This window comes from Nitrospira tepida (assembly GCF_947241125.1).
GTDB classification, from domain to species: domain Bacteria; phylum Nitrospirota; class Nitrospiria; order Nitrospirales; family Nitrospiraceae; genus Nitrospira_G; species Nitrospira_G tepida.
This window is the reverse complement of the sequence record NZ_OX365700.1, coordinates 4,174,611-4,231,232: the sequence shown is the minus strand read 5'-3', so window position 1 is coordinate 4,231,232 and position 56,622 is coordinate 4,174,611. Positions and strand designations below refer to the sequence as shown.

Here is a 56,622-nt window from a genome sequence, read left to right as displayed (position 1 = left end):
AACCCCAACCGTCGCAGCCATAGTCTGGAGACCGTGGCGCTCGATACGCTGGGCTATCAGCTTCGCGGGGTCCGCATGGGCGGGCCGGCCGAACCGCCGGTCGATCTCTTTACGGTCCAGCCTCCGCCCGGGGCTCATCAGGCCGGCGAAGCCGCAACCGTCGTCCAGCGGCTCGTGCCGGTCCTGAGGGAAGGTTTGGAAGCCCAGGGCATGCTGTGGCTATTCGAGGAGGTGGAGATGCCGCTCGTGCCGGTGCTGGCCGAGATCGAGCGGCAGGGCTTCCTGCTCGACGTCTCGGCCTTGGAGGAATTGAACAAGGAGCTGGAGCGCGAATTGGACCGGATGATGGGACAGATCGCGTCCATTGCGGGCGGCGCCTTCAACATCAATTCGCCGAAACAGTTGGCCGCCGTGCTGTTCGAGAAATTGGGCCTCAAGCCGGTCCGCAAGACGAAGACCGGGTATTCCACCGATGAAGACACGCTCACGCAGTTGGCGTCGCAGCATGAGCTGCCGGCCCAGATTCTCAACTACCGCAGCCTGAGCAAGCTCAAATCGACCTATGTGGAAGCGCTGCCGAACCTGGTCAATCCGGAAACGGGACGCCTGCATACGTCGCTGAACCAGACAGTGGCCGCGACCGGCCGCCTGTCCTCCGCCGATCCCAATCTTCAGAACATTCCCGTCAAGGGAGAATACGGCCTGCGCATCCGCGAGGCCTTCGTGCCGCCGCCGGGACATCTGCTGCTGTCGGCGGATTACAGCCAGATCGAGCCGCGAATTCTCGCGCACCTCTCGCAGGACGAAAAGCTGATCAAGGTCTTTGAGCGGGGCGAGGACATTCACATGGCCACCGCCGTGGAGATATTCAACCTTCCGCCGGACCGCATCACGAAGGAGATGCGCCGCGCCGCCAAGACGGTGGTCTTCGGGATTCTCTACGGCATCAGCCCCTATGGGTTGTCCCAGAATCTGGGGACCACCCAGGCCGAGGCCAAGAAATATATCGACGCCTATTTCGAGCGCTATGCGGCGGTGAAAGCCTTCCTCGATCGGACGATCGACCAGGCGCGCGAACGGGGCTACACGACCACGATTCTCGGGCGCAGGCGGCCCATTCCGGAGATCGCCAGTGCCGACCCGGTCCAGCGCGGCTTCGGCGAGCGCATGGCAGTGAACAGTCCCATTCAAGGCTCGGCCGCGGACCTCATCAAGCTGGCGATGATCCATGTGCACCGGCGGCTTCGCGACGAACTGCCTCAGACCAAGATGATCTTGCAGGTGCATGATGAATTGGTGTTCGAGACTCCGGAAGACGAGGTGGAACGGGCGAAACAGCTTGTCCGGTCGGAAATGGAGGCGACGGGGGAGAAGCTGGGCCTGTCGGTGCCGCTGAAGGTGGATTTAGGGGTGGGGAACAATTGGCGGGCGGCGCATCCGTAGAGGGGACCAGCCAGCTTAAGACGATCCTTGGACCCACTGTGGCTCCAGGCAAAAGAGTGGAAGGACGCCCATACTGGTCCTGTGCTCCCGGAACGCGCGTACGAAGAGGAGGCAAGGCAACTGGTAGGGTCTCTGTGCTCGCAGAGGCCGCACACTCAGAAGGTGCTCCCTCCATGCGCGCAGTGGAGACCCCACCAGTTGCCTGCCAGAAGAGAAGAAATCACTGGAAGAGAAATATAAGGGGAGTGCCGGCCTACCCATTGCGCTTTCCCACATGCAACGGGAGGTGACGGCCGCAGCGGGACCAGCATGAGCGTCCTCCCGGAGAAAAAGGACCACGAGCGAGCTTGGAGGGAGTAGTCATAAATCTGCTCGCACAACCCGCAGCCATAGAGGGCCTTCGTTGGATGCGCGCAGTGAAGCCCACACCAACTGCCTCGCAGATGACAGACGCCGCTTAATACGGGGATTGATCGGAGGGGTGAATCGATTATTCACCAGCCAATCATGTCACGGCGATTGCGAACTTTGTCCGTTTCGGAGGCCGAGTTTCAGGCTCTGGTCCAGGAGGCGCTTGACAGCGTGCCCGAGCCCTATGCCCGGCATTTGGCCAACGTAGCCGTCGTAGTGGAAGAGGAGCCGTCGCCGGAGGTGCTCGACGAGTTGGAACTGGAAAGCGAGGATGACCTCCTGGGGCTGTATCAGGGCGTTTCGATCGATAAGGAATCGTTTTTCCAGGCGGGCGGACAACTCCCGGCGCACATCTCCATCTATCGGGGGCCGATTCTGCGGCTGTGCCGCACCAAAAAAGAAGTGGTCCAGGAAGTGCGCGACACGGTGGTCCATGAGATCGGGCACCATTTCGGCCTGGACGACGACGAGATGCCGTATTGAACTCCGGACGGAGTCTTGCGCCACTATTGATCATTTCGTGATCATTTCGGCACCAGAGTTGGAGGCGACCTATGACGCTCCTTCGCAGCACATCCTTATCATTCGGACTGGCCTTGCTCGGTTTTGCGCTGGCCCTGATGCTGGGCGGGCGCTGGTTCCAGGCCGGGGCGCAGGAACCGCGGAAATTCCAGTATAAGATCGTGGAAGCCACCACGGACATTCAGAACATGCAGACGGTTTTGAACGAGTATGGCGCCGCCGGGTGGGAACTGGTCGCGGTGGGTTTCGGCGACCTGACTTCTCCAAGGCTGATCTTCAAGAAATGAGGCCGCTCCAGCCGACCTTGCGCCAGGCTGTGAACTTCGGTTCCCTTGAGCTTTGGCGGACTTCGCAGTAGGCTGGGGACTGGACCGTGGGCCGATGGCCGACGAGCTGGGTCAAGTTGGGTTGAGACTGAATTGAAAACTGCTTCATGAACGAGTTGGATGAAGGTGTTCCTTTCCACCGGTCACACCTGCTGCCTCGGAGTCGCTGGCTGATCCTCATCGCGCTGGTTCTAGCCTGCGCCGGCTGCGCCGGGCAGGCAAGGGCGCCGGTGCGGGCGAGCTATGCGGAAGCCAAGCAGCGTTATTTGGAGGCGTTGGAGCGGGATCTGGGGCTCGCCGCACAGTATTCGCGGCTGGTGGCGATTCCGTCGTTCGCCGAGCCTTCCCGTCCAGGCGCTGTATTCAAGAAAGGGCACCCTCGTCCGCTTCACCCGGCCTGCCTGGTCCCCATGGACCGGTTGCCGGAGCCGAAGGAAGTGGCCGAACTCTGGTCCTCCGGGCCCCCTCCTCGATTCAAACTGCTCGAGGAGAGCTTGCCGCCGTTTCTCAAAACGGCCATGCAGAAGATTCCCCGGATCAATCTGGCGGTAACCCAGTCGGCGACCGCCATGCCTGTCTTGGCGGATACCTCCCAGGTAGTTGTTTCCGCGGACGAATTGAAGCAGGCGTTTCGCAACGAGGCTTGTTTACAGGCGATTCTCGGCCAGGAGCTGTTGGTTGTCCGGGGCCTGCTGACCGGGGCCGATGCGGTGCTGAATTCCCGTTATTTTGACGCGGGAAGCGGGCAAGAGGTGCTCAAGGACGAGCACATTCGCGCGCTCCAGGATGCGTCCGGCCATTTCTATGTGCAGGAAACGGATCCCAAGCCGAAATATTGGGTGCTCTCGTCCTGGCAGGTGAAAATCGCGATCGTTCCGGAGCCGGCGACGCCCGAGCAGCGCGCCGTGGCCGTGAAGAATTTTCTGGCCTCGAATCACGGATCGTTGGTGGTCGTCGAACGAAGGCCCACCGACCAGGAGGTGCAAGGATTTCTGGACGACCTGGTCTCGCTGACCAAGCACCGTACGACGGGAACCGCGGCCACTGGCCGCCCCTGAAGGGCAAAAGACAAGGAACCACCGGCAGCCTATGGGTATAAGGCGGCCGCGATCTCGGAGGTGTTGAACAGCATCGCGTTCAGGCGGGTGTAGGCGGCATGGCCGTAGTAGTGGTCGCGCGCTTGGGTTGAGCCGGTCGAATCCTTGTAGTCCGCCAAGAGGCAGAGCCCGTCGTTGTGGCAGCGTACGGACCGACGGGCGCATTCCAACCACCGTTCGAATCCGTCCCAGGGTTCCAGCAACTCCCATAAGGCCTTGTTTGCGGCTTGGGCCTCGGTCGAAACGGGCGTGGCGTCCGTGCCGGCGACGGCCAGTTGCTGCACGTAATCTCCGCCCCAGGCGATAGGCAGTTCCATCGTGATCTGCGGCAGTTCCGTTTTCGCCAGCCAGGTCTTGCCGTCGATCCGGAGCATTCGCTGGTTCACGATATGCAACAGTTTGCCGATTCCGGCTGGGTCCCAGCCGTATCGCACCGGCGTGCCGAACGTCACCACGTCGAGGGCGGCTCCGTTCAAGATCGTCTTCTCCCGCAACCGCCGGTCCAGCGTTCCCAGCAATTTCTGGCCGACCGAGCCGGAGGGGTTCTGTCCGGCCGCGTCGTTCAAGATCGAGAAGAAGCGCAGGTAGCCGGACAGTTTCTCCGGGGCGAGGAGATTCGACGCAAGGGCGAGCAAGAGGCCGGCCTGCCCGTGGGCCTGGACCAGAATGCGATCGCCTGGTCCGAGCCTGAGGTCCTCCGTCCACCGGTGCAGATCATCCAGCAAGCGACAGGCCGCCTGCGCCCGTCCCAGATGGTGGTGCTCGCAGGACCAGAGGTACCGTTCGCAGGCGATCGGTTTGGGGAGGTCCCGGTTGAGAGCTTTCCGAAAGAGTTGCAGCGCATGTTCCGTCACGTTTCCCGCGTCACCCAAGGTCTCGTCCAGCATCTGTTTCGTGGCCGCGTCGTTTCGGTACGGCGGACGGGGCCAGCCGGGCGGGCCGGCCAGGCCATTCGTCGATTCCCGCATCAGGGCCAGCAGCGCATCCAAACCGGAGATGCCCCGCGAATAGCCACGCTTGAGTCCGCCGACCTCATCAAGCCGTTGCATGCCGAAGAGATCGGAGCCTAGCAGAGACCCGTGCAGCAGCATCACCAGCCGAACGCCGTTCCGAGCCAGTTGCCTCCCGGATAGGGCCATGGCATCCGACCAGGCCGGGGAATCGGGAGCTGGATCGGAAGGCAGCTCCCGGTAGATCAGCCGGTCCTTCGGCTCGGCCCGGCTGTACTCCGCATGTTGGAAGTTGTTGTCGAGCGGCATGGCGGGATGTACTTACCCGAAACCGAACCTCCAGTGCAACGAGGGGCGGGAAGACATGAGACCGACCAACCTATCGTGCCGGGTGTGGCGGGGGTTCTGAGGATTTGCGCTGAAGGCCGGGGGCAACAGCCTGCTTGGGCATGACGGCGGTGCTGGAACAGGTGCCGTTGGCCTCGTCGAATCGCCGGTCAATGATCTTCACGCCTTGGAGATATTCCTGGACGAGTTCCTCGCGGAGGATTTCGATGTCCTGCTCGCTGTTGTGGCCGGTGCGCTCGCGCACTCGATCAATGGCGTGCTCTTTGACCAGCACACGGATCTGTTTGGCCAGGTCGGTGCGCGCCGACAATTCGGCGACCCGTTGGCAGGTAATGCGGCCTTTCGCCAGATCGCCATGGCCGGTTCCGATCAGATATGAGTCCGGGGAATAGGAAGTAGGGTCGAGCGGCAGCGAGCGCTCCTGGCGGGACACAGCGGCTCCGGTCTGTTGGTTTCCAGCGAGCTGGTGCAGACGCTCGAAGGCCTGGTCCGCTCGCTGACGGACGGCAGCGGAGCCGTCGCCGACATCGGCGGTGGAGGAGACCGGCGCCCAAAGCATCGTAAAGATCAGACTGGAAATAATGGTGAAGATCGCGGCCATGGTTACTTACCTCCGCCCCCGCTAATTTTTCCCCCGCCCGAATGGGCTCTACCGCCTGGAGCGACGCCGGGAAACGCACGTTGCAGTTGAGAGAGTCCCCGCCCTGGCGTAGGAGGCGAGGCTTGCGATGCACCGTTCGGCGCTCGTGGAACATGGACGGAGGGTGCAGCAGGATTCACCGGCTGGCCGGAAGGAGGAGGTTGATGGAGGACTGGCGGCCGCGAAGGCGCCACCGAGGGACTGGCAGCCACCGGCGGCCGGACCACGGAAGGAGGCTGGGCGATGCCGGGCTGGATCAAATACTGTCGAAGTTGGCGGGGGGAGTCTGGCTTGCCGGTCGGAGCCACAGCCTGCGCGCCCGGATCGGGATGTGGCGACAGCGGCCTCGGGCTCACATGGGGAAATGTGGTTTGCAGGCGGTGCAGGCTTCGATTGGAGGCGGAAGGCACGGATACGATCGGACCTCCCACCGTCGGCGAGACCGTCGAGGGGACAACCGGAATCGATTGGACGGCGCCGGATGGCGGCGGAGGAGCGTGGGGAGCCGGTGGAGCGGGCGGGACAGGAGGAACGGGAATGCCGCTCTGAGCGGCCACCGCCTGTTGTGCGATCGGGACATAGGGGCTGTTGGGATAGAGCCGGCCGGCCTGAGCGAGCAATCCGTAGACCAATCCAGGCCCGGACCAGGGAGACAGGGGCGGCCAGAGGTACGGCCCCGCGATCACCCATTCCGTCCAGGCTTGATGGACCAGCGCGTTGGACTGAACCTGGTTGAGCAGGTCGGCCCGTTGGCGGCTGGCTTCCTCCACCTGATCTTGCGTGGAGGCGGCAGCCAAGGCCTGGTTCGCCTCATCGAGAGCCTGTTGAAGCTGATCGACTTCGGCCTTCAGCGCCACCAACTGCTGCCTCGCCTCTTCGTTCTCGCGGAGTTTTTTGATGGCCTCCGCGACTTCGTCCGTATCGACCTGCGCAACCACCTCGACATGGAACACCACCGCATTGTTGTCGAGACGAGTCGAGACCTGTTGATCGAGGATGTTGATCACCCCGGCGGTGTAGGTGCGGATCTCATCCCGGCTGATGTTGAAGTTCGTGACGACGGTGACGCTCTCAAGGTAGAGCGCCACCTGTTCCAGCGCGCTCCGTTTGGCTGCTTCGGACGCGAGGCGGACCGCCTCTTCCTTGGTGTCGTGTTCTCCAAGGATATGTTCGCCCTCGGCCGTCAGCGTTCTGATCTCGGCGTCGGCCGGTGAAGAAAGGAGGCAGACCCAGAAGAGCCCGAACAGGAGGCCGCATAAGGACCCCTCTCCGATTGGCCGCCGAACGACCAGCCCCTCCTGTGTCACGGACGGCTCCTTTTTGACGGGGTCTTCTCAGCAGGGGTCCGCTCTGCTGTTAGCCTATCACAGACGGCTGCGATGTGTGGGCGACGTGCGGCCCCATCTCCCGCCGTTCCCTCCCAGGGGCGGCGGCCAAGGCCGGGCCGGATGATGACCACAAGGTACTCCCGACCGATTGGATCCGGATAAAGATAGGGAGCCGAGCCGAAGGATTAAGCAGACACAGGGGAGGATGGCGAGGGTGAAATGAGCCGGCTTGGTTGGATTGTGAGGCTGTTCGCTTCCATCGCTTCAAACATCAAGCAGCATTTGAGGCGGCCGCAGACCCCCAGGAGCTTGGGATCATCGACCGGCACGCCCAGCTTTCTCGCCTGCTTGATGCTGACCGGCTGAAAGTCCGTGAGGAAGCTGGCGCAACAGAGCACCAGCCCGCAGGTGTCCACGCCGCCGAGGCGTTTGGCCTCCTCTCGCGCGCCGATCTGTCGCATCTCGATGCGGGAATGGAACCGCCGGGCCAGAATACGGACCAGTTCACGAAAGTCGATCCGGTCGTCCGCCGTATAGACGAACGTGATCTGCCGCCGGTCCAATGCGGCATAGACCTCGACCATTTTCATCCGCAACCCGAGCGCCGCCGTCTGCTCCCGGCAGAAGGCGATCCCCTCGCGGGAGAGGGAAGGCTGCCGGCGAATGACCGCCAACTCCTCTACGGTCGGGACGCGGAGCACCGATTTCATCACCCTCATGGGAGGACTGAACGGAACCGTATAGGGGTCGGTATGGACGATCCCATAGGTCAACTCTCCATCATGCTCCAGAATGACAGGATCTCCCGGACCGGCGGCCACCGACCCCGCATTGAGTTTCTTGACCTCCCCGCGATTCCTGACTTTCACCCCGATGAGGCGAACAAAGGCGGGATACGGCTGGGCCAGCTCGTGGGCGATGAGATCTGAAACCATAATGAGGTCACTATACACGATTCCATACCGGGACGAAAATAGGAAACCCTGGCTGGCATGCGGCCGGGCCAAACGAGTAGGATGGCGGTAGTGATGCGGCAGGGGGCCAAGAATGACGGCTGCATGACGGACTGAAAGGGGCTAAAAGAACGACTGCGAAGACGCGGGCGGACCGCCGGGCGCCGATCTTGTCACCGTCAAAAACCGCGTGGTAAGGTACTCGGCTCATCCAGGAATCATTGGTCCAGCGTGTAGTAGGGGAGTGGGAACTTATGATCACTCGACATCGACGAAGAGGCGGGCTCTGTATTCTGGTTTTCGTCTGGTGCCTTCTTATAGACGGCGCAGCCGGCGCCCTGGCTGCGTCCACGGGGATTCCGCCCCTTCCGGAGGCGGCGGGTAAAGGTCAATCGGCTGCGCAACAGGCCATCCTGTTCGTGCTGGAAGGCGTCGGCCAGGACTCGCTCAAGGCTGCGGCCATGCCGGTTTTGAGCCGCCTGATCAAAACAGGGTCTGTGACCTGGGGCGCGGCGGCGGTGAATCCCCCCTTGCGGCTCCCGACCATGGCGTCCCTCATTACGGGTCTGCCGGTGGAACGTCACGGGATTACGTGGAACAGTTTTGATTTTGCCAGGGGCTATCCACGGCCGCCGACGATGTTCGACTATCTGGATTTGAGCGGGGGGCGCGATACGACCATCTTCTACATGGACGAGTCCCTCTATCAATTGGCCAAGCCGGAACCCTATATCGACCACCAGATCTGCGGGGCGCTTCGTCCCGAATGCAATGCGACGACCGTGGTGTCCTATATCCGCCAGTATTTCAAAAAGGCCACCAGCGGGCACGGCTACGGCCATGCCATTCCGTCTCTGCCGCACCTGTTGATCGTGCACCTGCCCGATGCCGGCCGGGCCGGCGCGGCCGAGGGGTGGACCTCGAAGAGCTATCGCGAGGCCTTGAACACCATTGATCGCGCGATGGGGGATGTGCTGGCCATCTATGATGAACTGGGGCTGTCGAAGGAGACGACCGTGTTCGTCACGTCGATCAGCCCCCCGGGAGCCGACCATTTCGGAGATGCGGAGCCGGCGGTGGCTCCGGCAGGCGCCAAGCCTCCCCACATTCTGTGGTTGGCATCGGGCGCCGGAGTCAAACGGGGGCATGTGATCGCGCAACCCGTGTCTCTGATCGATACGGGGGCCACGGTCATGCGGGCGTTGGGCCTGGATACCGAAACGCACACGGAGTGGCAAAGTCGCGTGATTAACGAAGTCTTTACCAACGGATCGGGCGGATCGAGCGAGACCGGTCGAACCTCGGGGGCGGAACGTCATGCCCATTAAGAACAAATCTGGAAGGACGATGCGAACGGGAGGCCTGCGGCCGGCTGATGCGGCGGTCCGGCCGGCGTCACATGTGACCGTCTGGGGAACGGTGCTCGCGGCGATTGTCGTGGGGCTGGTGCTGCCTGCCACGACGGTTTTGGGGGCCTCCGCTGCAAAAGAATTCCCCATCACCATCGACGCCACCAAGCTTGAGCCGCCCTCCTTGTGGCAGATTCCGGGCCTGACGCCGGCCATTTGGACGTTGGATCCGGAAAGTACGGATGCGTTGCGCACGGCGGAGGTCACGGAGCTTCGGTTGAAGCCGGGCACCTATTCGTTCGCGACCTTCACGTTCAGTTTTCAGTTTACGGTCACGCAGGACGGGACCCTTGAATTCGAGAAGAAGTACGATCAGTGCGTGAGCGGGCGCGGAACCCGGACGCTTCTGGTGAAGTGCAAACGTATGCAGCCGTATGGGGGGCAGCGCGATTATGAATACTGATCGCGAGAGCCGCGAGAGGGAATCATGACACAGGCGGTCGAAGATTTGCTGGAAGCATTGGAAGACGTCGATGATGCCACGCGGGAGGAGGCGGCGAAAGCCCTCGCGGAACGCGCCGATCCTAACACGCTGGATGCGTTGATTCAGGCCTGCGAAGACGAGTTCTGGTCCGTGCGGGCCTCTCTCGCCAAGGGGTTGGGCCGGATCGGCGGCGCCAAGGCGCTGGAGGCGCTCGTCAAGCTGTTCAACGATCCGATCATGGAGACGCGCGACGAGGCCGTCCGGGCGGCGGCCGGCATGGGAGCGTCGGCGGTCGAGCGGCTAATGGCCTGCTTGAAGGACGAGCGCTGGAGGGTCCGAGAGCACGCCGCCAAGGCCTTGGGCGAGATCAAGGATGCGCGCGCCGTCGATGGCTTGATCCTGGCCTGCCGGGACCGCGACGGAGCCGTCAAGAGCGCGGCGGCCGAGGCGCTTGGGAAGATCGGCGATCCCAAGGCCGTGCCGGCGTTGATCAAGCTGTTCCGGGATTCCTCGAAGATTGTCCGTGAAACGGCCGGGACGGCGCTCGTGACGATTGGACGGCCGTCGGTCGATCCGTTGATCGAGAGCATGAAAGACAAGGATTTCGTCGTTCGCTGCCATGCCGCGCGGGCGCTCGGCGGCATGACGACGGACTATCAAATCGGGCGCAGTTGGGTGCGGGACGACAAAGTCGTGGACGTCCTCTGCGCCGCCCTGAAAGATCCGGATCGCGCGGTGCGGGAGGACGCCACGATCGCGCTCGGCATGATCGGGGATCCGCGGGCGATCGATCCGTTGATCGAGGCCATGAAGGATGGGGCGGTCAAGCGGCACGCCATTGCGTCGCTCGGCATGATCGGCGATCCGCGCGCTTTGCCGCCGGTGCTCGATGCCTTGAAGGGCAAGGGCATCAAACAGGAGGGTACGCCGACGCCGGGGTGCATCGTCAGCGAGGAAGCCTTCATCAAAGAGGCGGCGGCCACGGCGCTCGGCCATTTCCGCGATCCGCGCGTGATCCCCGACCTGATCATGCTGTTGAAGGACGGGGTCTTGCGGGAAAAGGCGGCGGCGGCCTTGGTTGTGATCGGCGATACGGCGATCGAACCCCTGATCTCATTTTTGCACGATCCCAAAGCGTCCGATGTGGGATCGGATGGCGAACGGGTCTGGTCGTTTGCGACGGCCCGTCTGAGCGCGGCGGACGCGCTCAGAAAGCTGGTGCTGGACACCTTGGAGCAGCTTGGGTGGACGCCGCCGGCGGAGGAAGCGGAAGTCGACTCCAGCCTCACGGACAATCAACGGGTGGACCGGCCGCTCGGAGAAACCGGTCGATTCGGGCCCTCCGGCGACTATATTCCCCGAAACGTCACGTAGCACGCTGGGCGTCACCTTCATGGGCATCCTCATCAGGAGACAGCACGGCTTATGAGCCAGGCAGACGAAACATTCGAGGTTGGTCCGGAGCCGCCACCGTGCCGAGCGATACCGTAGCCGAACAGATTGCCGCCCTTCGCGATGAGGACTGGGCCGTACGCGAGGAGGCGGCGCAGGCGCTCGGGACGTTGCGGGATTCGCGGGCGGTGGGTCCGCTCCTATCATTGTTGCGCGACGAAGATCGCGCGGTCCGGCAGGCGGCGGCGGACGCGCTGACGCTCATCGGAGACGCGGCCGTGGTGCCGCTATTGTCCCGTCTCGCGGAAGCCGACGGCGAGGTGCAGGAAGCGGCCGCCGGCATTCTGGCGACGATCGGCGATGCGCGGGCGACGTCGGCGCTGATCGCGGTGCTCACGAGTCCCAACTGGGTGCTGCGGATGCATAGCGCGAAGGCGTTGGGCCGGATCGGAGCCTCCCAAGCGATCGAGGCGCTGGTGCCGCTGCTTCAGGATAAGGTCAAGGCGGTCCGGATCGAGGCTTCCCAGGCTCTGGCGAGGATCGGAGCCGCGGCCTTGCCGGCGCTGCTCGAATCGGTGAGGCACCCGGAATGGCTGGTTCGGCTGCACGCGGTCGAAGCCTTGGGCAAGGTGAAGGCATCCGAATCCGTCGAGGCCCTTCTGTATGTGTTGTTCAATGATCCCGACCAGGCGATTCGTGAAGACAGTGTGCGCGCCCTGGGCGAGATCGGCGATCCCCGCGCGGTCGAGTTCTTGTTGAACGTGATCACGGAACCTGGCCTTCGTCCTCTGGTCGTCGAGGCGCTGGGAGCCATTGGAGACCGGCGGGCCTTGCCGGCCCTCATCGCGATTGCGAGCGGGAAGGCCCAACCGGCTCAGAGCCGCGTGATCGCTGGCTGCGGAGACCAATGGACGGAGGAACTGCTGGCGATAACCGAAGCGGTTCGGGCATTGGGGCGGATCGCCGATGTGGAGGCTATTCCCGCCCTCGTGGCGGCGCTCGACAATACCGTCACGCGCGCCGAGTCGGCGGCGGCGCTTGTGCGGTTCGGACAGCCGGCGGTGGCGCCGCTGCTGGCAGTTGTGAGGAATACGACCGACGAGAACATCAGGTACCATGCGAGAGAAGCGCTGACGGCGCTGGGATGGCGTCCCGGACGTGTGTGAGCGGCAAGGCGGGACACCCGGTGAGGCAGCGGCCGCCGACTCGAGGGAGATGAGGAGCCGATGGCCAAGGAAACGATCGAGACGCTGATCGCGGAATTGGTCCACGAGGAAGATTGGCGTCGCATGCGGGCCACGGCGGCCTGCCTGTCCGGCGGCCCCAAGGCCGTGCAAGGGCTCATCCATGCGTTGCAGGCCGGCAGCCCGTCGCTCAAGATCGAGGCAGCGGCCATGCTCGCCCGCATCAAAGATCCCCATGCGGGGGTGGCGTTGGTCAGGCTGTTGCACGACCAGGACGCGGGCGTGCGCAAAGCGGGGGCCCAAGCCTTGGAGCAGATGGCGGGAGTCCTGGAGCCGGACGCCGCGACCGCCTTGGTGCAGGACCTTCATGAGCTGAAAGACGAAGAGGTCCGGACGCTCGTGACCGCCCTCCTGGGGATTATCCCGAACGCCATCGATCCCCTGTGCGGGCTCCTTCGCCATCCCGACCGGGAGGCCCGCGTGACGGCCGCGGCCTTGTTGGAGCACCTGATGGAGCCGGTCTCCGCCGATGCCCTGGTCGATGCGATGGGCGATCCCGACTTGTCCGAGATCGCCGTGCGCACGCTCAAAAAACTGGGCGCAATTCGGGATCGGATCGATGCAGCCATGAATTCACTGCGGGATGTCGAGGGCTCGGTCGAGCGCGAAGAGGCGCGGATGGCGACCGTGATCGACCTGTTGGGCGTGGGCCGGCCGGCGGTGCAGATCCTGATCGAATACCTCGACGACGAGGACTGGGTGGTCCGGGAGGCCGCCGCGGATCTGCTGGGCAAGATCGGCGACGCCCGAGCCGTCCTGCCCCTGATGGAGCGTCTGAAGAAGGACAAGGACACAGGGGTCAAGGAATATGCGCTCAAGTCGCTGGGCCTGATCGGCGATGCCAGGCCGGTGGAACTGTACGTTGAGGCCATCCCGATCCGGCCCTTGCGCGTCTTTGCCATGGAAGCCTTGGCCAAGATCAAGGATGTGGAGGTGCTTCGCCCCCATGTGCAACTCTTCGAGCGGCTGAAAACGGACCGGGACGGATTGGTCGCCTATAACTCGGGCTTGATCGTGGATAAATTGAACGCGCTGGCCGAAGCCCAGGCCGCGCATGCGCAGGAGGCGGAAACCGGTGGATGAGCGACAGCACGAATCCGATCGCATCGCGCAATTGATCTCGGCCCTCCGGGACGAGAACGAAGCGCTTCGGGACCATGCGGTTGCCAGTTTGAGCCAGGTCGGTCCGGAGGCCCTGCCGCAGTTGATCGACCTCATGGCCGACGAGGACGCGATGATCCGCGAGGCGGCGACCAGCGCCGTGGTCCGGATGGGGCCGGCGGCGGTCGAGCCGATGGTCGAGGCCTTGCGGGAAAGCGATGAATGGTCGATCCGCGAACAGGCCGCGCATGCGCTCGGCAAGCTCAAGGACCCGCGCGGCGTGGACCCCTTGATGGCCGCGATCAAGGACCGGGACGGAGCCGTGCGTGCCGCGGCGGTCTGGGCCTTGGAACGCCTCGGCGACTCCCGCGCGGTCCCCGGGTTGATCGATGCGCTGTACGACCACAATCTTCGGGAAGATGCCGCCCGCGCGCTCAAGAAAGTCGGCGACGTACGGGCCGTGGAGGCGTTGATCGAAGGATTGCTGGGGCCGAATTGGATGGTGCGCCGGCATGCCGCCGAGGCCTTGGGACGCATCGGCGATCCGCGCGGGTTCGATCCGCTGGTGCAGTCGCTCAAGGATGAGGACTGGTTGGTGCGGCGGAATGCCGCGGAATCGCTGGCCCGCTTGGGAGACGCGCGCGCGATCGAGTCCCTGGTGCCTCTGTTGGAAGATGAGAACACGATGGTCCAGGAAACCGTGGAAGGGGTCTTGGCGAGTTTAGGATGGAAGGGATCGCAATAACCGCACGGCTTGGTGTGCGAGAGGAGTGGCTCCATGGCTGACGAACCGACTCGTTTGATTCAGATTGGTCCGAAAGGCGGCGAGAAAAAGGACGGGTTCAACCTCGTCACGGAAAAGGTGGTGGCCGTCAATCCGGAGGCCAAACAGCTCGAAGTCGAACTGCTGGCCTACGACGGCAAGACGGTGGTGCTCGAGGTCGCGGAAGAAGCGCTGGAGGACCTGAAGAAGATCAAGGTCGGCGACGGGGCCACGATTCGAGTGGTCGAGGAGGGAGGGAAGCGGGTCGCGAAGAGTTTTCGCATCCGATCGAAGGACCCGGACACGGCGAAAGCCGATGCGATGCTCGCGGACCTCAAGGACTCCCATTGGCTCAACCGCAAGTACGCCGTGGAAATTCTGGGAGACCTGCGAGAGCCGAGAGCCGTCCCGCCGCTGATCGAGGCGCTGACCGACGAGGTGGGCGATGTGCGGCAACGCGCCTATGACGCGCTGATCAAGCTGGGCGCCATCTCCGTGCCGCCCTTGATCCCGCTGCTGGTGTCGGAGGAGGATGAGTTGCGCCAGTCGGCCACCGAGATCATGCGCAAGATCGGTAAGCCGGCGGTTGAGCCGCTGGCTACAGCTCTAGCCGACGCGGATGACCGGCTCAAGAGCCGGATACTGAAGGTGCTGGACCGGATGGGCTACAAGCCGAAGGCGAAGGACAACCTGCCCGCGGAAAAAGCCAAGGTCACCAGCGCCTGATGCCGGCGAACAGGGTGAAATGGGCCGGTCGTGCTACGCGGACGGCTCGACGGGAAGGCGGCCGACGGAAATATGGCGGAAGCCATAACCGGCCACCCGATCCGCCTCATAGACGTTGCGGAGATCAAACAGCAGGGGCTGCTTCATCAGGGTCTTCAGCCGTTCGAACTCCAGCGTTCGGAACTGATTCCATTCGGTGAGAATCACCAGGGCGTCGGCATTCTCCGCCGTCTGGTAGGCATCCTCGCAGGGAACGAGCCCCGGCAACAGCTTGCAGGACTCCTCCAGCGCGGCCGGATCGTAGGCCCGCACGGTCGCGCCGTCCTTCTGTAGCTCGGGAATGATAGTCAGGGCCGGCGCTTCCCGCAGATCATTCGTGTTGGGCTTGAAGGACAGCCCGAGCACGGCGATGGTCTTGCCTTTCAGCGGCCCCATCGCGCTCCGAATCTTCTCCACCATCGCAAACTTCTGCTTTTCATTCACTCGGGCCGCCGCTCCCGCCACCTGCATCTCGTAGCCGTGCCGTTCCCCGGTCTGGACCAGGGCCGCAAGGTCCTTGGGAAAACAGGAACCTCCAAAGCCGGGTCCCGCATGGAGAAACTTTGAGCCGATCCGCTGGTCCAGGCCCATGCCTTTCGAGACGACCTGCACGTTCGCGCCAACCCTTTCGCAGAGGTTCGCGATCTCGTTGATGAAGGAGATCTTGGTGGCCAGGAAGGCGTTGGAGGCGTACTTGATCATCTCGGCCGTGGGGATGTCCGTCATCACGACCGGCGTCTCGATCAGGTAGAGAGGCCGATAGAGGTCCTTCATGATCGCCATGGCCTGCTCGCTGTCGGCTCCGATGACGATGCGGTTGGGGCGCATGAAATCTTCGATCGCCGAGCCTTCCCGCAGGAACTCCGGGTTGGAGACGATGTCAAACCGGTGGGAACTGGTTTGGTTGGCCTTGATGACCTGCCGGAGGCGCTCCCCCGTGCCCACCGGCACCGTCGATTTGGTGGCGATGACCTTGTAGCCGGTCATGTTGCGGGCGATGCCCTTGCCCACTTCTTCCACATAGGAGAGGTCCGCGGAGCCGTCCGCTTTGGGCGGCGTCCCGACGGCGATAAAGATGACGAGCGCCTGATCGACGGCGTTGACGATGTTGGTCGTGAACGTCAGGCGGTTCTCTTTAATCCCCTTGGCGACGAGTTCGGTGAGGCCCGGTTCATAGAAGGGCACCACCCCCTTCTCCAGCTTGCCGATCCGTTGGGCGTCGGTGTCCATGCAGGTCACGGAAAGACCGAACTCGGCGAAACAGGCGCCCGTGACCAATCCGACGTATCCCGTTCCAATCACGCTGATGTGCATGGACCACTCCTTCTTTTCATGTGCGAGGGTTGGGTTGGCTTGTGGGACTGCGTATCGGGATGACTATACTGCACGGGTCGGGGCTCGACAAGAAAAAAGACCCGAGCGTGAAGCTCGTTCGGAGGGGCTTCGAATGACCGGGCGCGCCGGAACGGGCCCCTTGACCGTTACGTCCCGCGTTGACAGCGGTCTCCCGTGATCTTAGAATCCTCTCGCCTTGAGGCCGGGGTTGTTCGGATTGTTCAGCCACCATGTCGCCAAGCGGCTTAATAGCCCGTCCCCTTGCGGTCGTGATGAATCGCCGGTTGAGGACGGTCGATGCCGGCATGACCCTCGCCGATGCCGCGGTGGTGATGCGCGAAGAAAAGACCGGCGCGCTGTTGGTCACCGAGCAAGGACGGTACGTAGGGATCGTCAGCGAAACGGATCTGGTTCGCCGTGGAATAGCTGCGCGGTTGGACCTGTCCATGGAACCGGTCCGGCGCGTCATGAGCAGCCCCATCATCTCCATCGAGATCGACCGTACCGCCCATGAGGCCAGCGATCTGATGGCCGAGTGCAACATCCGGCACCTGCCCGTGACGGAAGAGGAGCGCATCGTGGGCATCGTATCCGTGCGCGATCTGCTCCGCTACTTCAAGAACTGGGGTTCTTGATCATGCCAGCGGAGCCGCGGTCGCTTCCGCCCCCCCACGCCGATCTTTAGCGCCGACTCGTTTCATGTCCTCCACCGGTTCCTCCCACAAGTGGCCCCTCTCGTTCTTATTTTTTACCGCGTTTCTGACCGGCGCGATTGTCATGGCGCTGGAAATTCTCGGGAGCCGGCTGCTGGCCCCCGTCTTCGGCAACTCTCTGTTTGTCTGGGGCGCGCTCATCGGCGTGGTCTTGGCCGCGATGAGCAGCGGCTATGCGTTCGGCGGATGGATGTCCGACCGGCATCCCGGGGGCTCCGTCTTGAGCGGGCTTTTGCTGGGGGCAGGGCTATGGACGCTCTTGCTGGCCGGCGCCGGCCAACCGGTTTTGTTTCATGTCTCCTCGTTGATCGAAGATCCACGCTGGGGGCCTTGTCTCGCCGCCGCTGTCCTAGTGGCGCCGCCGGCGTTCGGGCTGAGCGGGGTCTTGCCCGCCCTGCTCCGGCTGGCCATTCAGGATATGGGCCATCTCGGGCGGCATACGGGGAGAATGATCGCGGTCTCGACGATCGGGAGTCTGGTCGGGACCTGGGGGACGTCTTTTTATCTGTTGTCGTGGCTCGGGACGCACATGCTCATCGCCTGGCTCGGGGTCGCCCAGGTGGGGCTCGGAGTCCTGTGGGGGACGCGTGCGGCCGCGGCCGGCAAAGCGATCGGAACCCTGCTCCTGGCCGCAACGGTCTCCGCCCTCTGGGTTGCCTGGCATCCGCTCTCGACGCTGCCGCCGCCCGTGCATCAGGAGGATAGCCCCTACCAACAGGTGCGGGTACGAGACGACGATCTGTTTCGGTATCTCATCCTGGATCGGACCTTCCATGCGGTGATGTGGCGGGCCGACCCGCTGCAGCTCTACCTGCCATACAGCCAAATGATGATGTTGGCGTTGGGATGGGCTCCCGAAGCCAAGCGAGGGCTGATCTTGGGCCATGGCGGAGGGTCGCTCGCCAAGTGGCTGGGACGGTATTGGCCTGAAATGGAGTTGGACACGGTCGAGGTGGATCCGTCGGTGGCGCTGGCCGCAGAACGGTATTTCGACTATCAGCCGGGACCGCGCCATCACGTGCATGTCAAGGACGCGCGGGCCTTCCTTCAGTCCACCGACGCGCAGTACGACGTGATCTGGATGGATGCGTTCGCGCGCCATCTGATTCCGTTCCATCTGACCACGAGGGAATTCTTTGCCGAGCTGAAGTCGCACCTGAGTCCGAACGGCGTCGTCGCGGTCAACCTGGCCTCTTCCGGCGAAGGGGGCGATCTTTTGCGGGAACGCGCGGTCGTCTCGACTCTGCGTTCGGCGTTTCCTGTGCTTGAAACCTACTCGGTGGCGGGTCCCTGGAAATCTCGTCAGGCGCGAGCCGAGAACTTGATCTTCTTCGGCGGCGCGCCGGTCGAACGGATGACATTGGATGACCTACACCGACAGGCGAACCGGCTGGCCGCGGAGCAACGGCTTCCCGTTGAAACGACCAGATTGTGGGATCGTCGCAGGGAGACGCCCTGGCAGCCTGGTCTTGTGCTGACCGACGACTATGCTCCCTATGATCTTTTGATAGCCCGAGAGCTTGATGAGACCGGATCTGTCCGTTCAACCAATTGATTTTGCGAAGCTATTTGAAATTTACCTCGCAGGGATCTCGCCGGCAGGATGGGGGTGATCGCTCATGGTCGCAAGGGCAGCCTGGGCTGAATTCTTACTTGCTTCCCTCCTATGGCCATGTTATAAGCTCGCGCTGTTTCGGTCGGTCTTTTCGAGCACTCATACGGACGGCGTGTATGAAGGGTTTCGTGGAAGCATTCCGGTAGCCAAGGTTCGAGCAGGCGTCATTCCACACAACCAAATTCTACTATCTTGGTGAAGGAGGTAGGTCATGGGTAAACAGGTCCTCGCAATTTTTATCGGCCTCATGATGGTGTTGGTCGGGGTCAACGGGGCGTACGCGTTGCAGGCTGGTGGAGTCGAAATCGGCGATCTTGAGACCGGCTCGGTGGTCGGTCAGCCGTTCAAGGAATTGCCGGTGGATCTGACGTTCACCGCCTTGGAGAATATTGGCGGGAAGAAAGCCTGGTATCCCCCGGTCGCCATCCTCAACCTGGTGGGACGCGCCGGGACGCCGGTGGTGATCAAGGTGACCAATGAAAGCCAGGGGGAACATGGGTTCAGCTTGGCCGCAGAAGAAAACATTTCCGCCCCGACCACGCTCAATGTCAAGCTTGTGCTGAAGCCGGGCGAAACCAAGTACATCGGCATTCCCACCAGCGACCTGACTTACGTGACGGCCGGATCCGTGTTGACCTACAAGTGCCAACTGCATCCGGCTCACTTGGGCGGCCAGTTGCTGATTCAGAAGTAGGCCGAAGCTGGGGATTGCGGGGCTGCCGCGTTCGAGATTGCCGCCTGGCAGGAACGGGGGCTCCACCGATCGGTGGAGCCCCCGTTGTCGTTTGATCAAATCTGTTGCTCTCCGCACAGGGTCGGATTGTCGATCGGGACCGATTGGCTGCCCGCAAGTTGACCCTGAACGATCAACAACAGAAACCGTTCTTCTCTCGGGCCCGGTCCCACCTTGGGGATCACGATAGTCTGGAGATCAACGACCGTCACCTCATCCTTTTCTCGCACCGTGTCGTTGATGATCCAGGTGTAGCTGGCTGCCAGCGGGTAATGCAGATGCATGAAGGATTCGATTGCGCGAGGGATGTCCTGTTTGCCTGCAACGGCCTGCGGGAGGAATCCGATCGCGAGGCATAGGCCGATCGCAAGTCCGAAGAAGAAGCGTCGCATGATACGAGCCTCCTGGCTAGGGTTGGACTGGCTCGAAGGATCGAGCCCCGCGAAAGCGCCGGAGAGATCACGTCAGATGCGCTTCCGCATGTGACTTATTTCATCATACCCTGCATTCGGCCTGGTAGAAAAGGAAAACATGGAGCGTGCCGTGGAGGGAAAAACACGAAGCCCCCTCATCCCATGAATCGAGATAGGGGGCTTCACAGACCTGCGCGAAGGGCGGAACCGCGGCAGTCGTGTGCCGCGATCAGTTGCGGACGCCGCTCCACACCTTGTTGGGATCGATTTCCTTGTCCGGATTCAGCGTCCGTGCCTTTTCGAGCAGGACGTCCGTCGTTTCCGGATAGGCCGGATCCGAGATGCAGCAATTGTCCACGGGACAGACGGCGGCGCATTGGGGCTCATCGAAATGCCCCACGCACTCGGTGCAACGATCGTGGGTGATCACGTAGATATTGTCACCGACTCCTTGGCCGTCGCCGACGTGATAGCCCTTGCTTTCCGCGTCGCCGCGGGTTTCAAAAATGGCTTCGTTCGGGCATTCAGGCAAACACGCCCCGCAAGAAATGCATTCATCCGTAATTAAGAGAGCCATGACCGATGCCTCCTTCTCTAACGCTCGCTGAAGAAACGATTTGCGATCGGACGGTCGTGCCCAACGCCGCCCGCTTCTTTCCGCACCCAACCGGCGGTGGCCGGCAGTTGCAACAAAAGCGAGTGGCATTCTAGACTGCGAAAAAAAGCCAAGTCAACGGGAACAGGCCCGCGCAGAAGGCCCATCGCAAAACGGCCTCTGGGTCTATGGGCCTAGAATTCGTCACATTCATCCAAGAGGTGTTCATGGGGTCTGCGTCGGAGACGCCGCAGCCGAAGCGACAGCGGATCGTCATGCTGATCCTGTTGGCGATTCTGCTGATGTCGTTCAGTCTCTTTTTCTCCTCTCAGAAAGAGACGGAGACGATTCTCATCACGTTTCCAAGCGGGCGCCAACTTGAGGGAGAGGTGGCCAATACGCCGGAAAAGCTCCTGTTCGGTCTGGCATTTCGAGAGACCTTGCCGCCCAACGGCGCCATGCTCTACATTTTCGAATCCTCGGGCCGGCATACGCTGTGGACGAAGGCCTTCCGATTTCCGGTCGATATCATCTGGCTGGACGAGAGCCGGCACGTGGTCCATCTGGCGGCCGACGTGCCCCCGTGCAATCAAGATCCCTGCCCGCGATATGGGCCTCCGCCGAGCGATGCCCGGTACGTCCTGCAAACCAAGGCCGGCTTTGTCCGCGAGGAGGGCGTCACGGTCGGGACGGACTTGAAGTTTACGTTGGTCATGTGACGTGGTACTGTGGCGACGAGCGCGAGGTCGCGGTCGATTGGGACGAATGAAGGGACGGTTGGGATATGGAAGGCACTGAGCAGTACGAAGCGGCCGCGCGAGTGGCGGAGATCCCCGCGGGCGGCAGCAAACTGGTGACCATCCGGAACAAACCGGTCGCCATTTTCAACGTGCAGGGCAGATTTTACGCCATTCACGATGCCTGCCCCCATGAGGGGGGACCGTTGCATGAGGGCCGTGTAAAGGGCTGCATCGTCTCCTGTCCCTGGCACGATCTGGCGTTCGACCTTCGAAACGGTCAGGGGACGGACGGAGGCGGGTATTGTGTGGCCAGTTATGACGTGCGGATCGAAGGGGAAACCATTCTCATCGGCGGGCGGCGAAAAGCCTGACGGGCCAAGCAATGTCTGCCTGCCGGACAATGACGGAGCGGAGTAGGGCAGGACGCTGAGCGGAGACCGGTCCCGTGAGAGTAACGTCGAATAGAGGGACGCGATCGAAAGAACGGGCAGGTGGGCATGACGGCTACGGAACAGGCACAGGGAACGGCGTATTATGGAGAACAAGAAGCCGAGGGACGGGTCATCGACACCGTCATTCAACATTCGTTCACGATCCACCTTTGGGAAGACCGGACCAGAGGGGAGCTGTGGGTGCCGGCTTATGATCGGATGGCGCTGGCGCTGCTCAACGACGACTATCTGCGCATTGCCGGCAACAATGCCGTGGACACCGGGCGTCGAACGTTCGAATTTCAGGCCGTGAAGGAAGGCCGGCACCGGCTCGTGTTTGAGAAGCGGATGGGATGGAAATTCACTGCTGAAGACCGCCGCGTGTTTGTGATCCGCGTGGCCGGCCGACCGTAAGGCGTACAAGGGATGAGGGCATGGGAGACGTAGCGTACGTCAACGGGCGCTTTATGGATCTGGCCGACGCCACGGTGCCGGTCGAAGATCGCGGCCTCCAGTTCGGCGACGGCGTGTACGAAGTCATCCGGACCTACCGTGGCCGGCCGTTCCAGGTGGAGGCGCACTTGGCCCGGCTGGCTCAGAGCGCGGCGGCGATCGGCCTGGCGTTGCCGGAGGCCGCTCGGCAATTTCCGGCGCTGATCGACGAAGGGATCAGGCGCGCCGCTTATCCCGACTGCAAGGTCTATCTCCAGATCACCAGAGGCGTCGCGCCGCGCGATCATGCCTTTCCCGGCCGGGTGGCTCCCACCGTCATCATGACCTTTCGGCTCATGCGCCCGCTCGATCCCGCGCTCGCGGCCAATGGAGTCGCGGTGGTCATGGCCGATGATATTCGCTGGGGCCGGTGCGACATCAAGAGCGTGAACCTCCTGGCCAACGTGCTGGCTCGCCAGCGGGCGCTTGAGGCAGGTGCGTTCGAGGCTCTGTTGGTCCGGGGCGGACGGATCACCGAGGGGGCGGTCAGCAACGTCATGGTCGTGCGACAGGGAGGCCTCCGCACGGCGCCCGTCGGCCCCGAGATCCTGGCCGGTGTCACGCGGCATCTGGTGCTGGAATTGGCTCGTAAGGAGGGGCTGCCGATCAAGGAAGAGGCGGTCACGCGTGACGAGCTTCGATCGGCGGACGAGGTGTTTCTCACCGGGACAACGGTCGAAGTGCTCCCTGTCGTCACGGTGGATGCGATGGTCATCGGGAGCGGATGCCCCGGGCCCATCAGCCGGCTGCTCCAGCAACGATTCCAGGAGGTCGCTCTCGTCTGACCGCGCTTGCATTGTCCACAGTCAAAATGGTACAGTTCCGCTGTTTTGGAGTGGGCGGTCGCCCACTTTTTTGTTTGGAGTCCGTGCAGTTCACAGTCGGTAAGTCTGCTCCCTCATTTTTCTCTGTTGTTCATGGACAGCGCCCAGGTTGCCCAGCGCGTGCAGGAAGTCGCCGCGCCGATCCTGTGGGCCATGGGACTCGAACTCATCGACGTGACTTGTTCGGGGCAGGGGCAGCGGACCATCGTGCGAGTGTACATTGATAAGCCGGGAGGGGTCAGCCTCCACGACTGCGAGCAGGCTCATATGTCGCTCGGGCCCGCCCTGGATGTGGCGGATCCTATTCCTCACGCCTATACCCTCGAAGTCTCCTCGCCGGGGCTGGATCGCCCGCTCAAAACGCTCGCCGATTATCAACGAGTCATGGGGCGATTGGTGAACCTGAAGCTGGCGCAGGTCCGAGAGGGGCAGTGGCGGGTGGTCGGCCGGTTGACCGCGGTGGACGAACAGGGGCTCTCCCTGACGCTGCGGGAAGGCAAGACCGACCGGTCGATTCAATTAGGGTGGGAGGCGATCGCGGGCGGGCGCCTGGAGGTCGAATTCTCCAAGTGATGGCATCGCGCCGCGCGGGCCGCGGGAATCCCCGTGAAGAAAAGGGTGGTCACGTATGAATAAAGAATTGATCGCGGTCATCGACGAAATCGGTCGTCAAAAAGGGATCGACAAGACGCGGGTGTTGAACGCCGTGGAATCCGCGCTCCAGACCGCGGCCAAGAAGCGGTTCGGGCAAGGCGAGAACATCCACGTGGAGATCGACCCGAAGACCGGAGAAATCTCCGTCGTCTCGGTCAAGACCATTGTCGAGACCGTGACCAACCCGAAGGCCGAAATCTCGCTTCAGGAAGCGCGGAAGGTGGATGACGGGGCGGAGATCGGCGATGAAATCGGGTCCGTGATCGAGATGGACGAGTTGGGCCGCATTGCGGCGCAGACGGCCAAGCAGGTGATCTTTCAGAAGGTGCGCGAAGCCGAATGGGAGGTAGTGCAACGGGAATACTCCACCCGGCAAGGGGACCTCGTCAACGGCGTCATCATCGGGATGGAGCGGAAGAACTATATCGTCGATCTCGGCAAGACGGAGGCCATCCTGCCGATCCAGGAGCAAATCCCCCGCGAAACCTATCGGCGCGGCGATCGAATCAAGGCCATGTTGCTGGAGGTCCGCCGCACTCCGAAGGATGTGCAGGTGATCCTGACTAGGACCCATCCGCAGTTCGTATCCAAACTGTTCGAGCTGGAAGTGCCGGAGGTGACGGAAAAGATCGTTGAGATCAAGGGGATTGTCCGGGAACCCGGCGACCGCACCAAGATCGCCGTCTCGTCCCGGGACAAGGCGGTCGATCCGGTGGGGGCCTGCGTCGGCATCAAGGGCTCCCGTGTCCAAGCGGTGGTCCGCGAACTCCGGGGAGAAAAAATCGACATTGTGGCCTGGACGACCGATCCCCGGGTCTTCATCGCCGAGGCGTTGAACCCGGCCACGATCGAGAAAGTCGGCATCGACGAGGAGAAAAAATCCGCACTGGTGGTGGTGGCCGACTCGCAGCTCTCCCTGGCGATCGGCAAGAACGGACAAAACGTGCGGCTCGCGGCCAAATTGACCGGGTGGAAGATCGACATCATCAGCGGGACCGAATACGAAAAGAAGAAGGTCGAACGGGATCGGGAGATCCGGGCGGCGCTGGCGGAGGAAGCGGCCGATCAGCGCGAGCAGGAGGAAGCGCGCGCTCAACGGGAGGCGGCCGAGGCGGCTGCGAAGGCCGAGGTGGCGGAATAGCGAGCCGAATGTTTCCGTGCGGGTTCAAGATGAGTCTCCGCCGGGGGTTCCGGGGTGAGTGAAGGAGCGGACGCTGCATGCGCGTCTATGAAGTGGCCAAGAAAGTGGGCATGGAGAGCAAAGAGCTCATGGCGGAGCTCAAGCGGATGGGTGTGCCCGTCGCGTCGCACAGCAGCGCCTTGGACGCGGATGTGGTCGCCCGGCTGCTCGCCAAGTTCGCGCCGCAGCAAGGGCTGGGAGGAGCCGGTGCCGACGATAAAACGGCTACCCGCGCCGGACGCGGAGGGGAAGGATTCCGACAGGAAGCCGATGGTGGAGGCGGACACGTGAAATCAACAGGAGCGAAGGCAGGGGCCGTCAGTCTGGAGGAGCCGCCGAAACCGGACAAGCGCCGCATCCTCATTAAGAAAAAGAAGACCGAGGAGGAGATCGAGGCTGCCGCAGTTCCGGCGACGGAAACGGGGCTCACGCATGCGCCGCCACCCGACCTTGCCCATCCGGTTCCCGGGTTGCCAGCCACGGAGTCGGCGGCGGCTGCGCCGCCGGCCGAGGTCAAGCCGGACATCGCCCCATCGCCTCCGGCGGGAATCCTGTCGCCCGCGCCGGCGGAATCGCCTGTGCCTGCGGCCTCGGTTGAGGCGAAACCGGCCGCGATCGCTACGCCGGCTCTTGATGCGGCGTCCGAGGCCGCGCTGGCCAAGAAGAAAGCCGAAGCGCTTTTCGAGGGGGGCGAAGCCAAGGGGGCTCGCGAGAAGGCGAAGAAAGTCCGCAAGCCGGGGCGGGAGCGCGACGAAGAAGAGGCCCGAGCCAGGGAAGATGCGGCCCGGTGGGATGATTTGCGCGCGATTTCGGTTCACCGGCGGGATGACCGCGTGCGCCATGCCGGGACGACGCCGGTCACGGAAATCACCAAGCCGAGAAAGAAGGGCATCAAGCTGACTGCGGGCATGACGGTCAAGGAGTTCGCGGAAGCTGTGGGCCAGCGGCCGGCCGACATCATGAAGAAGTTGATGGAAAGCGGGCAGATGTTGACGCTCAATCAGAGCATGAACCTGGAACTCGCCGGCTTGATCGCCGAGGAATTGGGCGTCAAGGTCGAGGTCACGGCCCCCAAGGCCGGGGAGGAATTACTCGAAGAGGCCGCCCTCTGGAAGGGGGAGGAAAAGCCGGAGCCGAGGCCGCCGGTCGTGACCATCATGGGGCACGTGGACCATGGCAAGACGTCCCTGTTGGATGCCATTCGTCAAACCAAGGTCGCGGAACAGGAAGCGGGCGGCATCACCCAGCATATCGGGGCCTACTCCATCGAGCTACACGGCAAGCGCATCACGTTCCTGGACACCCCCGGCCACGAAGCCTTCACGGCCATGCGCGCGAGGGGCGCCAAGGTCACGGATATCGTGATCCTCGTCGTGGCGGCGGACGACGGCGTGATGCCGCAGACCATCGAGGCGATCAATCACGCCACGGCGGCCAACGTGCCGATCATCGTCGCGATCAACAAGATCGACAAGCCCGAGGCCAATGTTGAACGAGTCAAGCATGCATTGGCGGAGCATAATTTGATCTCGGAAGCCTGGGGCGGGCAGACGATCATGGTGGAGGTGTCCGCTAAGAAGCGGCAGAACCTGGATCTGTTGCTGGAGATGGTGTTGCTCCAGGCGGACGTGCTGGAGTTGCGCGCCGATCCGCGCAAGCCGGCCAAGGGAACGGTGATCGAGGCGAGGCTGGACCGGGGCCGGGGCCCGGTCGCGACCGTGTTGGTTCAAGAAGGGACGCTGAAGGTCGGGGACGCCTATGTGGTCGGGACGTACAGCGGAAGGGTCCGCGCGCTGATCCCGGCGGCAGGCGGAAAACTGACGGAAGCCGGTCCCTCGATGGCCGTCGGGGTCGTCGGGTTGACGGGCGTGCCGTCGGCGGGCGACACGTTCCTGGTCGTGAAGGACGAGCGGATGGCCCGCGAGATCGCCGAGTCCCGCGCGCAAAAACAGCGCGCCGCGGAGCTTGCCGGTCCGGCCAAGGTCAGCCTGGACGATCTTTACGCGCGGATCAAGCAGGGCGACATCAAGGAACTGGCGTTGGTGATCAAAGCGGACGTCCAGGGCTCCTCGGAAGCCTTGGCGGTCGCGATCGACAAGCTGCCGTCGGAGGTCGTGAAGCTTCGGGTCATCCACAACGGGGTCGGCGGCATTACCGAAACCGACGTGTTGCTCGCCGCGGCCTCCGGCGCCATCGTCATCGGCTTCAATGTCCGGCCCGAACCTAAGGCCGCGGCGCTGGCGGAATCGGAGCGGGTCGATATCCGGCTCTATAGCGTGATCTATGACGCCATTGCCGACATCAAGGCCGCGATGGAGGGCCTGCTTGAGCCGACGTTCAAGGAGCGGGTGCTGGGGCGCGCCGAAGTGCGCCAGGTGTTCAACGTGTCCAAGGCCGGCATTATTGCGGGCTGCTACGTGCTCGAAGGCACCATGACCCGCGCGAGCAGCGGGGTGCGGGTGGTGCGCGATCATGTGCCGGTCTATCAGGGCAAGCTGGCCTCGCTCCGCCGGTTCAAAGACGACGTGCGGGAGGTTCAGCAGGGGTACGAGTGCGGCATCGGCGTGGAAAATTTCAGCGATCTCAAAGCCGGGGACATCATCGAAAATTTCGTGCTGGATCGAATCGCCGCGAAGTTGTGAGTGCCGCGAAGCCGAGTGAAGGAGAGCGGCCTTGAGCGAACGCGGGGCGATGTTGGGGCTGTGCACGGTGGAGTTGTTTTTGCCCAACGGGCACTCGCTCAAGGAGAAGCGACAGATTCTGCACAGCCTCAAGGACCGGCTTCGGAAGCTGAACGTGTCGGTGGCCGAAGTCGGCGACCAGGATCTGTGGCAAAAAGCCCTGCTGGGGATTGCCTGCGTGTCCAATGAGCGCGCGCACGTCACTAGCGTGTTGGATCAGGCGCTGAACGTGATCCGAGGGGTGCCGACATTGGAAGTCCTGCAATCGCGAATCGAGCTGCTCTGACGGAGCGCCGTGGAGCCACAGTGGTTGCGATGAGGATCATCGGCCGATCGTCCGCCGAACGACATGAAACCCGTCACCAAACGGGCCACGCGTGTGGCCGATCAGATTCGAATGGAAGTCGCGGACATCTTGATGCGAAAGGTGCGGGACCCGCGGCTGCGAGCGGTCACGGTGACGGAGGTGTCCGTCACGAACGATCTCAGGCTCGCGCGGGTCTATTTCACCGCAGGGTTGGATGGCATGCCGGATCGGGAGATTGCGGCGGGGCTGACCAAAGCGGCGGGATTCATTCGGTCGGAGTTGGGGCAACGGCTGGAATTGCGTTACACCCCGGAACTGGTGTTTTTTAAAGATATCAGCGGGCCGCGAGGTGACCGCGTGCTGGCTCTGCTGGATGAGGTTCGACCGGCCCGGGACGAACCGCCGAAGTCCGAGCAAGTCGAATGAGCCGAACGAGTCGAGTGAACCTGGAGGGGCGGAGTCGAGGGATGGGAGGCAGAGGAAGCCATGGGGGCGGGGGTCATGCCGGTTGAAGAGTGCAGGGCGGCGGCGCTCAGCGACGGCGTGCTGGCGGTCAACAAGCCGGCCGGCTGGACGTCGCACGATGTGGTGGCCAGGCTGCGTCCCCTGTTTCGCGGCCTCAAGGTCGGGCACGCAGGCACGCTTGACCCGGCCGCCACGGGGGTGTTGCCGATCTTGATCGGCCAGGCCACCCGTGTCGCCGAGTACCTCGTCGAGTGGGACAAAGAATATGAAACCGTGCTTCGACTCGGTCAGGTGACGGATACGCAAGATGCCACAGGGGTGGTGCTTGAACGGCGGCCCGTGACCGGCATCACGCTAGATCAGGTGCACGCGGCGGCGTCCCGATTTGTCGGCCGCACGATGCAGGTCCCGCCGATGTATTCCGCGGTCAAGATCGCAGGCGTCCCGCTCTATCGGTCCGCGCGGGCCGGCCGGACAGTCGAACGGGAACCTCGGACGGTCACCATCTACCGGTTGGATGTGCTTGGCATGGACGGGCCTGACATTCGCCTCCGCGTGGTCTGCTCGAAGGGCACCTACATCCGCACCCTCTGCGCCGATCTCGGCCAGGCGCTGGGACCAGGCGGGCATGCGGCTCTGCTGGTGCGGAGCAGGGTCGGGCCGCTGCACCTGGACCAGGCCAGGACCGTCGGCTCGATCGTCGAGGGATGGGAAGCGGAGAAGGGGCCGGCGCTGTCGCTGTCACTGGATCAGGCATTGAGCCTGTTCGCGGCAGGTACCGTCGATGAAGAGACTGCACGGCGGGCACGGCATGGCATGCCGGTGCCGGTCAGGGCCGTCATCTGGACGCAGGAGGCGGCCGCCTCCCGTGGCGAGGCAGAACGGATGGTCCGGATTCACGATCCGCAGGGCCGGCTTCTGGGGGTGGGGCTTGCTGCGGCGCCGGACAATCCGGACGGGGTCATCCGCATGCGGAAAGTCTTTGCATCCAGTCGGACCGATTCATGAATGGGAGAAAAGGGGAGGCAGAGTCATGGCATTAGCGAAGGAAGCCAAGCGCGAATTGATCGGACACTATCGCCGGAGCGACGACGACACGGGATCGCCCGAGGTCCAGATAGCGATCCTGACCAACCGGATTGCGTATCTCACTGAGCATTTCAAGCTCCACAAGAAAGATCACCATTCGCGCCGCGGGTTGTTGCAGATGGTCGGCCGCCGGCGACGGTTGCTGGACTATCTGCGCCGGGTTGACGGAGATCGCTATCGGGCGGTCTGCGATCGTCTCGGCCTCCGCAAATAGCGCGGTACACATCCGGTGTCCTGACGCCTTGTTGCTCAGGCGCCGTCACCATGCTGCCCACAGGTGAACACGGACATAGACTCACCCGCATTGGCTTCCGACGCGGAGGCGGGGGTGAGTCTATCTCTGTGGGCATCTGTAGGGCAGGAAAGGAGCACCTACAATGATCCATACAATTGAGGTAGAGGTCGCGGGAAAGCGACTCCGTTTGGAAACCGGCCGCATGGCCAAACAAGCAGACGGGGCGGTCGTGGCGACCTACGGGGACAGCGTCATCCTTGCCACGGCCGTCGCGGCGCAGACGGTCAAGCCGGGGGTGAACTTTCTCCCGCTGACCGTCGATTACCAGGAACGTGCCTATGCCGCGGGGAAGATCCCGGGCGGATATTTCAAACGCGAAGGCCGGCCGTCCGAGAAGGAAGTTCTGACCAGCCGCCTGATCGACCGGCCCATCCGGCCGCTGTTCCCGGAAGGCTACTATTACGAAACGCAGGTGATCGCGTCAGTGTTGTCCGCGGACAAGACCGGGACGACGGACATTGTCTCGATCATTGCCGCGTCCGCCGCGCTGGCGGTGTCGTCGATTCCGTTCGAGAAGCCCGTGGGCGGCGTGAAGATCGGGCGGCTCAACGGGCAATTCATCGTGAACCCGGATTTGGAGACATTGGACAGCGGCGATTTGAACCTGGTGGTGGCGGGCACCGAGGACGCGGTGATGATGGTGGAGGCCGGCGCCAATGAATTGCCGGAATCCGTCATGCTCGACGCGATCGAACTCGCCCATGCCGAGATCAAGAAGATCGTCGCCGCGATCCATGCCTTGCGGCGGGAAGCGGGGAAGCCGAAGCGAGCCGTCGAAGTGGAGACCGTCGATCCGGCGTTGATCGAGCAGGTGCGCGCCCTCGTGATCGGACCGATGCGGGAAGCCATTCTGATTCCCGACAAGTTGGCTAGACAAGAACGGCTCGACGAGATTTGCGACGAGGCCGCGGAGCAGTTGAAGTCAGAGGACGATCCCAAGCGCGAACACTTCGTTCGCCTGGCGTTCGAGCAGATCGAATACCATGAGGTGCGGCATAGCATCCTGGAGCGGGGAGTGCGGGCCGACGGAAGGGGGACCACCGACATCCGTCCCATCACCTGCGAAGTGGGTATCCTCCCGCGGACGCACGGGTCGGCGCTCTTTACCCGGGGCGAAACGCAGAGTCTTGCGGTGGCGACGCTGGGCACGACCGAGGATGAGCAGCGGATCGACGCGTTGGAAGGCGAGTACAGCCGAGCCTTCATGTTGCATTACAATTTTCCTCCGTTCAGCGTCGGAGAGGCGAAGCCGCTGCGGTCGCCGGGGCGGCGGGAAGTGGGGCACGGGGCGCTGGCCGAGCGCGCGCTCAAGGCGGTGATTCCCGGAAAGCAGGTCTTTCCCTATACGCTCCGGCTGGTGTCGGACGTGCTGGAATCCAACGGCTCGTCGTCCATGGCCTCCGTGTGCGGCGGAACCTTGGCGCTCATGGACGCCGGCGTGCCGATCAAGGAGCCGGTCGCGGGCATTGCCATGGGATTAATTAAGGAAGGAGACCGGGCGGTGGTGCTGTCCGACATCCTGGGCCTTGAAGACCATTTGGGCGACATGGATTTCAAGGTGACCGGCACCAAGAACGGCGTGACCGCGCTTCAAATGGACATCAAGATCGGGGGAATCACGCCCGAACTCATGCGGCAGGCGCTGGAACAGGCGCGCGTGGGACGGCTGCACATCCTCGACAAGATGTTGAGCACCTTGAGCGCGCCTCGAACGAATCTCTCGCCCTTCGCGCCGCGCATCTTCACGCTGAAGATCAAGCAGGACAAAATCCGGGACGTGATCGGTCCGGGCGGCAAGACCATCCGCTCGATCATTGCGGAAACCGGCGTCAAGATCAACGTCGAGGATTCTGGCGACGTGTCCATCGCCTCGGCCGACGAGGCGTCGGCGCAGAAGGCGATCGAGATGATCAATCGGCTGACGGCCGAGGTCGAGGTCGGCAAGGTCTACCTCGGCACGGTGCGCAAGATCATGGACTTCGGCGCGTTCGTCGAGGTGCTGCCCGGCACCGACGGCCTCGTCCATATCTCCCAGCTCGCCCATCACCGGGTGAAATCGGTGTCGGACGAGGTGAAGGAGGGGGAGCAGATCCTGGTGAAGGTCCTGGAGATCGATAAGCAAGGGAAGATCCGGTTAAGTCGCAAGGAAGCGATGGCGGCGCCGTCCGGGGCGCCTGCCGGAACCTCGGTTTGAACCTATCCGCCGAAGGGGTCCAGATGTATAAGAAGCTCGTGTTGGACAATGGGCTTCGCGTGGTCACGGAAGCCATCCCGACACTCCGCTCCGTGACGCTGGGCATCTGGGTCAACGTCGGGTCCCGCGATGAAGGACGTGGGGAAGAAGGCCTGTCCCATTTCCTTGAGCACATGTTCTTCAAAGGGACCCGCAGCCGGACGGCCAGCGATATCTCGCACGAGATCGATGCGCTGGGCGGCGAGATGAACGCGTTCACGGGACGCGAAACGACCACGTTTTACGTCAAGGTCCTGGATCAGCACCTGGAGCCGGCGCTGAGGCTGCTCGCCGACCTGTTTCACCACTCGCAATTTCCGCGAAGGGAATTGGAGAAGGAAAAGCAGGTGGTGCTGGAGGAGATCCGCACGGTTCAGGACGACCCCGAAGACCTCTTGCAAGACTTGCACACCGAACAGGTACTCAAACATCACCCGTTGGGTCGGCCGATCCTCGGCAAGCCTGAGACGATCGCCTCGTTAAGCCGCCGGGACTTGATGCAGTACGTGCGGGCGCACTACGATCCGCGGGACACGATCGTGGCCATTGCCGGCAATTTTCGCGAGCGGCCGCTCAGGCAATTGCTTGCGCGGATCTTCGCGCCCTTCCGCATGCAGCCCTCCCGGACGAACGGGCGCCGTCCGCCGAACGTGACGGGCGGGGTGCTCGTTCACAAGAAGCCATTGGAACAGGCGCATCTCTGCATCGGGTTGCGGGGAGTGGCGGCCGCCGACCCCGATCGTTATTCGGCGCATGTCCTGAATACGATCCTGGGCGGGAGCGTCAGCTCGCGTCTCTTTCAGGTCGTGCGGGAAAAATACGGGCTCGCCTATTCCATCTATTCCTACCTCTCGAATTATTCCGACGCCGGCACCGTGACGATTTATGCGGGGACCCGCGCCTCCGAGGCGCCGCGGGTGGTCGAGCTGATCTGCCGGGAGCTTCGGCGCATCCAGCGCGACGGCATCGGGCGGCGTGAGTTGAATCTGGCCAAGAATCACCTCAAGGGAAGCCTGATGTTGGGGTTGGAGAGTTCGCACGGCCGCATGAGCAAGCTGGCAAAAGACGAGCTGTACCTGGGGCACTGCGTGTCGTTGAATGAAGTGGTCAGCCACATCGATCGGGTCTCCGTTCCGCACGTGCATGAACTCAGCCGGCGGCTGTTTGATCAGCAGGCGCGATCGCTCACGGCGCTGGGCCTGGTTTCCGAACGGTCGTTGGTTTCCGCGCTCAATTGATTTCGCGACGAATTCACCCCCCTGACCGGCTGAGTCGGTTCCGCTGTCGTATCGATGCAACTCATTGTTAAAGAAGGCCGTTTTCAGGCGTTTCGTCCAGTAAAAGATTCGGCGATATATTTCCTTGACTCCTCGGGGGGATTTTTATAGGATTTCGCCACTTTTTATTAGGCGGCCTCTTTCTAGAAGAACATATTCGCGAGTACAGCGGAGCATTCAGCAAGGCTGGAAAAAAGAGAAAGGAGGTGGCTGCAAAGCTTCCTCGCCTGCGCTGTCGTATTCCGTGTGATGTCATCATTGTCTTTTTTGCAAGTTGGCAAGTTGGATTGACGCGATTCTGGATGGACTTGATTTCCATTAAGGAGGTGCTTTGATGAAGAGAGGAGTCGTCATAGCAGCGGTTGCACTCGTCTCGGCTGTAGGACTGTTCACCTCGGGAATGGTCCTTGCGGCCGATGATCCGGCGAAGGCGCCGTCAGGGCCGGCCTCAAAAATCGTCGGCGGCAGCGCGATGAAGGGCGAAGTCGTCAAGACGCTCAAGGGCCGGGTGTGGTCACAATGGGCCGACAATCCGGACGGAGAGATCCTGTTCGGGATTCAATACTGGAACACCGGCGAGCCTGCTTCGGGCACCCCGTTCGGCCGGACGTCAACCGATCTTGAGGTCAAGCCGCCGGACCCCCTGTTCACCTGCTGTGCCTGGGGTTTTGTGGGAGGCAACGAGAAGAACAATCCGTATAGCGGCTGGTACCATGCCGCGCAAACCGTGCGCCTGAACGTGAAAGACAAATCGTTGATGGATCGATTGATCAAGGCGTCACAGGAACTTGTCGCGATGGAAGTCACGTTGGACGGCCGCACGATCACCGATTTCAAAGTGATCAAGTAGGAGCTCGTACCCACAATATCATCTATTTGTTCGGATGAAGGAGGGTCTCATTATGAAGCTTCATACCAAAGGGGTGGCCGTCATGGCCGCCGTGGCGTTGGTGGTCGGGGTGGCCTCGGCCGCATTCGCCATCGAATCGTTCCAGGAGCGATTTGAGTGGGGCGATATGAGCAAGCCCACGACGCTGCAGGGCCGTGTGATCATCCTTGACCCGTACGATGAAGCGGTCTGGTTGAACATCGCCGTGTTCGGCGGGAACGCGGAAAGCGGTCTGTGGTGGCAGAAGGTGCACCCCGGCAAGAACCTCAAGTTCTACGCCGCCAACAAGGAAGTGTGGGAACAGATCAAGTCCATGGCCCGCCCGCATGCCGGACCGGCTGCGGCGAAGGAAGTGCCGGAGGGTTCCAAGACCGTGTTGGTGGAGTTTGTGGCCCAGGAAACCGAGCAGAATCACCGCGTGATCTCCTCCATCAAGAAGTTGGATGAGATCGCCGGCGCCCCCGGCAAAACGAGGAGCATTTCCTCGCTTCGGTTGAAGGATTGCGCCGGGAAGGATGAGAGCGACGCGGGCTGCGCCAAGGCCAAACAGACCTTGAATACGGCGCCGAAGGTTACTCCTCCGATGAATTATGACGTGATGATTCCGGGTGGCAAGCCGGTGGGCGGCCTGACTCCTTGGTCGGCTGCGTACAACAGCGGCCACTGAGCCGCGGTTCATTATCGCTTCCGAGAGCACGTATGAGGCGGCATCCCGAAAGGGGTGCCGCCTTTGTGTTTTCATGGGAACGGTGGCGGCAGGCAGTCGGTGTGCGCGCGGGTGCTTCCTATTCCTGGTCCAGCCGGCGCTTGAGGTCGGCCAAGCGGTTCATGGCTTCGAGCGGGGTCATCGAGAACAGATCCATTTGTTTCATCTCGCTCAAAATCGGATGGGGTGCGGGAAGCGAGCGATCGCGTTCGGAAGGTTCCGGATTCTGCAGGCGATCTGAGGACTGCCCTCCCTGCTCCAATTGATGGAGGACTTCCTGCGCGCGGGTGAGGATCGCCGCTGGAAGACCGGCCAGTTTCGCCACATGAATGCCGTAACTACGGTCTGCGCCGCCTTCCACGATTTTTCGCAAGAACAGCACGTCCCCGTCCCGTTCCTGAACCGCCACCCGATAATTACGAATTCCAGGGCGGAGCCCTTCCAATTGCGTCATCTCATGATAGTGAGTCGCAAACAGGGTCCTGGCGCCAAGATGAGGGGCCGACTGGATGTATTCGGCAATCGACCAGGCCAGGCTCAACCCGTCGTAGGTGCTGGTGCCGCGGCCGATTTCGTCGAGCAGGATAAGGCTGCGGGAGGTGGCATGTCGGAGGATGTGAGCCGTTTCCGACATTTCGACCATGAATGTGCTCTGGCCCGCCGCGAGATTGTCCGATGCGCCGACCCGGGTGAACACGCGATCCACCAAGCCGATCCGCGTCCGGCTCGCAGGGACGAATGATCCTATTTGAGCCAGCAGGACGATCAGGGCGACTTGCCGCAGATAGGTGCTCTTCCCCGCCATATTCGGGCCCGTGATGATCAGGAGCCGGTGCGTTTCCCGATCCAGCCGAGTGTCGTTGGGAATGAACCCGCCTTCCAGGTCGAGGCGCTCAACCACGGGATGGCGACCCTCGATGATTTCGATCGTCTCGCCGTCGTCCACCTCCGGACGCACATAGCGGTGAAGGGCCGCGACCTCCGCCAGTCCGGCGAGAACATCCACCAGGGCCAACCTGGCGCCGATGCTTTGGAGGCGGGCGACCTGGGCGGCGAGTCGCTCAACAAGCCGATCGAACAACTCGGCTTCCAACGCCTTCAACTTGACGTCCGCTCCCGTGATGCGTTCTTCCAGCTCCTTCAATTCGGCCGTCATGAACCGTTCGGCGTTCACGAGCGTCTGCTTGCGAATGTAATCGGGGGGCACGCGGCTCAGGTTCGGCTTGGTCACCTCGATGTAATACCCGAACACCTGGTTGTACCGGACCTTCAGGGAGTCAATGCCGGTTCTCGTCCGTTCCCTGCCCTCCAGCTCCAGGAGCCACTGCTTGCCGTCCCGCATCGCCCCGCGCAACGCATCGACGGTCGGGTCATAGCCGTCCTTGACGATGCCTCCGTCTCGTGAGGAAAGCGGGACCTCGGGTAGCAGCAGTCCGTCCAGCAGATCGTGCAAGTCGGCCGCATCGTCCCACTCGGCGTACAAGCGGACGAGCAGGGTGCTCCGGCATCGGCCCAGCAACGGCCGCAGCGCGGGCAAGACCGCCAGCGACTGTTTCAAAACCGACAGGTCCCGGGGAGTCGCCCGCGCAAGCGCCAGGCGCCCGGTGAGCCGCGTCACATCCTGCATGCCGCGAAGCGCCGAACGCAGATCCACGCGGGTCTCCAGGTGCTGGAGCAATTCCTGCACGGCGTCCAGGCGTTCGGTGATTCGGTCGATCCGCAGGGAGGGCCGGAGCACCCATTCGCGCAACAACCGCTTTCCCATGACTGTGACCGTTCGGTCGATCACGGACAACAGGGTGTGTCGGTTGCCCGTCTCCTCTTGGCGATCGCTTGCGAGGGGGCGGACCAACTCGAGGTTGCGGATGGTCATCGGGTCGAGCGGCATGTCGTCGCCGTGCTGGTGAATGATGACCGCGCGGATGTGCCGCAGGTCACCGTGCCGCTGGGTGTTGCGAAGATAGGACAGGATGGCGCCCGCGGCGCGGAGGCCTGCCGAAGAGTCGAGTTTGGTCAGCCGTTCGAGCTCGGATGCAGGAAACTGTTTGTGAAGCGCGGATTCGGCCGCGGCAAGATCGAACGCCTCGTGACCGACGGCGCAGATCCGGCATCCGCGGGCAAGGTTCGATGGTTCCAGCAGCGCGCCATCCGCGGCATCGGGAACCAACAGCTCTCTTGGCTCCAGGCGGCTGAGTTCGCCTTGGAGCTGCAACAGCGCCTGCTCACCCTCGAACGAGCTGAGGCGGAAGTCACCGGTGGACAGGTCGATGGCGGCAAGACCGAATGTCGATGGGAGAGCCGGCGCCGCCGCATCGGATGCGATGAGAGCCGCCAGGTACGCCGTCTCGTCCGGAGGCACCAACTCGGCGTCGACCAACGTCCCCGGGGTATAGAGGCGGACCACTTCGCGCCGGACCAATCCCTTGGCCGATTTCGGATCTTCCACCTGATCGCAGAGGGCGATGGTGCGGCCCGCCTTCAAGAGCTTGGCGATGTACGCGGTCGCGGCATGATAAGGCACGCCGCACAGAGGCACCGGATTGGCGCTGTGCTTGTCGCGCGAGGTCAGCGCGATGTTCAGCAACCGGGAGGCCTCTTCCGCGTCCTGATAGAACATCTCATAAAAATCCCCGACGCGGAAAAAGAGGATCGCGTCCCGATAGGCTTCTTTGATCTCCCGATACTGCCGCATGAGCGGCGTCGAGTCGGCGTCATTCGTGGTCATGGTGCTCGCTCTCCATGGGATGGCCGGAGGGCGCCGGTTGGCGCAGCGCTTGTCCGAGAGAGGAACGGAGCCGCTCGAGATCCGCTTCCGCCTCTTGCAGGGCTTTGGTCTTGCGGCGCAGTTCGACGCGGCCCTGAATCCAGGCGGGGAACAGGAGGATGCCGGCAACGAGCACGCCGGCCGCAAAGGCCGACAGGATCGGTTTGTAGATCGGGGTCGAACCGGAGCGGAGCCCGAACAGGTAATGCAACGTGACTTCCTGTTCTTGATTTTGGAGGAAAAAGGCGAGCATCAGCAGCAGCAGCAGGCCGACTAGGATCAGGCGGATCATCAGAACAGATCTCCTACAAACGGGAGAGGGGGCGGTGCCTCGTCCGGAGCGCCGAGGCGGTTCGACCGGCGGCCAGCCGGCCGAGGATCCGTCGTGACTGCGGGCCGGTCGCCCGACAGGTGATGAGACGCGCGCGCTTGGTCCGGTGGGTGATCGTGATGTCCACGCGGTCGACCGGTAATTTGGAGCCGGCCTGTTCCGGCCATTCGACCGCGACCACCCAATCGCCGTCAAGATAGTCGGCCCACCCCAAGTGGTCAAGCTCGTCCGGCGAGGCGAGCCGGTACAGATCGGCATGGGCGAGAGGAAGCCGCCCGCGATACTCCTGGATGAAGATAAACGTCGGGCTGCAGACGTCCTGCCGATCGGCGCCGAGTCCCGAAGCAAGTCCGCGGATGAAGGTCGTCTTGCCGGCTCCCAGGTCCCCGGTGAGCGCCAGCACCGTTCCGGGGACGAGGCAGGCGGCTAACCGTTCGCCAATGCGGGCCGTCTCTTCCGGCGAACGGGACAGTCTGGTCCAATGCGGAGCCTGCTTCGCCGAAGCCGCGGGCGCGCCGGACCGGCGATCCGACCTGTCCGGTTTATTGGCGGTGCGAGAGTTGGCCGATGGCATAGGGAATCTGATCGATCACGTCGCCGGCGATCATGCCCGCCTGTCCGTGCGCCTGCGCGGCGAGGTCTCCGGCCAGACCATGTAAGTATGTTGCCGAACAGGCCGCGTCCCAAGGAGGCAGACCCTGGGCCAACAGCGATGCGATCATGCCGGTCAGCACGTCGCCCGTGCCGCCGGTGGCGAGACCGGGGTTGCCCGTCGGGCAGATCGCAAGCCGGCCATCCGGATGGGCCAGAAGCGTTCGCGCGCCCTTCAACACCACGATGGTCCGATGCACCGCGACGAAGGATGACGCCACCGCAAGGCGATCGCGATTGACCGCCTGCCCGCTGTCGGCTTTCACCAACCGCGCCATCTCTCCCGAATGGGGCGTGAGAATCAGCGAGGCTCGGCAGCGGGCGAGCGATTCCGGACGATCGGCCACGGCGTTCAAGGCGTCGGCGTCGAGCACGCAGGGCCGTTCGATCTGGGCGAGCAGCCGGTGGACCAACTCGACGGTCTCCGGTTGCGTGGAAATACCCGGCCCGATCGCCACCGAGGTTCGAGCGGCGGCAAAAGCTGACAGGAGGTCCAGCGCTTTCAGGCCGAACGTGTGGTCGGCCGTATCCGGCACCGGGTAAGTCATGGCTTCGAGGAGTTTGCCCTCCAGGACGTCGTTCACGCCTCTGGGTGTCGCGACCGTGACCAATCCGGCCCCTGTCCGGAGTGCCGCCCTGGCCGCCATGGCGGCGGCACCGGTCTTGCCGGGCGATCCGGCGATAATGCCCACATGGCCGAACGTGCCCTTGTGCGCGGAGGGTTTTCGAGCCGGCAGGAGCCGGGCGATCTCCTCGGGGGTCAACAGAGACAGGGGAGAATCTACGGCCTCGGCATAGTCGATGGGGATGCCGATATCGGCGACCGTGACTTCTCCGGCATGATCGATTCCCTCATTCAGGTAGAGGCCAAGCTTGGGCAAACCGAAGGTGACAGTGAGGTCGGCCCGCACGGCCTGGCCCAGGACCTCGCCTGTGTCCGTCTGGAGGCCGGAGGGAAGATCGACGGCGATGATCGGATGGCCGGCTCGATTCATGAGGTCGATGGCAGCAGCGTAGGCTCCGGTCACAGGGGCGGACAGCCCCGTGCCCAGCAGCGCGTCCACGACCAGATCGGACGCCGCTAAACCCTTAGCCAGTTGTTCCGGAGCGGCGCCGGCCACGACGGGTTTGCCGCCAGCAGATCGAACGAAGCGGCGATACATGGTTCGACTGTCGGCCGCCAGGTCCGAAACATGGTGCAACAGAAAGACCTGGACCTGTGCCCGCCGTTTCGACAAGAGCCGCGCCACCACCAACCCGTCGCCTCCATTGTGCCCCTTGCCGCAGACGATCGCGACGCGCGTTCTGGCGAGGTCACCGTACCGAGAAGCCATGGCTTCCACGACGGCGGTGCCGGCATGTTCCATGAGGGTCAGGCTGGGGATGCCGGCCTCGCGGATGGTTCGCCGATCAAGTTCCTGCATCTGTGCCGCAGTGACGAGTTTCATGCGAAGCCTGTGTGATCATGGGCCAGCCCATGATGGCTGGCAGAATCTGTCGCGCCGTGTGTCATGAGACAGAAGATGAAAGGGAAGCCGGATCGCCTGGTCATCACGATCATGGGCGAGATGAGCGGTGCTCGGTCGGTATGAAAAGCGGCAGGCCGCCGGGATCCGGCGGTCGTCAGCGCACGAGTTCCTTCATCTCACGGACGGCCCGGTCCAACCCGACCATCAGGGCTCTCGCCACGATGCTGTGCCCGATGTTGTATTCCACAATCTCCGGGATCTGCCGGAGGCGGCCGACATTGCGGTAGTTGAGCCCATGGCCGGCATTGACCCCCAACCCCAGCTTGTAGGCCAGCTTGGCCGCCTGAGCCAGGACTTCGAATTCCGCCTGCTCCTCCTTGGCTCGCTTGGCGTTGGCGTACCGCCCTGTATGCAACTCGACATAATCCGCCGCGATCTTATGGGCCATTTTGACCTGGTTGAGATCTGGTTCGATGAAGAGGCTGACGGGGATGCCGCCTTCGTGAAGAAGCTGGATGATCTTCTCCACCCGATCACGCTGACCGACGACATCCAGCCCTCCCTCAGTGGTGAGTTCCTGCCGGCGCTCGGGGACCAGGGTGACCAAGTGGGGTTTCACGCTGAGGGCGATCTTGGCGATCGTGTCGTCCGCCGCCATCTCAAGGTCCAGTTTCGTCTTGATGATCTCTCTGAGGAGGGTCAGATCACGGTCCTGGATATGGCGCCGATCCTCCCGCAGATGCACCACGATGCCGTCGGCGCCGGCCAGCTCGGCCAGCACTGCCGCTTCAATCGGATCCGGTTCGCTGCCCCCGCGCGCTTGACGGAGCGTTGCCACATGATCGACATTGACCCCTAACCGTGCCACAACACCTCCTGGGATTCTCAGGTTGGAAAGGCCTTCGGAAGGACTTCACGGCAGCCGTGAGAGCCTATTGAGAAGCGGGCGCATTATGGCATAGAGATACCCCCTCCCGGCAAGCAGGCGGCCCCCGATTACATCGAACTGAGCGGGCCGGGTATCCGACGGGAGCCGCAGTGTAAGGTCTTGTGAAAATTGACTATATCCCGCGGGTTCTCTAGAATGACCCCTTCACATTCCATTCGGGCCAGCAACATGAGGGCATTGAAACGGCATCACCATGTTCGATAGTTTTCCTCGTCTCAAGCGATTACCTCCCTACGTCTTTGCTCAGGTCCAAACCCTCAAGCAGGAGGCCCGGCGCCGCGGGGAAGACATCATCGACTTCGGCATGGGCAATCCGGACCAACCGACGCCCGCGCATATCGTCGAGAAGATGATCGAGGCCTCGCGAAAGGGGACCAACCATCGCTACTCGGCGTCCCGCGGCATCACCAAGCTCCGCCATGCGATCACGGCCTGGTACCGGCGAAACTACGACGTCGAGCTGGACCCCGAGACGGAGGCGATCGTCACGATCGGGTCCAAGGAAGGGATCGCGCACCTGGCGCTGGCTATGCTGGGGCCGGGCGACGTCGTCCTGACCCCGACCCCGACCTATCCCATTCACATGTACAGCGTGATCATTGCAGGCGGCGAAGTGCGCGGCGTTCCTCTCCGTCCGGACAGCGACTTTTTCTCGGATCTGTTGCAGGCCTATAAGCAAACGCTGCCGCGACCCAAGGTGCTGGTCATCAACTTTCCGCACAATCCGACGACCGCGGTCGTGGACCTGGAGTTTTTTAAAAAGATCGTCGTGTTCGCCAAGGAGCACAATCTGATCGTGATTCATGACCTGGCCTACGCGGATATCGTATTCGACGGGTACAAGGCGCCCAGCTTGTTGCAAATTCCCGAGGCCAAGGACGTAGGGGTGGAGTTTTACACCCTGTCCAAGAGCTACAACATGCCGGGCTGGCGCGTGGGGTTCTGCGTGGGGAATCGGGAGATCGTCGGGGCGTTAGGCAAGATCAAGAGCTACTTGGATTACGGGATCTTTCAGCCGTTGCAGATCGCGAGCATCATCGCGCTCAACGGTCCGCAGGAGTGCGTCAAAGAAACGGTCCAACGCTATCAAAAGCGGCGCAATGTGCTGGTGAACGGGCTGAACCGAATTGGATGGGCGGTCGATCTGCCACGGGCCACCATGTTCGTCTGGGCCCGCATTCCTCCGGCCTATCGCGCCATGGGATCGCTGGAATTTTCCAAGCTGTTGTTGCGCGAGGCGAAGGTCGCCGTTTCGCCCGGCATCGGCTTCGGGGAGGGCGGGGACGAATACGTCCGGTTTGCGCTGGTCGAGAATGAGCACCGGACCAGGCAAGCGGTGCGGGGGATCAAGCGGGCGTTGAAGCTGGAAGGGCCTGAGCCGTGAAGTCGCGGGTGGGAGTCGGCATCGTTGGATTCGGCACGGTCGGGACCGGCGTAGCCAGAATTCTGCTGGACAACGCGGGCTTGATCCGCCGCCGCGTCGGCGTGCCGGTGGAACTGATCCGGATTGCGGACCTGGATGTGGCGCGGGACCGAGGCCTGTCGCTCCCTGCGGGAATGTTGACGCAGGACAGCCGCCAGGTGTTGGACGATCCTGACGTCGATATCGTGGTCGAGTTGATCGGAGGCTACGAGGTCGCGAAGCACCTCATTCTCGAAGCCATCGCTAAGGGCAAGCAGGTGGTCACCGCGAATAAGGCCTTGCTGGCCGTTCATGGGGAAGAGCTGTACCAAGCGGCCAGCCGCCAGAAGGTGGATTTGGCCTTCGAGGCCAGCGTGGGCGGAGGCATTCCCATTATCCGCGCGCTGACCGAGGGGTTGGCGGCCAATCGCATCCTGTCGATCTACGGCATCATCAACGGCACCTCGAATTACATCCTCACCCGGATGACCCAGGAAGGACTGGCCTTCGAAGAGGTGCTGGAGGAGTCCAAGCGGGCCGGCTACGCGGAGGCGGACCCGACGTTCGATGTGGAGGGGATCGATTCCGTCCACAAGCTCGCGATCATGGTGAGCCTGGCCTATGGGACGCCGGTCGACGTCAAAGATATTTACACGGAAGGCATCACGAAGCTGACGCCGCTCGACATCGCCTATGCGAAAGAATTCGGGTACGTCATCAAGTTGCTCGGCATCGCCAAATTGATGGAAGGAGAGATTGAAGCGCGAGTGCACCCGACCATGATTCCAGTTTCGTCCCCGATCGCGCAGGTGCACGGCGTCTACAATGCCATTCAAGTGGTCGGCGATGCGGTTGGCGACGTGATGCTCCATGGACAAGGGGCCGGTTCCATGCCGACCGGGAGCGCGGTCGTCAGCGACATTCTCTCCATTGCGCGCAACCTTGTGACGGGCGGCGTCGGGCGCGTGCCTGCCGCGTCCTTCCAGCCGGACCAGCGGCGTCCGCTTCGCGTGCGGCCCATGGCCGACATTGAATCCCTTTATTATCTGCGGTTCATGGTCGTGGATCGCCCCGGCGTCTTGTCGCAGATTGCGGGGGTGCTTGGCCAACATGGCATTAGCATCTCCTCCGTTCTGCAACAGGGGCGGAAAGAGGGACAAACGGTCCCGGTGGTCATCCGGACGCACCAGGCCGCCGAGCGGTCCGTGCAAACCGCGTTGCGCAAGATCGGACGGATGTCGTTCGTGTCGGAGCCGCCGATGTTGATCCGCGTTGAAGGTCCGGACGAATAGGAAACCCGTCTCTCGACCTGTTCCACGGATGAAAGCCTGACGGACATGCCTCGCTGGCGCGGCCTGATCGAAGAATACCGTAAATTCCTTCCTGTCACGGACCGCACCCCCGTGATCACGTTGGGAGAAGGGAATACTCCGCTTATCGAAGCCGGCCGATTGGCCGCGCGAGTGGCTCCCGGCGCCCGCCTCTATCTGAAGTTCGAAGGGGCCAATCCCACGGGATCGTTCAAGGATCGCGGCATGACCTTGGCGATCTCCAAGGCGGTCGAGGCCGGCTCCAAAGCGGTGATCTGCGCCTCCACCGGCAACACGTCGGCCTCCGCGTCGGCCTATGGCGCGCGCGCCGGCCTTGCTGTCTATGTGCTCATTCCGGCCGGGAAGATCGCGCTGGGCAAGTTGTCTCAAGCGATGATGCACCACGCGGTCGTGATCCAAATCGAAGGGAATTTTGATCAGGCCTTGACGATCGTGAAGGAGTTGGCGGCGACGCAGCCGATCGAACTGGTCAATTCCATCAATCCGTTCCGGATCGAGGGCCAAAAGACCGCGGCCATGGAGGTCTGTGATCAGTTGGGGGAGCCTCCGACGATCCATGCGTTGCCGGTGGGCAATGCGGGAAACATCACGGCCTACTGGCGCGGCTATTGCGAGTATCACCGCGCGGGACAAACGACGCGACGCCCGCGCATGGTCGGATTTCAAGCAGCGGGCGCGGCGCCGATCGTGCTCGGCCATATCGTTGAGCAGCCGCAGACGATCGCCACGGCCATCCGGATCGGCAACCCGGCCAGTTGGCAGGGAGCGTTGGCGGCGGTGGAGGAGTCCTCCGGCTTGATCGACATGGTGACCGATGAAGAGATTCTGGACGCCTATAAACTGGTGGCCCGCGAAGAGGGAGTCTTCTGCGAGCCGGCCTCGGCCGCCTCTGTGGCCGGCGTGGCCAAATTGTGGCGGAACAAGGCGCTGCCGGAGGGAGCGGTGGTGGTTTGCACGCTCACGGGCCATGGGCTCAAGGACCCGGATACCGCCATGGGTGTGTCCGTTCAGCCGGTGACGGTCAAGGCCAACCGTGAGGAGGTTGCGCGGTTGCTCCGGTTGTGAAGGACGGCGGATCACAGCCTATGAAATATCTGATACTCCACGCAGAAGGGTTTGCGGACGGACCTCAGCCGGGATTAGCGGGGAAATCGGTGCTCGAGGTGGCCAAGACGCCCAATCTCGATCGCATTGCGCGCTGTGGTGAATTCGGATGGGCGGCGATTCCGTCCGAAGGGATGGCGCCGACCGGCGAGCTGACCGGGCTGACAATTCTTGGATACGATCCGCACAAATACTCGACGGGACCGGCGCCGCTGGAAGCCGCAGGCCTCGGCATCACAGTGGGGGAACAGGATGTCGTCTACCGATGCAACCTGGTCACGATGCGGGCCGACCAGCCCCAGGCCAGCCGAGCCGCCTCCGCCGATCCCAAGAAACTGAGTCCGCAGGCGGTGCTGGAGGACGCCAGAGCGGGTGGAATCGAAACCGATGAGGCGCGCGAACTGATCGATGCCCTCAATGAACAGGTGGGGTCCGAGACGATCCAGTTTTATCCCGGCGACCGCCACGAACATTTCATGGTCTGGGTCAATGGCAAGGCCCGGGCCGTCTGCCACAATCCCAAGGCCGTGGAGGGACATCAGATCGGGGAGTATCTGCCGACCGGGGATGGAGCGGATATTCTGCGCAAGCTGATGGACGCTTCGATGATTATTCTGCGCGACCATCCCGTCAATCTGGATCGGCGCGACGCCGGCTTGAAGACCGCCAACTGCCTCTGGTTGTGGGGGCAGGGGCGCGCTCCCCTGTGGCCTCCGGTCACGGAACGGTTCGGGATCACCGGTTCGATGGTCGCGTTGAGCACCCTTCATCGCGGATTGGGCATTTGCGCGGGATTCGAGGCGGTGGATGTGGATGGGGCGCAGGAAGGCCCGGCTGGCTTGCCGCTTCTCCGGCAACGCGCCCTGGCGGAATTGTCACGGAAAGACTTGGTCTATCTCCACGTGAGCTTGGCCGATCTGGCCTCGCCGGATTCGGATGAGCAGGGCAAGGCCAAGGCGGTGTCGGCATTTGATCAGGATCTGGTTGGGCCGCTACTGGAGGAACTGACGCAGAACGGGCCGTCCCGTCTGCTCGTAGTCTGCGACCAGTCGGAGCAATTGACCGAACAGAAGCCTCCGAGCTATCAGGCGCTTGCAGCCCTACTCGATACGTCGCAACAGGGTGAGGGGTCGGCGGGCGTCGGATTTGACGAAACCCACGCGACCCAACCGGGCGCGCCTCCGCGCGATGGGTTGCGACTGCTCGCGCGGCTGTTGAAACGGTAGCCACTATGGCGCTGCTCGTGCACAAATATGGCGGCACGTCGGTGGGCACCGTGGAACGGATCCATCGCGTGGCGGACCGGGTGGCGAAGGCCAAGGGCGAGGGACACGATGTGGTCGTCGTGCTGTCCGCCATGAGCGGAGAGACCGATCGGCTGATCCGTCTCGCCAGGGAGGTGACCGCCCATCCGGACGAGCGGGAGCTGGACGTGTTGCTCTCGACCGGAGAGCGCGTCACGATCGCGCTGCTCGCCATGGAGCTACAGGGGCGGGGGATCAATGCCCGCTCGTTTACGGGGAGACAGGTCGGGATCATGACGGACAGTTCCCACACCAAGGCGCGCATCACGAGGGTGACGGCCGAGCGGATCAAGGAGGCCATCGCGGAGGGGGTCATTCCCATCGTGGCGGGGTTTCAGGGGATCAATGCGCGATCCGACGTGACAACGCTGGGCCGCGGAGGGTCGGACTTGACGGCTGTGGCGCTGGCCGGGGCGCTCAAGGCCGACCGATGCATTATTTTTACCGACGTCGACGGCGTCTACACGGCCGACCCCAATGTCGTGCCGGCCGCCAGGCGGCTGGATCGGGTTTCTTATGAAGAGATGCTGGAATTGGCAAGCCTGGGCGCGAAAGTGCTTCAGAGCCGATCGGTCGAGTTCGCCGCCAAATTCAACGTGCCCGTCGAAGTCCAGTCGAGCTTTATAGAGGGAAAGGGGACGCTCGTGACACGTGAAGACGAGGATATGGAACGGGTCATGGTCTCGGGAGTGAGCGGAGACCGCCATCAAGCCAAGCTCACGATCGTCGGGGTGCCGGACCGTCCTGGGATCGCGGCGAAGATCTTTGGACCTGTGGCACAGGCCAACATCGTGGTCGATATGATCATCCAGAACGTGAGCCAGGGCTCCCTGACGGACATCTCCTTCACCGTCCCACGCGCGGACCTGGCCAAGGCCGTCGATCTGGTCCAGCGGATCGCCAAGGAGATCGACGCCAAATCCGTCGCGGTGACGGAAGCAATGGCAAAGGTTTCGCTGGTGGGGGTAGGCATGCGCTCCCATTCCGGCGTGGCGGCTAAAATGTTCGAGGTGCTGTCCCGCGAAGGGATCAACATCATGATGATCAGCACATCGGAGATCAAGATTTCCTGCGTCGTCGAGGAAAAGTACATGGAGTTGGCGATGCGCGCCCTGCACTCCGCCTTCGGGCTGGACGCGGCGCGCGTCGGAGCCTGAAGAATCCGGAGAGGCCTGGCAGGCGGCCTCTTCCGCAGGGTACACTGAGCCACGATTATGGCCCGCTCATCACGACGACGAACCGATCATGTGCAGCCCTTGAAGCTGGCCGCGGAGACAGCGCGGTCTCGGTCGAGCTTTGAGATTTACGACACGACGCTCCGGGACGGCGCCCAGTCCGAGGACGTGAGTTTTTCAGCCGACGACAAGGTGCTGGTCGCGCAAAAGTTGGATGAGCTGGGCGTGGATTTCATCGAGGGCGGCTGGCCCGGCGCCAATCCCAAGGATATCGAGTTCTTCCGCCAGGTCAAGACCGTGCCTTTGAAACATGCGACCGTCGTCGCGTTCGGGTCGACCAGGAAAGCCAGCAACTCGGTCAAGAAGGACCCGAACATCCAGGCGCTGTTGGCGGCGGAGACCGGCACGATCACGATCTTCGGCAAAAGCTGGCCCTTGCACGTGACGGATGCACTGGGGATTTCGCTGTCGAAAAATCTCGAGTTGATCGGCGACTCGATCGAGTACCTGCGTTCGAAAGGACGGCAGGTCTTCTACGATGCGGAACATTTCTTCGACGGGTATAAGATGGACCCCGACTATGCCCTGGCCACCCTTCGGCGGGCGGTTGAGGCGGGGGCCCAACGGATCATTCTCTGTGACACCAACGGCGGGACCATGCCCTGGGAAGTCCGGGACATCTGCCGCAGCGTCCGGCAGACCCTCGATGTGCCCCTGGGCATTCACGCGCACAATGACTGCGAGATGGCGGTGGCGAATTCCATCATGGCGCTGGAGACCGGCGTGCGGCAGGTCCAGGGGACGATCAACGGCATCGGCGAACGCTGCGGCAACGCCAACCTCTGTTCGATCCTGCCGAATCTGCAATTGAAGATGCGTCAACCGGTGCTCGGGGAGGGGATGAGCCGGTTGCGGGAGGTCTCGCATTTTGTCGCGGAGATTGCGAACCTGATCCCGGACAAACACCAGCCCTATGTCGGCGATGCCGCCTTTGCCCACAAGGGCGGCGTGCATATCCACGCCGTCCAGAAGAATCCGGCGACCTACGAGCATGTGCGCCCGGAGTCGGTGGGCAATCGGCAACGGTTCCTGGTGTCGGACTATGGGGGGCGGAGCGGGCTACTGGCCAAGGCGGAAGCCTTCGGCATCTCATTGGATCGCGATCACGCGAAGGTGCCGGAATTGGTCGCCATCCTCAAGGATCGCGAAAACGCCGGCTATCAATACGAAGGGGCGGAAGGCTCGTTTGAATTGCTGGTGCGGACCGCGCTGGGCACCCATAAGCCTTCCTTTCGACTGTTGGGATTCCGCGTGATCGTCGAACAGAGCGAGGGCGACCAGGGGCCGCGGTCCGAGGCTACCGTGATGGTCCAGGTCGGACAGGACATCGAACATACGGCGGCGATCGGCAAGGGGCCGGTCAACGCGCTGGATCATGCCTTGAGAAAGGCCCTGGAGAAGTTCTACCCGGAGCTGCGGGAAGTACGCCTGTTGGACTACAAGGTCCGAGTCCTGACCGCGAGCCAAGGGACCGACGCCAAGGTGCGGGTGCTCATCGAGTCGGGCGATCACAAAGAGAAGTGGGGGACGGTGGGGGTGTCCGAGAACATCATGGAGGCCAGTTGGCAGGCGCTCGCCGACGGGATCGAATACAAACTGCTGCGGCGGGATCGACCACCTTCAGATCCCGGATAGGCAGGGTGCGGAATGACAGCTTGACAGACTTGGTAACCTCGCGTAACTTATGCAGAATTCATATCAGTCTTCTCTGGCTTGATTCCATCCTGCGTATCGCGTTCCTGTGAGATGACCCAGAACCGGCTGCCGGAGGTCGCATGAGAAAATCCGATATTGCGAACGAGATCTTCAAACAGGTCGGCATCCCGAAGAATGACGCGGCCGACATTGTCGAACTCATCCTGAATTTGTTGAAGTCGGTGCTTCAAAAGGGCGAATCGGTCAAGATCGCGGGATTTGGCAACTTCATCGTGCGAAGCAAAGGGCCGCGGAAAGGGCGGAATCCGCGGACCGGCGAAGAGATTGGCATTACGCCCCGTCGCGTCGTCACCTTCCGGCCCAGTCAAGTGTTCAAAAAATACGTGAACTCCTAGTGGAATTGAGAACGGCACTCCCAGCGACACGCCGAACGCTGACGTCGGGCAGCCCCAGACTGGGCACCAAAATCTTCTACAAAATCGGCGAGGTCAGCGATATCGTCAAATTGCCCGCGTATGTGTTACGGTTCTGGGAGTCGGAGTTCAGTTTTCTCAAGCCGAAGAAAAGCCGCGGCAACCAACGGTTGTATGAGCAGCGGGATATTGACACCGTCCTTGAGATCAAACGGATGTTGTACGAGGAAGGCCATACGATCGCCGGCGTGAAACGGTATTGGACTCGAAAGGGACGGCACACCCCGGGCAAGCGGACGCCGCGGGAAATCGCCACGCGGTTGAAAGGCGATCTGCAGGCCATCCTGCGGTTGCTGGAGGCCCATTCCAAATCGGACGGGAGCTAGAGCCGGACAGAGCCTCCCACGGATGTCGCGTGCGTGAGAAGATCGGTCATCGGAACATAGGGTCGGGGCGTGGCGCAGCCCGGTAGCGCACTCGCTTGGGGTGCGAGGGGTCGTGGGTTCAAATCCCGCCGCCCCGACCATTTTTTCTGATTGGGAAGAGCAGAGCCATGAGTCCGGGAAGCTGCCGCAGGCAGCTTTTTTTGTGCCTACGCCAGATGGACGGGGTATGATGACCATTTTGGTGACCAATGACGACGGGATCGGATCGTCGGGCATCCAGGCGCTGGCCCGCAAGCTGGCGCGCCTCGGCACCGTCTGGGTCATCGCCCCGGATCGGGAGCGCACTGCCGTGGGGCATGCCTTGACGCTCCATAAACCGCTTCGGTTGACGCCGGTCAAGCCCCGGTGGTTTGCGGTCAACGGGACGCCCACCGACTGTGTGAATCTCGCCGTCAAGCACGTCTTGCGCCGCCCGCCCACGCTCGTGGTCTCGGGGGTGAATCGCGGCGTGAACCTGGGGGACGACGTGACCTATTCCGGGACGGTTTCCGCCGCGTTGGAAGGGGCGATTCTGGGCATTCCGTCGATTGCGGTGTCTCAGGACGGCCGTGACCGGTTTTTCTTTGAGGCGGCCGCCGACTATGCGCTTGTTGTGGCGCGGGCCGTGTTGCGGCACGGCCTGCCGCCGGGCACCTTGCTGAACGTCAACGTCCCCAATCGCCCGCGGGCCGGGATCAAGGGCATCCGCGTAACCAGGCTCAGCCGGCGGCGCTTCGAGAATCCGATTATCGAGAAGACCGACCCGCGCGGCAGGAAATACTATTGGATCGCGGGAACGCGGATTACCTGGACCAAGCAGGCCGATTCGGATTACGCCGCGCTTCGGCGGGGGTTCGTGTCCGTCACGCCGCTGCATTTGGATATGACCAACGAGGAAGCGCTTGAAGCGTTGCAGCAGTGGGACCACTTTCGCCGATTGGGCTCTTCGCAGGGATCGCGAGCGGTCCGCGGCGGGACGCCGGTGAGGACACGATGATTGGTCAATTGATCGAAGCGGTCGTGGCGGAGTTGAGTCGCTTCATCATCGCGACGATTTCCGCGTTGGGATACGCGGGCATCGTCGTCACGATGGCGATCGAAAGCGCCTGTATTCCCCTGCCCAGCGAGATCATCATGCCGTTCGCCGGCTATCTGGTCCTGGACGGCCGATTTTCGCTCTGGGGGGTGACGCTGGCCGGGACGATCGGGAACGTCATCGGCTCGGCGCTGGCCTACTATGTCGGCCTTCTCGGCGGGCGGCCGATTGTGGAACGGTATGGCCGGTACGCATTGATTCGGTCGCAGGATCTTGAACAGGCGGACCGGTGGTTTGCCAGGTACGGCGAGGCGGCGGTGTTGATCAGCCGGATGCTGCCAGTGATCCGCACGTTTATTTCCCTGCCGGCGGGGATCGCCCGGATGCCGTTTTGGCGTTTCGTGGTCTTCACGTTCATCGGCGCGCTGCCCTGGTGTTTTCTGTTGGCCTACATCGGCGTCGTGATGGGCGAGCACTGGGCGGATCTGCGTGAGCATTTCCATTATATCGATGTCGTCATCGGCCTCTGCCTGGCGGCCGCCGCGGCGTATTTTCTCTGGTCGCACTGGCCGGCCCGCGGACAGGGCGCCGATGCGAAACCGCCGTCATGTTGAAGCTCTCCAACACGCTGTCCGGACGGAAAGACGTGTTCGAACCTCTTGTGCCGGGAGTCGTGCGGATGTACGTCTGCGGCGTCACGGTGTACGACTATTGTCATCTGGGCCATGCGCGCAGCGCGTTGGTGTTCGATGTCCTGCGGCGGTACCTGGAATATTCCGGTCTCTCCGTCGAGTTCGTGAAGAACTTCACAGATGTCGACGACAAAATCATCCAACGAGCAAATGAGCAGGGCGTGAGTTGCGACGCGGTGACCGCGAAGTACATTGCGGCATACTATGAGGATATGGGACGGCTCGGGGTCCGGCGGGCTTGGAAAGAGCCCAGGGCCACGGAGCACATGGCCGACATCATCGCCTTGATCGAGACGTTGATGGCGAAGGGCCTGGCCTATCGGGTGAACGGAGACGTGTATTTCTCGGTGGAGCGCTATCCGGACTATGGCCGCCTGTCCAAACGAAAGCTCGCCGAGCTACAAGCGGGTGCCCGCGTGGAGGTGGACGAACGGAAGCGCCATCCGATGGACTTTGCCCTGTGGAAGAGCAGCAAACCGGGAGAGCCCTGGTGGCAGAGTCCGTGGGGGCAGGGGCGCCCCGGCTGGCACATCGAGTGTTCCGCCATGTCGATGAAGCATCTCGGGGGCACGTTCGATATCCATGGAGGAGGAATGGATCTCATCTTCCCTCACCATGAAAACGAAATGGCTCAATCCTCCGGATCAACGGGAAAGGATTTTGCGCGTTACTGGGTCCATAACGGGTTTGTGCAGATCAATCAGGAGAAGATGTCCAAGTCGCTGGGCAACTTCTTCACGATCCGGGAAATTTTCGAGAAGTCCGACTGGCCGGAAGAGGTGACGGGGGAGATGCTGCGCTATTTCCTGTTGGCGACGCACTATCGCAGCCCGCTCGACTTTTCGGATCAGAGCTTGACCGAAGCCAAGAACGCCTTGAACGGGTTCTATGATTTGTTTTATCGCTTGGGTGAAGCTGACAGAGTGAAGGGGCAGGGCGACACGTCGCTGCGCGCAGTGTTGGAGCAGGCCCACCTTGGGTTTTCCCAGGCGATGGACGATGATCTCAACACGCCGGCGGCGCTGGCCGAAATGCAGAAACTCCGGAATGAAGTGAACAAGCTGATGGCCGACGGCCTATCGGTTGAGGGACGGCAAGCGGCGCGGCAGGAATTTGCCAGGCTCGGTGATGTATTGGGGCTCTTTCAATTGGACCGGTGGCAGTTCAATCCTGTGCTCAAAGCCCGTGCCTCCGATCATGTGTCCGCCATGGACGAGACATCGGTGGTCTTAAACGAAGCCGAGATCCAGAAGCAGATCGATGAGCGCAACGAAGCCAGGCGCCGCCGAGATTTCAAAAAAGCCGACGAGATCAGACAACGCCTCGCCTCACAGGGCATCACGATCGAGGACCGGCCCGATGGCACCAGCCGCTGGAAGCGCTGACCGGCCCGAGATCATCTATGGTCTCCATGCCGTGAAGGAGGCGCTCCGCGCCGGGCGCCCGTTCATCCGTCTTCAGGTCGTCAGTCTGCACGGCCAGTTTCAGGAACTGGTGCGCCTCGCGCGCATCCGGCATATTCCGGTCCATGTCGAACCGAGGGCGGCGCTGGATCGATTGGCGCTCGGCGGTCGTCACCAAGGAGTGGTGGCCTGTACCGCTGCCAGGACCTATGCGGAACCTGAGGAAATCCTCGCCGTGGCCAGGTCGCGGCGGGAGCCGGCCTTCATCGTGGTGCTCGACGGCGTTCAAGATCCGCAGAATTTCGGCGCCATTCTGCGAAGCGCCGAGGCGGCAGGGGTTCACGGGGTCGTCATTCCGGATCGGCGTGCTGTTGGGCTCACGGGAACGGTGGAGAAAGCGTCGGCCGGCGCGGTCGAGCACATCAAGGTGGCCCAAACAACCAATATCAACCGCCTGCTGGGGGCCTTCAAGGAAGCAGGCCTATGGGTCTATGGGTTGGACCCGTCCGGCGAGAGACTCTATACCGCGCCGGACTATCGTGGGCCGGTGGCGCTGGTGGTCGGTGGGGAAGGAATAGGCGTCCGCAAGAGCGTCCTCGAGCGCTGCGATGAACGGGTGCGGATTCCGATGTCGGGGCGGATCAACTCGCTGAACGCCTCCGCAGCCGCGACGCTGGTCTGCTTCGAGGTCGTGCGGCAGCGGAGGGCGGCTCCGCCCCAGGCAGGGCCTAGCGTACCTTGATCATCCCGTCCTGGATGGCGGCCTTGATGAGTTGGGCCGTGTTGGAGACGCGGATCTTCTTCATCATGTTCGCCCGATGGGCCTCAACCGTCTTAACGCTGATTCGCAACCGCTGCGCAATTTCCTTGTTTTTGAATCCGGACCAAATGAGTTGAAGGATTTCCATCTCCCGGCTGGTCAGCGCCTCGGGCCTCTTCTTCCGCGGCGGTAAACTCACGGCGCTGGTAATACGTTTGGGTCTCGGTCTGGCGCTCGTGGATTTTGCCATAATTAGGTCTCCTTAAGATCCGCCATGTGGGTGATAGGTCTGTAGGCCAAACGATGACAAAATGGGAGTATTTCAGATTTGGACGATGATTTTCAATACCTTAGATAAAATAATTGACCGATGAGCGGAAGATGGGGCTGTGATGGATTCGTAGTGGGCTAGGAAGATGGACCCTCTACTAATAGTAGTTTTCGTCTTTGGGCTGGTGATCGGTAGTTTTCTCAACGTCTGTATCTATCGATTGCCCCGCCATGAATCGATCGTGTGGCCCGCCTCGCATTGCCCCGCCTGCGCGCAGCCCATTGCCGCCTACGACAACATTCCGGTGGTCGGCTTCTTATGGCTGGGCGGGCGCTGCCGGAATTGCCGTCGGCCCATTGCCTGGCACTATCCCCTGGTGGAGTTGGCCAACGGACTCGGGTATCTGGTTATCGTCTGGCAGTTCGGTTGGACGCCCGCTGCCGCCGTCTATGCGGCGCTCTTCTCCTCTTTGATCGTCATTACCGGTACGGACCTCTCGCATACCATCATCCCCGACGTGGTCACCTTGCCCGGCATCCTGATTGGACTGGTCAGCGCCGTCACCATCCTGCCCGTCGGATGGATCAACAGCCTGCTCGGGATAGTGGTTGGCGGGGGAGTGCTGTGGGTGCTTGCCTGGCTCAGTCCCTACCTGTTTGGCAAGGAAGGGATGGGAGGTGGGGATATCAAGCTGCTGGCAATGGTCGGAGCCTTTTTAGGCTGGCGACCGGTCCTGCTGACGATGATGATTGGAGCATTGACGGGGTCCATTGTGGGACTCAGTCTCATCGGGCTCAAGATCCTCAGGCGTGATCAATATATTCCGTTTGGGCCGTTTCTGGCTCTCGGGGCTCTCGTCTCACTCTTCTTCCATCAACGGCTGTTTGACTGGTATTGGGGGCTGCTCGGCCCCCTGCCCTAAGATCCCCCCTTTCGTGCTGTATCTGTTTGTCTTGGCACTGTATCCATTCTGCTCTCACTTCGGTGATCGTTCCTTGCACTGGATGTCTTGATTCCTCACCGGTCTGCATGGAACGACCTTCGGCCTTTCGATATTTCAGAGCAATTCACAACACTTAGGCTACCAATCTGTCGAGGCGTCTCTCGGGAATCCCGATGCCGACGATCAGGCACGGCTCTTGGAATACCTGCGAGGCGGCTGCCAGAGCCGATTTGACGGATTCAAGGCCCAACAGGGAGAAGAAGCAATGAACCAGAATGGGTACAGCCTGATGGAACTGACCATGGTGATGGCCGTGACGGCCGTGACCGTTGCGCTGGCCGTTCCCGATGTGGCCGCCATGGCGACGCGCTATCGGGAACAGGCGGTGGTCACCGAGCTGGCCGGGGAGCTCCGGACGGCGCGGACTCTGGCCATAACCCAGGCCAGCCGCGTCCGCGCCGTCATTGACGAAGACGGACGGTCGCTGAGTCTGGAGCGGGAGGGAGACCAATCCGCTCCGATGAGGCGATTCGACTTTCGAGGCCGTGGCCTATCGATTGATGGAGCCAGCGAAGGCATCAGCGTCTGGTTCTATCCGAGCGGGCGAACCGCCAGTGCCACCACGCTGACGCTTCGCGGGGACTCACGGAAGGTGTGGCGGTTGACGGTTTCGATGGCGGGGAGAGTCACGGTGCAATGATGTCGCCGGATGGGCATACAGCCGATAGTCATGGATCCACCTGCCGAAGCGCCGAGCAGGGGATCAGCTTGGTCGAAGTGATGGTCGCGATGATGATTCTGGCGATGGCCATGATGGGAAGCCTCAGCCTGTTCGAGTGGGCGGAAGGCGGGATGCGTCAGGGAGAAACGGCTCTGCAGGCGTTGGCCTTGGCGGAGTCGAAACTGGAAGGCAAGCGGGCGGTTCCTTGGGAGCATTTGTTGGCGGAGGACTTGGATGCCGATGGGCGGTACGAAACGCTGATGCGGGATGACGGCCAGGACGGCGATGCAACCGCCGGCGACGGAGTCTATACCGTGCGGGCCCATCATGGGCCTGTCGAACTGATGTGGACGGTGCAACCGGCACAACCGCGGAATCTCTCGGCCAGTGCGTACGCTCTCATCCATGTGACGGCGCGGTATCGGATCAAGCGGGATCGGTGGCGCGAGATTGAACTGGGGACCGTTCGGGCCAATCCCCGCTATGTCGGGGCATCCTAAATTCCTTTTGAGCACGGAGTGTCATGACACAGCCAATGAGCCCGCTTCAGAACCACGACGGAGCATCCTTGATCGAACTGCTGATCGCGCTGGCCACGGGACTCGTCGTAATGTCGGCCGTCTTCGAAACCCTGAGTGCCTTGGATCGACGCTTTCGATCTCAGCAGACCGCGATGGCCGCGACTCAAGATATCCGATCAGGGCTTGAAGTCTGGGAGAGCGAGGTGCGGATGGCCAAAGGAACCGGTCTTTTAGGGGGTCCGGCCCTTCAGGCCATGGGCCCAGCCTCATTCGAATTCACCGCCAATCTCAACGGACTCGCGACCACCTTGAAATCGGCAGCCCTCCAGGGTCAGACCGAGTTGAACGTGGATGACGCCCGCGACTGGCCGTCTGGCAAATACGTCGTGCTTTGCTCGAAGATGCGCTGCATCGACAATCGGTTGGCCCGTGACGGACAGCGCAATCGAATCGTCCTG

58 protein-coding genes and 1 tRNA gene (2 of these 59 running past the window's edge) are annotated in these 56,622 nt (G+C 62.4%); 46 read left to right on the top strand and 13 right to left on the bottom strand.

Features of this window, described 5'->3' with window-relative positions; translation table 11 throughout:
• The 4 genes from polA to QWI75_RS20055 form a co-directional block, all read left to right on the top strand.
• Positions 1-1,443: the 3' portion of a DNA polymerase I gene (gene polA, locus QWI75_RS20070; RefSeq protein ID WP_289271143.1), read on the top strand. The gene continues 1,242 nt to the left of window position 1, outside the view; the window shows 1,443 of its 2,685 coding nt (coding positions 1,243-2,685); its start codon lies beyond the left edge, outside the window; its stop codon occupies positions 1,441-1,443.
• 507 nt (positions 1,444-1,950) lie between these two features.
• Entirely contained in the window at positions 1,951-2,337 is a 387-nt protein-coding gene (locus QWI75_RS20065) for a metallopeptidase family protein (RefSeq protein WP_289271140.1), read from the top strand.
• 71 nt (positions 2,338-2,408) lie between these two features.
• The gene (locus QWI75_RS20060) at positions 2,409-2,663 is read left to right on the top strand and encodes a DUF4177 domain-containing protein (protein WP_289271139.1); all 255 of its coding nucleotides are present in this window, start codon (positions 2,409-2,411) and stop codon (positions 2,661-2,663) included.
• Between the two features lie 146 nt (positions 2,664-2,809).
• A complete protein-coding gene (locus tag QWI75_RS20055) occupies positions 2,810-3,760 on the top strand; it encodes a hypothetical protein (RefSeq protein ID WP_289271137.1) in 951 nt (316 codons plus the stop codon).
• Between the two features lie 29 nt (positions 3,761-3,789).
• Here the strand turns inward: QWI75_RS20055 and QWI75_RS20050 are convergent, their stop codons facing one another.
• The 4 genes from QWI75_RS20050 to QWI75_RS20035 form a co-directional block, all read right to left on the bottom strand.
• On the bottom strand, positions 3,790-5,058 hold the full coding sequence (locus QWI75_RS20050; RefSeq protein ID WP_289271135.1) for a hypothetical protein: 1,269 nt from the start codon (positions 5,056-5,058) through the stop codon (positions 3,790-3,792).
• A 70-nt stretch (positions 5,059-5,128) separates the two neighbouring features.
• Positions 5,129-5,698, bottom strand: coding sequence for a hypothetical protein (locus QWI75_RS20045; RefSeq protein WP_289271133.1), 570 nt, complete (start codon positions 5,696-5,698; stop codon positions 5,129-5,131).
• A gap of 2 nt (positions 5,699-5,700) precedes the next feature.
• Positions 5,701-7,044, bottom strand: coding sequence for a hypothetical protein (locus QWI75_RS20040; protein ID WP_289271131.1), 1,344 nt, complete (start codon positions 7,042-7,044; stop codon positions 5,701-5,703).
• A 206-nt stretch (positions 7,045-7,250) separates the two neighbouring features.
• Entirely contained in the window at positions 7,251-8,000 is a 750-nt protein-coding gene (locus QWI75_RS20035; protein ID WP_289271129.1) for a PSP1 domain-containing protein, read from the bottom strand.
• Between the two features lie 272 nt (positions 8,001-8,272).
• Between QWI75_RS20035 and QWI75_RS20030 the strand changes: the two genes are divergently transcribed.
• The 7 genes from QWI75_RS20030 to QWI75_RS20000 all read left to right on the top strand — a co-directional run bounded on the left by QWI75_RS20030 (position 8,273) and on the right by QWI75_RS20000 (position 15,077).
• A complete protein-coding gene (locus QWI75_RS20030; protein WP_289271127.1) occupies positions 8,273-9,346 on the top strand; it encodes an alkaline phosphatase family protein in 1,074 nt (357 codons plus the stop codon).
• 19 nt (positions 9,347-9,365) lie between these two features.
• Positions 9,366-9,830, top strand: coding sequence for a hypothetical protein (locus QWI75_RS20025; RefSeq protein WP_289271125.1), 465 nt, complete (start codon positions 9,366-9,368; stop codon positions 9,828-9,830).
• 24 nt (positions 9,831-9,854) lie between these two features.
• Positions 9,855-11,225: a HEAT repeat domain-containing protein gene (locus QWI75_RS20020; RefSeq protein ID WP_289271123.1), complete on the top strand. Its 1,371-nt coding sequence runs from the start codon at positions 9,855-9,857 to the stop codon at positions 11,223-11,225.
• Between the two features lie 98 nt (positions 11,226-11,323).
• Positions 11,324-12,409 (top strand): HEAT repeat domain-containing protein, encoded by a 1,086-nt coding sequence (locus tag QWI75_RS20015; RefSeq protein ID WP_289271121.1) that lies wholly within the window; start codon positions 11,324-11,326, stop codon positions 12,407-12,409.
• A gap of 60 nt (positions 12,410-12,469) precedes the next feature.
• Positions 12,470-13,570 carry a HEAT repeat domain-containing protein gene (locus tag QWI75_RS20010; RefSeq protein ID WP_289271119.1) on the top strand — a complete coding sequence of 367 codons (1,101 nt, stop codon included), beginning with the start codon at positions 12,470-12,472 and terminating at the stop codon, positions 13,568-13,570.
• Positions 13,563-14,333, top strand: coding sequence for a HEAT repeat domain-containing protein (locus QWI75_RS20005; RefSeq protein ID WP_289271117.1), 771 nt, complete (start codon positions 13,563-13,565; stop codon positions 14,331-14,333). The genes QWI75_RS20010 and QWI75_RS20005 overlap by 8 nt, the downstream gene beginning before the upstream one ends.
• A 33-nt stretch (positions 14,334-14,366) precedes the next feature.
• On the top strand, positions 14,367-15,077 hold the full coding sequence (locus tag QWI75_RS20000) for a HEAT repeat domain-containing protein (protein WP_289271115.1): 711 nt from the start codon (positions 14,367-14,369) through the stop codon (positions 15,075-15,077).
• Between the two features lie 33 nt (positions 15,078-15,110).
• On the opposite strand, the gene QWI75_RS19995 is transcribed toward QWI75_RS20000, so the two are convergent.
• On the bottom strand, positions 15,111-16,430 hold the full coding sequence (locus QWI75_RS19995; RefSeq protein WP_289271114.1) for a UDP-glucose dehydrogenase family protein: 1,320 nt from the start codon (positions 16,428-16,430) through the stop codon (positions 15,111-15,113).
• Positions 16,431-16,681: 251 nt separating this feature from the next.
• Here QWI75_RS19995 and QWI75_RS19990 point away from each other — a divergent pair, with 251 nt between their 5' ends.
• The 3 genes from QWI75_RS19990 (at position 16,682) to QWI75_RS19980 (ending at position 19,473) form a co-directional block, all read left to right on the top strand.
• A complete protein-coding gene (locus QWI75_RS19990; RefSeq protein ID WP_289271112.1) occupies positions 16,682-17,086 on the top strand; it encodes a CBS domain-containing protein in 405 nt (134 codons plus the stop codon).
• A 64-nt stretch (positions 17,087-17,150) separates the two neighbouring features.
• The gene (locus QWI75_RS19985) at positions 17,151-18,719 is read left to right on the top strand and encodes a fused MFS/spermidine synthase (protein WP_289271110.1); all 1,569 of its coding nucleotides are present in this window, start codon (positions 17,151-17,153) and stop codon (positions 18,717-18,719) included.
• 271 nt (positions 18,720-18,990) lie between these two features.
• Entirely contained in the window at positions 18,991-19,473 is a 483-nt protein-coding gene (locus QWI75_RS19980) for a cupredoxin domain-containing protein (protein WP_289271109.1), read from the top strand.
• A 95-nt stretch (positions 19,474-19,568) separates the two neighbouring features.
• On the opposite strand, the gene QWI75_RS19975 is transcribed toward QWI75_RS19980, so the two are convergent.
• Together QWI75_RS19975 and QWI75_RS19970 are read right to left on the bottom strand one after the other, a co-directional pair.
• Entirely contained in the window at positions 19,569-19,904 is a 336-nt protein-coding gene (locus tag QWI75_RS19975; RefSeq protein WP_289271107.1) for a hypothetical protein, read from the bottom strand.
• A gap of 250 nt (positions 19,905-20,154) precedes the next feature.
• On the bottom strand, positions 20,155-20,502 hold the full coding sequence (locus tag QWI75_RS19970; protein WP_289271106.1) for a 4Fe-4S dicluster domain-containing protein: 348 nt from the start codon (positions 20,500-20,502) through the stop codon (positions 20,155-20,157).
• Positions 20,503-20,747: 245 nt separating this feature from the next.
• On the opposite strand from QWI75_RS19970, the gene QWI75_RS19965 reads away from it, so the two are divergent.
• From QWI75_RS19965 to QWI75_RS19895, 15 genes are all read left to right on the top strand, one after another.
• On the top strand, positions 20,748-21,239 hold the full coding sequence (locus QWI75_RS19965; RefSeq protein ID WP_289271104.1) for a DUF192 domain-containing protein: 492 nt from the start codon (positions 20,748-20,750) through the stop codon (positions 21,237-21,239).
• 65 nt (positions 21,240-21,304) lie between these two features.
• Positions 21,305-21,631 (top strand): Rieske (2Fe-2S) protein, encoded by a 327-nt coding sequence (locus tag QWI75_RS19960; protein WP_289271102.1) that lies wholly within the window; start codon positions 21,305-21,307, stop codon positions 21,629-21,631.
• Between the two features lie 126 nt (positions 21,632-21,757).
• Positions 21,758-22,105, top strand: coding sequence for a protease inhibitor I42 family protein (locus tag QWI75_RS19955; RefSeq protein ID WP_289271100.1), 348 nt, complete (start codon positions 21,758-21,760; stop codon positions 22,103-22,105).
• Between the two features lie 20 nt (positions 22,106-22,125).
• Complete coding sequence (gene dat, locus QWI75_RS19950; RefSeq protein WP_289271098.1) at positions 22,126-22,968, top strand: D-amino-acid transaminase; 843 nt, start codon at positions 22,126-22,128, stop codon at positions 22,966-22,968.
• 159 nt (positions 22,969-23,127) lie between these two features.
• On the top strand, positions 23,128-23,580 hold the full coding sequence (gene rimP, locus QWI75_RS19945) for a ribosome maturation factor RimP (RefSeq protein WP_289271096.1): 453 nt from the start codon (positions 23,128-23,130) through the stop codon (positions 23,578-23,580).
• Positions 23,581-23,635: 55 nt separating this feature from the next.
• Positions 23,636-24,802: a transcription termination factor NusA gene (nusA, locus tag QWI75_RS19940; RefSeq protein ID WP_289271094.1), complete on the top strand. Its 1,167-nt coding sequence runs from the start codon at positions 23,636-23,638 to the stop codon at positions 24,800-24,802.
• A 77-nt stretch (positions 24,803-24,879) separates the two neighbouring features.
• Positions 24,880-27,483 (top strand): translation initiation factor IF-2, encoded by a 2,604-nt coding sequence (infB, locus tag QWI75_RS19935; RefSeq protein WP_289271092.1) that lies wholly within the window; start codon positions 24,880-24,882, stop codon positions 27,481-27,483.
• Between the two features lie 31 nt (positions 27,484-27,514).
• A complete protein-coding gene (locus QWI75_RS19930; protein WP_289271090.1) occupies positions 27,515-27,808 on the top strand; it encodes a DUF503 domain-containing protein in 294 nt (97 codons plus the stop codon).
• A 63-nt stretch (positions 27,809-27,871) separates the two neighbouring features.
• Positions 27,872-28,255, top strand: coding sequence for a 30S ribosome-binding factor RbfA (rbfA, locus tag QWI75_RS19925; protein WP_289271088.1), 384 nt, complete (start codon positions 27,872-27,874; stop codon positions 28,253-28,255).
• Between the two features lie 60 nt (positions 28,256-28,315).
• Positions 28,316-29,302, top strand: a complete 987-nt coding sequence (gene truB / locus QWI75_RS19920) for a tRNA pseudouridine(55) synthase TruB (RefSeq protein WP_289271086.1) — start codon at positions 28,316-28,318, stop codon at positions 29,300-29,302.
• Between the two features lie 25 nt (positions 29,303-29,327).
• Entirely contained in the window at positions 29,328-29,597 is a 270-nt protein-coding gene (gene rpsO / locus QWI75_RS19915) for a 30S ribosomal protein S15 (RefSeq protein WP_289271084.1), read from the top strand.
• Between the two features lie 163 nt (positions 29,598-29,760).
• Positions 29,761-31,872: a polyribonucleotide nucleotidyltransferase gene (pnp, locus tag QWI75_RS19910; RefSeq protein WP_289271082.1), complete on the top strand. Its 2,112-nt coding sequence runs from the start codon at positions 29,761-29,763 to the stop codon at positions 31,870-31,872.
• Positions 31,873-31,895: 23 nt separating this feature from the next.
• Positions 31,896-33,149 carry a M16 family metallopeptidase gene (locus tag QWI75_RS19905; RefSeq protein WP_289271080.1) on the top strand — a complete coding sequence of 418 codons (1,254 nt, stop codon included), beginning with the start codon at positions 31,896-31,898 and terminating at the stop codon, positions 33,147-33,149.
• Positions 33,150-33,522: 373 nt separating this feature from the next.
• Positions 33,523-34,038, top strand: a complete 516-nt coding sequence (locus QWI75_RS19900; protein WP_289271078.1) for a hypothetical protein — start codon at positions 33,523-33,525, stop codon at positions 34,036-34,038.
• A 52-nt stretch (positions 34,039-34,090) separates the two neighbouring features.
• Complete coding sequence (locus QWI75_RS19895; RefSeq protein ID WP_289271077.1) at positions 34,091-34,744, top strand: hypothetical protein; 654 nt, start codon at positions 34,091-34,093, stop codon at positions 34,742-34,744.
• Positions 34,745-34,862: 118 nt separating this feature from the next.
• On the opposite strand, the gene mutS is transcribed toward QWI75_RS19895, so the two are convergent.
• The 5 genes from mutS to QWI75_RS19870 all read right to left on the bottom strand — a co-directional run bounded on the left by mutS (position 34,863) and on the right by QWI75_RS19870 (position 40,866).
• Positions 34,863-37,508, bottom strand: coding sequence for a DNA mismatch repair protein MutS (mutS, locus tag QWI75_RS19890; protein ID WP_289271075.1), 2,646 nt, complete (start codon positions 37,506-37,508; stop codon positions 34,863-34,865).
• The gene (locus QWI75_RS19885) at positions 37,495-37,839 is read right to left on the bottom strand and encodes a LapA family protein (protein ID WP_289271073.1); all 345 of its coding nucleotides are present in this window, start codon (positions 37,837-37,839) and stop codon (positions 37,495-37,497) included. Before QWI75_RS19885 ends, mutS begins: the two co-directional genes overlap by 14 nt.
• A 13-nt stretch (positions 37,840-37,852) precedes the next feature.
• Positions 37,853-38,452: a tRNA (adenosine(37)-N6)-threonylcarbamoyltransferase complex ATPase subunit type 1 TsaE gene (gene tsaE, locus QWI75_RS19880; protein ID WP_289271071.1), complete on the bottom strand. Its 600-nt coding sequence runs from the start codon at positions 38,450-38,452 to the stop codon at positions 37,853-37,855.
• Positions 38,421-39,977, bottom strand: coding sequence for an NAD(P)H-hydrate dehydratase (locus QWI75_RS19875; protein WP_289271069.1), 1,557 nt, complete (start codon positions 39,975-39,977; stop codon positions 38,421-38,423). The genes tsaE and QWI75_RS19875 overlap by 32 nt, the downstream gene beginning before the upstream one ends.
• A 175-nt stretch (positions 39,978-40,152) precedes the next feature.
• On the bottom strand, positions 40,153-40,866 hold the full coding sequence (locus tag QWI75_RS19870; RefSeq protein ID WP_289271067.1) for a pyridoxine 5'-phosphate synthase: 714 nt from the start codon (positions 40,864-40,866) through the stop codon (positions 40,153-40,155).
• Between the two features lie 274 nt (positions 40,867-41,140).
• On the opposite strand from QWI75_RS19870, the gene alaC reads away from it, so the two are divergent.
• From alaC to rlmB, 13 genes are all read left to right on the top strand, one after another.
• A complete protein-coding gene (alaC, locus tag QWI75_RS19865) occupies positions 41,141-42,331 on the top strand; it encodes an alanine transaminase (protein WP_289271065.1) in 1,191 nt (396 codons plus the stop codon).
• Positions 42,328-43,641, top strand: a complete 1,314-nt coding sequence (locus tag QWI75_RS19860) for a homoserine dehydrogenase (protein ID WP_289271063.1) — start codon at positions 42,328-42,330, stop codon at positions 43,639-43,641. Before alaC ends, QWI75_RS19860 begins: the two co-directional genes overlap by 4 nt.
• Before the next feature lie 45 nt (positions 43,642-43,686).
• Positions 43,687-44,745 (top strand): threonine synthase, encoded by a 1,059-nt coding sequence (gene thrC / locus QWI75_RS19855; RefSeq protein ID WP_289271062.1) that lies wholly within the window; start codon positions 43,687-43,689, stop codon positions 44,743-44,745.
• Between the two features lie 20 nt (positions 44,746-44,765).
• Positions 44,766-46,010 carry a hypothetical protein gene (locus QWI75_RS19850; protein ID WP_289271060.1) on the top strand — a complete coding sequence of 415 codons (1,245 nt, stop codon included), beginning with the start codon at positions 44,766-44,768 and terminating at the stop codon, positions 46,008-46,010.
• Positions 46,011-46,015: 5 nt separating this feature from the next.
• Positions 46,016-47,245, top strand: a complete 1,230-nt coding sequence (locus tag QWI75_RS19845) for an aspartate kinase (RefSeq protein WP_289271057.1) — start codon at positions 46,016-46,018, stop codon at positions 47,243-47,245.
• Between the two features lie 57 nt (positions 47,246-47,302).
• Positions 47,303-48,958, top strand: a complete 1,656-nt coding sequence (cimA, locus tag QWI75_RS19840) for a citramalate synthase (RefSeq protein ID WP_289271055.1) — start codon at positions 47,303-47,305, stop codon at positions 48,956-48,958.
• 140 nt (positions 48,959-49,098) lie between these two features.
• Positions 49,099-49,374 (top strand): integration host factor subunit alpha, encoded by a 276-nt coding sequence (locus QWI75_RS19835; protein WP_289271053.1) that lies wholly within the window; start codon positions 49,099-49,101, stop codon positions 49,372-49,374.
• Positions 49,374-49,778 carry a MerR family transcriptional regulator gene (locus QWI75_RS19830; protein ID WP_289271051.1) on the top strand — a complete coding sequence of 135 codons (405 nt, stop codon included), beginning with the start codon at positions 49,374-49,376 and terminating at the stop codon, positions 49,776-49,778. Before QWI75_RS19835 ends, QWI75_RS19830 begins: the two co-directional genes overlap by 1 nt.
• Before the next feature lie 63 nt (positions 49,779-49,841).
• Positions 49,842-49,918, top strand: a tRNA-Pro gene (locus QWI75_RS19825).
• Between the two features lie 89 nt (positions 49,919-50,007).
• Positions 50,008-50,814: a 5'/3'-nucleotidase SurE gene (surE, locus tag QWI75_RS19820; protein ID WP_370693654.1), complete on the top strand. Its 807-nt coding sequence runs from the start codon at positions 50,008-50,010 to the stop codon at positions 50,812-50,814.
• Positions 50,811-51,467 carry a DedA family protein gene (locus QWI75_RS19815; protein WP_289271048.1) on the top strand — a complete coding sequence of 219 codons (657 nt, stop codon included), beginning with the start codon at positions 50,811-50,813 and terminating at the stop codon, positions 51,465-51,467. The genes surE and QWI75_RS19815 overlap by 4 nt, the downstream gene beginning before the upstream one ends.
• Entirely contained in the window at positions 51,461-52,930 is a 1,470-nt protein-coding gene (gene cysS / locus QWI75_RS19810; RefSeq protein ID WP_289271046.1) for a cysteine--tRNA ligase, read from the top strand. Before QWI75_RS19815 ends, cysS begins: the two co-directional genes overlap by 7 nt.
• Positions 52,905-53,690 (top strand): 23S rRNA (guanosine(2251)-2'-O)-methyltransferase RlmB, encoded by a 786-nt coding sequence (rlmB, locus tag QWI75_RS19805; protein WP_289271044.1) that lies wholly within the window; start codon positions 52,905-52,907, stop codon positions 53,688-53,690. The genes cysS and rlmB overlap by 26 nt, the downstream gene beginning before the upstream one ends.
• Here the strand turns inward: rlmB and QWI75_RS19800 are convergent.
• Positions 53,677-53,958, bottom strand: a complete 282-nt coding sequence (locus QWI75_RS19800; protein ID WP_289271042.1) for a response regulator transcription factor — start codon at positions 53,956-53,958, stop codon at positions 53,677-53,679. The genes rlmB and QWI75_RS19800 overlap by 14 nt on opposite strands.
• Positions 53,959-54,124: 166 nt before the next feature.
• Here QWI75_RS19800 and QWI75_RS19795 point away from each other — a divergent pair, with 166 nt between their 5' ends.
• The 4 genes from QWI75_RS19795 to QWI75_RS19780 all read left to right on the top strand — a co-directional run.
• Positions 54,125-54,901 (top strand): prepilin peptidase, encoded by a 777-nt coding sequence (locus QWI75_RS19795; protein ID WP_289271040.1) that lies wholly within the window; start codon positions 54,125-54,127, stop codon positions 54,899-54,901.
• Positions 54,902-55,187: 286 nt separating this feature from the next.
• A complete protein-coding gene (locus QWI75_RS19790) occupies positions 55,188-55,622 on the top strand; it encodes a GspH/FimT family pseudopilin (RefSeq protein ID WP_289271038.1) in 435 nt (144 codons plus the stop codon).
• Positions 55,619-56,143 carry a choice-of-anchor X domain-containing protein gene (locus QWI75_RS19785; RefSeq protein WP_289271036.1) on the top strand — a complete coding sequence of 175 codons (525 nt, stop codon included), beginning with the start codon at positions 55,619-55,621 and terminating at the stop codon, positions 56,141-56,143. The genes QWI75_RS19790 and QWI75_RS19785 overlap by 4 nt, the downstream gene beginning before the upstream one ends.
• 23 nt (positions 56,144-56,166) lie before the next feature.
• Positions 56,167-56,622, top strand: partial view of a PilW family protein gene (locus QWI75_RS19780; RefSeq protein ID WP_289271034.1) — the 5' portion only. Its footprint extends 291 nt past the window's final position; only the first 456 of its 747 coding nucleotides appear in the window; its start codon is at positions 56,167-56,169; its stop codon lies beyond the right edge, outside the window.

Coding starts and splice junctions, on each gene's coding strand:
- infB (WP_289271092.1), top strand. CDS start 24,880: ATGCGCGTCTATGAAGTGGCCAAGAAAGTGGGCATGGAGAGCAAAGAG.
- QWI75_RS19955 (WP_289271100.1), top strand. CDS start 21,758: ATGACGGCTACGGAACAGGCACAGGGAACGGCGTATTATGGAGAACAA.
- QWI75_RS19790 (WP_289271038.1), top strand. CDS start 55,188: ATGAACCAGAATGGGTACAGCCTGATGGAACTGACCATGGTGATGGCC.
- pnp (WP_289271082.1), top strand. CDS start 29,761: ATGATCCATACAATTGAGGTAGAGGTCGCGGGAAAGCGACTCCGTTTG.
- QWI75_RS20055 (WP_289271137.1), top strand. CDS start 2,810: ATGAACGAGTTGGATGAAGGTGTTCCTTTCCACCGGTCACACCTGCTG.
- QWI75_RS19980 (WP_289271109.1), top strand. CDS start 18,991: ATGGGTAAACAGGTCCTCGCAATTTTTATCGGCCTCATGATGGTGTTG.
- QWI75_RS19885 (WP_289271073.1), bottom strand. CDS start 37,839: ATGATCCGCCTGATCCTAGTCGGCCTGCTGCTGCTGCTGATGCTCGCC.
- QWI75_RS20065 (WP_289271140.1), top strand. CDS start 1,951: ATGTCACGGCGATTGCGAACTTTGTCCGTTTCGGAGGCCGAGTTTCAG.
- dat (WP_289271098.1), top strand. CDS start 22,126: ATGGGAGACGTAGCGTACGTCAACGGGCGCTTTATGGATCTGGCCGAC.
- QWI75_RS19990 (WP_289271112.1), top strand. CDS start 16,682: ATGTCGCCAAGCGGCTTAATAGCCCGTCCCCTTGCGGTCGTGATGAAT.
- QWI75_RS19975 (WP_289271107.1), bottom strand. CDS start 19,904: ATGCGACGCTTCTTCTTCGGACTTGCGATCGGCCTATGCCTCGCGATC.
- QWI75_RS19900 (WP_289271078.1), top strand. CDS start 33,523: ATGAAGAGAGGAGTCGTCATAGCAGCGGTTGCACTCGTCTCGGCTGTA.
- QWI75_RS20000 (WP_289271115.1), top strand. CDS start 14,367: ATGGCTGACGAACCGACTCGTTTGATTCAGATTGGTCCGAAAGGCGGC.
- QWI75_RS20060 (WP_289271139.1), top strand. CDS start 2,409: ATGACGCTCCTTCGCAGCACATCCTTATCATTCGGACTGGCCTTGCTC.
- rlmB (WP_289271044.1), top strand. CDS start 52,905: ATGGCACCAGCCGCTGGAAGCGCTGACCGGCCCGAGATCATCTATGGT.
- truB (WP_289271086.1), top strand. CDS start 28,316: ATGGGGGCGGGGGTCATGCCGGTTGAAGAGTGCAGGGCGGCGGCGCTC.
- cysS (WP_289271046.1), top strand. CDS start 51,461: ATGTTGAAGCTCTCCAACACGCTGTCCGGACGGAAAGACGTGTTCGAA.
- QWI75_RS19965 (WP_289271104.1), top strand. CDS start 20,748: ATGGGGTCTGCGTCGGAGACGCCGCAGCCGAAGCGACAGCGGATCGTC.
- QWI75_RS19960 (WP_289271102.1), top strand. CDS start 21,305: ATGGAAGGCACTGAGCAGTACGAAGCGGCCGCGCGAGTGGCGGAGATC.
- QWI75_RS20050 (WP_289271135.1), bottom strand. CDS start 5,058: ATGCCGCTCGACAACAACTTCCAACATGCGGAGTACAGCCGGGCCGAG.
- cimA (WP_289271055.1), top strand. CDS start 47,303: ATGGCCCGCTCATCACGACGACGAACCGATCATGTGCAGCCCTTGAAG.
- alaC (WP_289271065.1), top strand. CDS start 41,141: ATGTTCGATAGTTTTCCTCGTCTCAAGCGATTACCTCCCTACGTCTTT.
- rpsO (WP_289271084.1), top strand. CDS start 29,328: ATGGCATTAGCGAAGGAAGCCAAGCGCGAATTGATCGGACACTATCGC.
- QWI75_RS19815 (WP_289271048.1), top strand. CDS start 50,811: ATGATTGGTCAATTGATCGAAGCGGTCGTGGCGGAGTTGAGTCGCTTC.
- QWI75_RS19785 (WP_289271036.1), top strand. CDS start 55,619: ATGATGTCGCCGGATGGGCATACAGCCGATAGTCATGGATCCACCTGC.
- tsaE (WP_289271071.1), bottom strand. CDS start 38,452: ATGCCATCGGCCAACTCTCGCACCGCCAATAAACCGGACAGGTCGGAT.
- QWI75_RS19970 (WP_289271106.1), bottom strand. CDS start 20,502: ATGGCTCTCTTAATTACGGATGAATGCATTTCTTGCGGGGCGTGTTTG.
- QWI75_RS20025 (WP_289271125.1), top strand. CDS start 9,366: ATGCGAACGGGAGGCCTGCGGCCGGCTGATGCGGCGGTCCGGCCGGCG.
- QWI75_RS20010 (WP_289271119.1), top strand. CDS start 12,470: ATGGCCAAGGAAACGATCGAGACGCTGATCGCGGAATTGGTCCACGAG.
- nusA (WP_289271094.1), top strand. CDS start 23,636: ATGAATAAAGAATTGATCGCGGTCATCGACGAAATCGGTCGTCAAAAA.
- QWI75_RS19875 (WP_289271069.1), bottom strand. CDS start 39,977: ATGAAACTCGTCACTGCGGCACAGATGCAGGAACTTGATCGGCGAACC.
- QWI75_RS19985 (WP_289271110.1), top strand. CDS start 17,151: ATGTCCTCCACCGGTTCCTCCCACAAGTGGCCCCTCTCGTTCTTATTT.
- rbfA (WP_289271088.1), top strand. CDS start 27,872: ATGAAACCCGTCACCAAACGGGCCACGCGTGTGGCCGATCAGATTCGA.
- QWI75_RS19895 (WP_289271077.1), top strand. CDS start 34,091: ATGAAGCTTCATACCAAAGGGGTGGCCGTCATGGCCGCCGTGGCGTTG.
- QWI75_RS20045 (WP_289271133.1), bottom strand. CDS start 5,698: ATGGCCGCGATCTTCACCATTATTTCCAGTCTGATCTTTACGATGCTT.
- QWI75_RS19800 (WP_289271042.1), bottom strand. CDS start 53,958: ATGGCAAAATCCACGAGCGCCAGACCGAGACCCAAACGTATTACCAGC.
- surE (WP_370693654.1), top strand. CDS start 50,008: ATGACCATTTTGGTGACCAATGACGACGGGATCGGATCGTCGGGCATC.
- QWI75_RS19905 (WP_289271080.1), top strand. CDS start 31,896: ATGTATAAGAAGCTCGTGTTGGACAATGGGCTTCGCGTGGTCACGGAA.
- QWI75_RS19795 (WP_289271040.1), top strand. CDS start 54,125: ATGGACCCTCTACTAATAGTAGTTTTCGTCTTTGGGCTGGTGATCGGT.
- QWI75_RS19850 (WP_289271060.1), top strand. CDS start 44,766: ATGAAATATCTGATACTCCACGCAGAAGGGTTTGCGGACGGACCTCAG.
- QWI75_RS20030 (WP_289271127.1), top strand. CDS start 8,273: ATGATCACTCGACATCGACGAAGAGGCGGGCTCTGTATTCTGGTTTTC.
- mutS (WP_289271075.1), bottom strand. CDS start 37,508: ATGACCACGAATGACGCCGACTCGACGCCGCTCATGCGGCAGTATCGG.
- QWI75_RS20035 (WP_289271129.1), bottom strand. CDS start 8,000: ATGGTTTCAGATCTCATCGCCCACGAGCTGGCCCAGCCGTATCCCGCC.
- thrC (WP_289271062.1), top strand. CDS start 43,687: ATGCCTCGCTGGCGCGGCCTGATCGAAGAATACCGTAAATTCCTTCCT.
- QWI75_RS19845 (WP_289271057.1), top strand. CDS start 46,016: ATGGCGCTGCTCGTGCACAAATATGGCGGCACGTCGGTGGGCACCGTG.
- QWI75_RS19835 (WP_289271053.1), top strand. CDS start 49,099: ATGAGAAAATCCGATATTGCGAACGAGATCTTCAAACAGGTCGGCATC.
- QWI75_RS19995 (WP_289271114.1), bottom strand. CDS start 16,430: ATGCACATCAGCGTGATTGGAACGGGATACGTCGGATTGGTCACGGGC.
- QWI75_RS20020 (WP_289271123.1), top strand. CDS start 9,855: ATGACACAGGCGGTCGAAGATTTGCTGGAAGCATTGGAAGACGTCGAT.